This is a genomic window from Actinosynnema sp. NPDC037264, from assembly GCF_055603705.1.
This window is the reverse complement of record NZ_JBVJVK010000027.1, coordinates 57197-109093: the sequence shown is the minus strand read 5'-3', so window position 1 is coordinate 109093 and position 51897 is coordinate 57197. Positions and strand designations below refer to the sequence as shown.

The window sequence follows — 51897 nt, the reverse complement described above, 5'->3', positions numbered from 1 at the left end:
CCAGGATCGCCCACTCCGCATCCGTCAGATCACCACGCGCCACAACGCAATTTGATCAAACCCTACGATCAACATTCCGGCGGACACGCCCTAGGTGGTCCAGCGCCAGACGGACGGCGGTCGTCCGCCCTTGGGCAGGGCGGCGGCGTGCTGCGTGGTGCGTTCCAGGCCGGGGACGCGTTCCATGGTGCGGCCGAGGTTGGCGGGGTAGGGCCGGTCGCCGGTGAGGGATTCGGTGACGTCGAGCGCGTGGGCGGTGGTGAACTCGCGGCCGAGGAGACCGGCGGTGAAGGCGGTGTCGCGCCAGAGGTGGTCGGCGAGCAGGGGGCGGCAGTCGCGGACGATGCGGTCGTGGTCGAACGCGAGCGGCGGCACGTCGGCGAGCGGTGTCCAGGTCGGGCCGTCGCCGGTGAGCCCGGCGGGGTCGATGGTGGCCCACAGGGCGATGGACAACGTGGGTCCGCGCGGGTCGCGGGACGGTTCGTCGAACGTGGTCAGCTGGCCGGAGGCGGAGATGGCGTGCTCGGGCACGCCGAGCTTGCCGGTGACCGCGCGCCGTGCCGCGTCACGCAGCCGTTCGCCCTTGCCCAGCAGGACGCCGGGCAGGGCGAGGACGCCCGCGAACGGGTCGAGGGCGCGTGGTGCGATGCCGAGGAGCACGGCGCGCGCGGTCGGGTCGAAGCGCAGCGCCAGCACGTCCACCGACACCAGGGTCGACTCGATCATGGCCCGATTGTCCCGCATTCAGCGAAGCGCCGGTGCGCGCACGGTGTAGTCCGCGCGGTCGGGCCCGGCGCCGGTGACGAGCACCGGCACGTCGAGGTGGTGCGCCAGCCACGCCTCGGGGTCCGGCATGGCGGTGAGTGTGGGTGTGCGGTGGCCGAGGAACGCGGTGAGGTCCGTGGCCGGCAGGGGGGCGTCGTAGGCGGTGGCGACTTGGAGGTCGCGTGCGTCCAGGTGGGTGACGGCCAGCGCGTCTACGCCGCCGCACGCGTCCACCGCGTACCGGAGCAGCACGGCGTCGAGGTGTCCGGCGCGCCACGATCCCTGGTAGCGGCCGGTGTCGTTGTGGCGTTCCGGGAAGCGTGCGAGCACTTGGTCGTCCTCGGTGGGCAGCGGTCCGGCGCCGTGCCGGGTCTGGTAGGTCCGGGTCACGCCGAGGACGGTGGCGCGGCGGTGCCCGAGGAGGCCGCGGGCGTTGTCGGGCGTGACGGTGGACCAGGTGGTGTGCGGGTGGAACCCGTGCCACTGGTCGAGCAGCACGCCCTGGGCGCCTTCGAACACCAGGCGTCCGCGGTCGGCGAGGCGGCCCACCTCGTCGCCGGTGGTGACCCGGACGGCGCCGGCGAAGTCCCGGTACAGCGACACGAGGTCGTCGACGGACGGGCCGGCGCCGATCAGCGGCTCGTAGAAGCGGGCCAGGGCGTCGAGCTTGGCCCGCAGCACGGCCGGGTGGGCGCAGTCGCCGACGGTCGGCGGCGGCCCGGGGTCGCCGATGACCTCCTGGCCTTCGACGACCTCGCCGGGCGTCGCGCCGCGGTCGGCGAGCAGGCCGTACCAGGCCGTCTCGCCGATGCCCTTGCCGCACGAGCCGTGCCGGGCGTGCCCGCGAGCGTCCTCGCGGGCACGGTTGGCGGCGACGTGCAGCGGTGTGGTGAGCAGGGCGTCGGCGTCGATCGACAGCAGCCGCAGCGGGTCGGTGACGCCGAGGTCCGCCAGTGCGTTCGCTTCGCCGGCCAGGGCGATCGGTTCGACCAGGACGTGCCGGGACAGGTGGGTCGGCACGCCCGCGAGCGTGCCGGACCCGAACTGGCTGAACGTGTGGTGCCGGTCGCCGACGACGACGTTGTGCGCGGCCTGGGCGCCGCCGTTGAACCGGACCACCGACGTGACCGGGGCGTCGTGGCAGAGGGCGTCGACGACGGCGCCCTTGCCCTCGTCGCCGAACCCGAGGCCGACGACGATGACGTGCCCGTCCATCACGTGAGGGTGACGTCGTCGGGGCCGTCCAGCAGCGGGGGCGTGGCCGTGGTGGCCACGGTCTTCCCGCCGACGTGGACGAGGGCCTTGCCGACGGCCTCGCTCTCCGCGACCGAGCCGACCTCGGCGAGGTCGACCATCGCCTGGTCGAGGTCGACCACGCGTTCCTCCATGCCGATCGTGGCGGCGATCAGCTCGCACACCGCGCCGGGGTCGTCGAGCTTGAGGAAGCGCTGGCCGAGCAGGTCGCGCCAGTGGTCGGCGATGTCCTGGTCGTGGTAGTACGAGGACTGGTTGGGCAGCACGAAGTACACGTGCCACCTGCGGCTCAGCTCCCGGTACACCGAGGCGGGGTCGATGTCCTCCTTGACGTCGTCGCCGATGATCCGGCGGATGTGGCGCGCCTCCAGGCGTGGCTTGTTGAGCTCGTCGCCGATGAGGAACAGGTAGCCCTTGCGGCCGCGCTTCTGCCAGGCGTCGGTGACCACGTGCCGGGCCACGAAGTAGGCGGCGAGCTCGTAGGACTCGCTCTTCTGCCCGCCGCCGTTGCCCTCCAGGAAGATGGTGCGCAGCTGCTCGTCCATCCGGTTGTCGGACTCGAACTGGCCGACCTGCAGCGGCACGCGGTCGCTGTCGGCGTCGCCGATGCCGCCGAACATCAGCTGCGGGTCGGCGAGGTAGCCCTTGCGCTGCAGCAGGCCGTGCAGCTTGCCGAGCTTGCGCTGCATGATCTGCGGCACGCGGCCCATCGAGCCGGTGACGTCGAACAGCACCGCGATCGGGGTCGAGTCGGCGTGGTCGGGCGAGTCTCGGCACTCGCGCGCGGCCACGCCCTTGGGGTCGAGCGACGGGTCGGCCTTCCACTCCTTCGAGGGGCGCGACCGCATGGTGGCGGTGTAGCCGAAGTCGTCGATGCCCTTGGCGGCGCGGAAGGTCCTGGCCGCCGCGTAGGCGTTGTCGTCCCACTTGCCGTGTCCCATGTCAGGCTCCTGTCCTGGGTAGTGCGAACGGGCGGAAGGTCCGTTCGCCGTAGAGGTCTTCGAGCAGGTCGTCGTACTCGGTGAGCAGGTCGACGGCGTCGGGCCGTCGGGTCGGGTCGTCCTGCGCGCAGCCGCGGGCGAACCTGCGTTGGGCGGTTTCGCCCTCCGCCAGGAGGTCCAGCATCAGCGCGTGCGCCATGTGGACGTCGGTGGCGGGGGTGGCCGGTCGTCCGTCGTGGACTTCCGGCGGGTAGGCGGTGGTCTTGTCGGTGGCCAGGCGTCGTTCGCCCGCGCCGACCGCGAAGGTCCAGCCGGCCAGCACGACGCCGTGCTGCCCGGGGTGCACCAGCACGTTCTCGGCGGTGATCGCGCCGTGCACGAGGCCGACCCGGTGCGCGCCGGCGACGGCCCGCAGCAGCCTGCGGTGCATCCAGGCGTAGTCGCGGCCGTCCAGGCCGCGCGGGAACGCCCCGCGCACGTCGGCGAGCGTGACGAAGCCGTCCACCAGCGGTGCGAGCACGGTGAAGGCGCGCGAGCCGCGGGCCACCTCGCCGGAGGTGTCGATCAGGTGCGGGTAGTAGGGCCGCAGCCAGTCGTGCCGGTCGGTGAAGCGGGCGAGTCGGCGCAGCGCGTCCCACTCGGCGTGCAGGAGGGGGTTGAGGGCGGGGTTGCGCACGACCTTGACCACGGGGGCGCCGTCGGTGCGGTAGACGGTGGCGACGCTGCCGACCGCGTGCCGTCCGGCGAGCCGGTAGGCGCCGCGGTCGGTGCGCAGCTCGACCGACGTGCCGTGCTGCCACTCGTGGTGCAGCCGGGTCAGCTCGGCCGACGCCGCGTGCGCCCTGGTGTCGTCCGCGCCGACCCGGTCGGGGTGCAGCACGGCGGCGAGGCCGCGGTAGAGCCGCTGGGCCTCCTTGCGGCGGGCGGGGTCGGGGTCGACCGGGCCGAACAGGTCGGCCGCCGAGCCCGCCCGTTCTACTCGTTCGAGCGCTTCGTCCCTGGTGAACATAGTTTGAGTCTAGACGACTCAAACCGTGCGGTGGGATGGAATATCGCTGTGTCGCCCGTCACGTACCGCCGGGTCGGCCGTTCGGCTAGGGTTTCGGGCGATGTTGTACTTCCTGTGATCATCGGTATCCGCGATCGCGTCGAGCCCCGCTCCGCGAGCGCTTCTCCACACCCTCCGCACCGATGACTCGGCGTGCCGCGCCGGGAACAGGAGTCTGCCTTGCGCACCGCGCAACTAGCCCTGCACAACGTCACCAAGAGCTATCACGACCGGGTCGTGCTCGACGCGGTCTCGCTGACCGTCAAACCGGGCGAGAAGGTCGGCGTGATCGGCGACAACGGGTCCGGCAAGTCCACGCTGCTCGCGATCGTCGCGGGCCGGGTGGCGCCCGACCACGGCGAGGTCACCGTCGTCGCGCCCGGCGGGATCGGGTACCTGGCCCAGTCGGTGGACCTGCCGCCGCACGCCACCGTGGCCGACGTGGTCGACCTCGCGCTCGCCGACCTGCGCGACCTGGAGGACCGGATGCGCCGGGCCGAGGCAGACCTGGCCGGTCCGCGCGCCGACCCGGAGCACTACGCGTCCCTGGTGGAGCTGTTCGAGGCCAGGGGAGGGTACGAGGCCGACACGAGGGTGGAGGTGGCCCTGCACGGCCTCGGGCTGCCCGGCCTGGACCGGCGGCGCGCGCTGGGCACGTTGTCCGGCGGCGAGCTCTCGCGGCTCGCGCTCGCCGCGACCCTGGCGTCCTCTCCGGAGCTGCTGCTGCTCGACGAGCCGACCAACGACCTGGACGACCAGGCCGTGACGTGGCTGGAACAGCACCTGGCCCGGCACACCGGGACCGTCGTCGCGATCACCCACGACCGCGAGTTCCTGGACCGGGTCACCTCCACCATCGTCGAGGTCGAGGCGGGCCGCGCGGCGCGGTTCGGCGACGGCTACGACGGCTACCTCGTGGCCAAGGCCGCGGCACGGGCGCGACGCCTGCGCGAGCACCGGGAGTGGCGGGCCGAGCTGACCCGCCAGGACCGCCTGCTGTCCACGGCGACGCGGCAGCTCGGGGAGATCCCGCGCAAGCTGCCGCTGGCCGTGTTCGCCGCCGGGCCGTTCCGCGCCAGGGGCCGCGGGCACGGCGCGATGAGCCGCATCCGCAACGCCAAGGAACGCCGGGCGCGGCTGACCGCCAACCCGGTGGCCCCGCCGCCGGAGCCGTTGCGGTTCTCCACCCGACTCCCCGGCGGCGACGGCGACGCCCGGTGGGCGGCCGAGCTGTCGGACGTGCGCGTCGGCGACCGGCTGCGGGTGCTGCGCCTGACCGTGCGGCCGGGGGAGCGGCTGCTGGTGACCGGCCCCAACGGCGCGGGCAAGACCACGCTGCTGCGGGTGCTCAGCGGTGAGCTGCGCCCGGACTCCGGCGTGGTCGACGTGCCGGGCCGGGTCGGGCACCTGCGGCAGGAGGAGCCGCCGTGGCGGCCGGAGCTGACCGTGCTCCAGGCGTTCGCCGAGGGCCTGCCCGGTCACCCCGACGAGCACGTGGACGTGCTGCTGGCGTTGGGCCTGTTCGACCGGCGCGACCTGCGCACCCGCGTCGGGGAGCTGTCCTACGGGCAGCGGCGGCGCGCCGAGCTGGCCCGCCTGGTGACCAGGCCGGTCGACCTGCTGCTGCTGGACGAGCCGACCAACCACCTGTCACCCGGCCTGGTCGAGGACCTGGAACAGGCCCTGGCGGACTACCCGGGCGCGTTGGTCGTGGTGACGCACGACCGGCGCACCCGGGCCGGGTTCCGCGGCACCCGGCTGCACCTGGAGGACGGCGAGGTGACCTGATCAGCCCGCGGCGGCGACCGACCGGTGCAGGACGGTCGCCGCCGCGAACGGCCGCCACGCGACCGCCACCACCACGACCGCGAACCAGAACGGCGCGGTGACGCCGAACCGGCGGGCCGGCAGGCCGCCGACGAGCGTGCCCAGCGCGGACCCGCCGACGCTGAGCAGGGAGTAGGCGCTGCTCACCCGGCCGCGCAGCTCGTCGGGCACCTCCCGCTGCCGGACGGACTGCGTGATCACGGTCCACACCACCGCGTGCACGCCGAACACCGCGAGGACCGCGCCCGCGACCCACACCTCGCGCGCCAGCGCCAACCCCGGGTGGGTGCCCGCCTCGACCACCAGGCCGACCCGCGGCAGCGCGGTCGGCCCGAACCGGTCGATCAACCGGCCGGCGAGCGCCGTGCCGAGCACGCCGCCGCCGCGATCGTGCTGAGCAGCAGGCCGAACCACCTCGGGTCCAGGCCCAGCCGCTCACCGGCGTACAGCACCAGGATCGACAGCGCGCCCATGAGCGTGAGGTTCATCAGGCACAGGCACAGGCACAGGCCCAGCGTCCGCAGCACCTCGTGCCGCCACAGCCGGCGCAGCCCTTCGCCGATCTCCGCGCGCACCGTCCGCCGTTCGACCGGGGTCTGCGCCGGTGCCGCGGGCCAGGTTCGCCGCCACGGCCGGCTTCCGCCGGTCCAACCGGTCCACGATCACGCCGCTGAACAGCGAGAACAGCAGCCACGGCAGCAGTTGGGCGAACACCGCGCCCGCCACCAGCGCCGGGTCGTTGGTGAGCGAGGCCGGCAGCAGCGGACCGGCGGCCATCGTCATGCCGTCGCCGAGGTTGGACACGGCGGAGGCGAACCACAGCTTGGTGAAGTCCGGTCCCGGTCGTCGCCCCATGCCGGCGGACGTTGGCGACCGCGCCCGCCCGGGGCACGCGGACCGCCGCCCGTCCGGCCCAGGACGGATTCCGCCGAGAGCGATGGGGCGGTGGACAGACCGGCCCGGCGGCGCGGATGATTCGCGCAGTCGCGAACTACTGGGGGTACCGCGCATGGCCTCGCCGTTGGACAACCCGGCCTGGACGTCGTTGACCGGACCGCACGCCCGCTTCGCCGAACGGCACGGCCAGGCGGTGCGCTACCCGCCGGACGTGGCGACGTTCGTGGGGCTGCCCGACCGGCCGGACGAGCGGGTGTGGTCCGACGTCGCCGCGCTCGCCGGGCCCGAGGCGATCGTGCCGATCACCTCGGCGCTCGCGCCGCCCGCCGACTGGGAGGTCGTCGAGCGCATCGACGTGGTGCAGCTGGTGGAGGACGGCCTGCGGGTCGCCGAGGACGCCGAGGCGGTCCGGCTCGGGCCCGCGGACGTGCCGGAGATGCTGGACCTGGTGGAGCGCACCCAGCCCGGACCGTTCCGGCCGCGGACCGTGGAACTGGGCGCCTACCTGGGCATCCGGCGCGACGGCGCGCTGGTCGCGATGGCCGGCGAACGCCTGCGCCCGCCGGGGTGGACGGAGATCAGCGCCGTGTGCACCGATCCCGCGCACCGCGGCCAGGGCCTGGCCACCCGGCTGGTGCTCGCCGTCGCGGCCGGGATCCGGGCCCGGGGCGAGCAGGTGTTGATGCACGCCGCCGCGACCAACACCTCCGCCATCCGGCTCTACGAGTCGCTGGGCTTCCGGGTGCGCACGCCCGCCGCCATCACGCTGCTCCGCGTGCCCGCGCACGCCCCGGCGGGCCTGCCCGCCTGACCGGGCCTCAGCCGTCGGACGGCACGTCGGACCGCCCGGACGGCAGCCCGGCCACGAACCGGGCGACGAGCTCGGCCGCGACGTCGCGCGCCTTGACGTTGCGGCGCTGGGACATCGCGGTGATCAGCCGGAACGCGGCGTCGGCGTCGCAGCGGTGCCCGGCCATCAGCAGGCCGACGGCCTGGCTGGTCGTGCCGCGGCCGGCCAACGCCTCGCGCAGCGTGCTCGCCTCCCGTTCCCCTCGCTCAGCACCAGGTCCGGCCGCGCCGCGCCGCCAGCCCCGGCCCTCACCACCTGTTCGGCTGGTCCCCGGGCGCGAACACCGCGCACGCCGTGGTGAGCGTCGGTGACGACAACCGGTGGTTGCTCTGCGACTTCGTGCTGCGCGAGGCTGGTCCAGATGGCGTTCCTGGTGTCGTTCGGCGTGCTGCTGGACACCCTGCTCGTGCTGTCCCTGCCGGTGCCCGCGCTGACCGTCCACATAGGACCGAGGTTCGGGTGGCCGGGGCGTGCGTCCGGACGGGGGACGGCGGTGTCGGGTGCGACGCCGCGCGGGTAGTGGTGGACTGGGACGACGTCCGACGAACCAGGTGAGGATGGGACATGACACTGGACCAGGCGCGGGCTACGACCCGGACCACGGCGCCGTGGTGGACCTCGGCGGTGGTGTACCAGGTGTACCCCCGCAGCTTCGCCGACTCGAACGGTGACGGCGTCGGCGACCTGGCCGGGCTCGCGTCACGCCTGGACCACCTGGAGCGGCTCGGCGTGGACGTGATCTGGCTGTCGCCGGTGTACGCCTCGCCGCAGGCCGACAACGGCTACGACATCTCGGACTACCAGGCGATCGACCCGGTCTTCGGCACGCTGGAGGACTTCGACGCGCTGTTGGCGCAGGTGCACGCGCGCGGGATGAAGCTGGTGATGGACCTGGTGGTCAACCACACCTCCGACGAGCACCCGTGGTTCGCGCAGTCCCGGTCGTCGCGCGACAATCCCCAGCGCGACTGGTACTGGTGGCGTCCGCCCCGCGAGGGTTTCGAAGCCGGACAGCCGGGTGCGGAGCCGACGAACTGGGGGTCGTTCTTCTCCGGCCCCGCGTGGACGTTGGACGAGGCCACGGGTGAGTACTACCTGCACCTGTTCGACCGCAAGCAGCCGGACCTGAACTGGGAGAACCCCGAGGTCCGCCAAGCCGTCCACGCGATGATGCGGTGGTGGCTGGACCGGGGCGTGGACGGCTTCCGGATGGACGTCATCAACCTCATCTCCAAGGACCCCGACCTGCCCGACGGCGCCACCACCGGCGTCGGCGGCCTCGGCGACGGGTTCCCGCACGTCGCCACCCGCCCCGGCGTGCACGACTTCCTGCGCGAGATGAACCGCGAGGTGTTCGAAGGGCGGTCCGGCGAGTTCCTGACCGTGGGGGAGATGCCGGGCGTGACGTGGGAACAGGCCCGGCTGTTCACCGACCCCGCGCGGCGCGAGGTGGACATGGTGTTCCAATTCGAGCACGTCTCGCTCGACCACGGGCCCGGCGGGAAGTTCGACCCGAAGCCGTTGGACCTGCGCGACCTGAAGGCGTCGTTGGGCCGCTGGCAGACGGCGTTGGCGGAGGTGGGCTGGAACAGCCTGTACTGGAACAACCACGACCAACCCCGCGTGGTGTCGAGGTTCGGCGACGACGGGGAGCACTGGCGCGAGTCGGCGACCGCGCTGGCGACCGTGCTGCACCTGCACCGCGGCACGCCCTACGTCTACCAGGGCGAGGAACTGGGCATGACGAACGCGCCGTTCGCCGGCGTGCACGAGATGCGCGACGTCGAGTCGCTCAACCACTACCGCCAGTCAGTCGCCGCCGGCGGCGACCCCGAGTCGGTGCTGCGCGGGCTGCGCGCGATGGGCCGCGACAACGCCCGCACCCCCGTGCAGTGGGACGCCACCCCGAACGCCGGCTTCACCACCGGCGAACCGTGGCTCGCGGTGAACCCCAACCACACCTGGCTCAACGCCCAGGCCCAGTACGACGACCCCCGCTCCGTCTTCAACCACTACCGCGCGCTCATCCGACTGCGCCACGAACTCCCCGTCGTCGCCCTCGGCGACTTCCGCATGCTCCTGCCCGACCACCCGCAGGTCTACGCCTACGAACGCACCCTGGACGACACCCGGCTGCTCGTCGTGGCCAACCTCGGCGGCGCACCGCAGACCGCCGAGCTCGACCCCGACTGGTCCGCCGCCGACGTCGTCCTGGCCAACACCGACGAGGCGCTGATCTCACCCGGGCGGGTCGACCTCCGGCCGTGGGAGGCGCTGGTCCTCACCCGGTCCGACCCGGCCTGACCCGCGGATCGCGGCGGACGCCCGACGAAGTCGTTTCACACCGGCGGGCGTCCTGCCGGACAATCGCCCCGCCCGCACCACGGAGGGGGACGATGGACGCATCGGACGTGCCACGCGCGGTGGCCGCGAGCACCTCGACGGCCGCCGCGCTCGGTCTGGCTGTCGACGACGCGGTCGTCCTCCAGGCCTCGAACACGCTCACCCTGCGCCTGCTGCCGTGTGACGTGCTGGCCCGGGTGGCGCCGGTGGCGCAGCAGGTCGCGCAGTTCGAGATCGACCTCGCGCGACGGCTCGCCGCCGCCGGTGGTCCGGTGGGCGCTCTCGAGCCGCGGGTCGAGCCACGCGTCCACGAACGCGACGGTTTCGCCATCACCCTGTGGACCTACTACGAATCCGCGACGCACCAGGAGATCCCGCCGGCCGACTACGCCGACGCGCTCGAACGGCTGCACGCCGGCCTGCGCCGGGTCGACGTCCCCGCGCCGCACTTCACCGATCGGATCGAGCAGGCACAACGACTCGTGGCAGACCGCGACCGCACCCCGGCGCTCGCCGGCGCCGACCGGCGACTCCTCGCCGACGCGCTGCGGAGCCTGCGACGGGCGATCACCGGGCGCGGCGCCGCCGAGCAGCTGCTGCACGGCGAGCCGCACCCCGGCAACGTGCTGGCCACGACGGGCGGACCGCTGTTCATCGACCTCGAGACGTGCTGCCGCGGACCCGTCGAGTTCGACCTCGCCCACGCGCCCGAAGACGTCGACGAGCACTACCGGGGCGTCGACCGGGAGTCGGTGCGCGAGTGCAGGCTCCTCGTCCTGGCGATGATCACCACCTGGCGCTGGGACCGCGACGACCGGTTCCCGGACGGCCGCCGGCTCGGCGCGGAGTGGCTCGACCGGCTCCGGGCCGGACTCGACCGACACCACCTCGACGGGTGACCGCCCCGCCCGCCCACGCCCCCGGACGCTAGGAGGGGCGCCCGCCCGCGGACGCCGAGCGGGTCGCGTGCAGCGAGGCCAGGAGTCGCAGCCGGTCCGCGTCGGCGCTGCCCGGTTCGGCGGTGTAGACGAGCATGACCGGTCCGGGGTTGCCGGGCAGCGGGTAGCTGTCCCAGTCCAGGACGATGTCGCCCACCTCCGGAACCCGGAACGTCTTGGTGCCGCTGACCGACTCGCGCACGTCGTGCCGGGCCCACAGCCGCCGGAACTCCGCGCTGCGGATGCTCAGCTCGCCGACGATCGCGGTGGCCCGGGGGTGCGTCGGGTCGGTGGCGACCGCGGCGCGCATCATGCCGATGTAGTCCAGCGCCTGCCGCTCCCAGTCCGGGCAGCTGCGCGCGCCGGTCCGCGCGTCGTCGAACAGCAGCAGGAGCATGTTGAGCCGGTCGGGAGGGCAGTCGCCCGGGTCGCCGAGCAGCGCCTCCGCCATCGGGTTCCAGTCGAGCAGGTCCAGGTGCCTGCCGAGCACCACCGCCGGCGTGTCCGCCACCCGCAGCAGCCGACGCGTGCCGGCCGGCACCCGTTCCGGCTCGCGCTCCACCCGGGCGGGCATCGGCCGGCGGGCCGCGTGGGCCAGGGTGAACAGGTGTCGGCGCTCCTCGTCGCCGAGGCCGAGCGCGCCGGCCAGCGCGTCCAGGACGTCGTCGGACGGCCGCACCTCCCGGCCCTGCTCGATCCGCTGGTAGTAGTCGGTGCTCAACCCGGCCAGCAACGCCAGCTCCTCGCGCCGCAGCCCGGAGACCTTGCGCCGCCCGCCCGGCTCCAGGCCGACGTCGTGCGGGCGCAGCCGGCCGCGCCGGGCGCGCAGGAAGTCGCCGAGCTCGCGGGCGTAGGGGTGAGGGCTGCTCATGCCACCAGTGTGTCCCGCCGCCGGACACCCGGGGTAGGTCCCGCAGACCCAGGAAACCGGGACCGACCGAGCCTGCCCCGACCACACCTAACGTCGTCGGCGCCGGACACCCACACCTCCAGGAGCAGCAGATGACCGCATGGACCGCCGACCGCATCCCCGACCAGCGCGGCCGGGTCGCCGTCGTGACCGGCGCGAACTCGGGCCTCGGCCTGGTCACCGCGACCGAACTGGCCCGCCGCGGCGCCCACGTCGTGCTCGCCGTCCGCGACACCGCCGCCGGCGAGCGGGCCGCCGTCCGCATCGGCGGCGACACCGAGGTGCGCGAGCTGGACCTGGCGTCCCTCGACTCGGTGCGCGCGTTCGCCGCGAAGCTGGCCGTCGACCACCCGGCGATCGACCTGCTGGTCAACAACGCGGGCGTCGTCCTGCTCGGCCCGCGCCGCACCTCCGCCGACGGCTTCGAGCTCCAGTTCGCCACCAACGCCCTGGGCCACTTCGCGCTGACCGGCCTCCTGCTCGACAACCTGGCCGCGGCCCCGCAAGCCCGCGTGGTCAACCTCAGCTCGATCACCCACCGCAACGCTCACCTCGACTTCGACGACCTGATGTCCGAGCGCCGCTACCGGGGCGCCCCCGCCTACGGCCGGTCCAAGCTCGCCACCACGGTCCTCGGCGTCGAACTCGACCGCCGCCTGCGCGCCGCCGGGTCGCCGATCCTCGGCGTGCTGGCCCACCCCGGCCTCACCCGCACCAACCTGACCCCGCGCGCGTGGGAGCACCGCGGCCGGCTCGGGCGGGTGATCGCGCGGCTCGGCCTGCTGGCCACCCAGCCGGTGGAGCGGGGAGCCCTGCCGCAGCTGCACGCCGCGACCGAACCCGGCGTGCGGGGCGGCCAGTTCTTCGGGCCGGCCAGGCTCTGGGAGACCGTGGGCCCCGTCGCCGAAGCCCGCTTCGGCCGGGAAGCAGCCGACCCGGCCGTCGGCAGGCGGCTCTGGGCGGCGGCCGAGGACCTGACCGGCGTCCACTACCTCTGAACCGGCGGCCACCGGCCGTCCCGCCCCGCCGCGACCGCCCGGCCGTGCTCGGAGGTCGGTCGTCCCGGGTGGGCCGCACGAACCGGTCGGTGATCGAGCCCGTGAGCCTGGGTCGGAAGCGGTGGTGGCGCTCGAGGATCAGGTCGTCGCCGCGTCGGCCGCCTTGGCCGCCCGCTCGATCCGCGCGCGCCGGTCCGCCCAGAAGGCCGCGTCCCGCCCCTGCCGGGCCATGCTCCCCGCGTCCATCTCCACCGCGCCGTCCAGCTGCTCGCGCAGGATGTCGGCGTGCCCGGCGTGCCTGCTGGTCTCGGTGAGCACGTGGACCAGGACGTTGAACAACATCACGTCGGGACGCGGCCACCAGGGGACGTGACCGGGCGCGTCGACGGCGAGGGCGGCGATCGTCGCGTCGGAGTGCGTCCAGACGCGGCGGTACAGGCCGATGACGTCCTCGCGCGTCTCGTGCTCGGTCGCCCACAGGTCGGCGCCGCGCTGCGACCGGTCGTCCCACCGGGGGAGGGCCTCCGGGAACGGCCGGCCGAAGACCTCGCCGAAGTACCGGGACTCCGACAAGGACAGGTGCTTGACCAGGCCGAGGAGGTTGGTGCCGGTCGCGGTCAGGGGACGGCGCACGTCGTACTCGGGCAGCCCGTCGAGCTTCCGGAGCATCACCTCGCGGATCTCTCGCAGGTCGCCGTGCAGGTACTGCTTCGCGAAGTCGTCGATCACGGGTACGAGCATGCACCACCGGCCCCGCACCCGGCCGCCGCCCGGCTGTTCCCGCCCGACCCGGCGGGAACGGCCACCGCGACCACCTGAACGCCGCAGTCGGACTACATCCGTTGCGGCGCCGTGATCCCCAGCAGGTCGAGCCCGTGGCCGAGGGTCCGCGCGGTCAGCCGGCACAGGGCCAGTCGGTTGCCGCGCACGGGTTCCTCGGCCTTGAGGACGGGGCAGTTGTCGTAGAAGGCGGTGAACGCGCGGGCCAGGTCGTAGAGGTAGCCGCAGAGCCGGTGCGGTTCGAGGGTGGCGGCGACCTCGGTGACGACGGCGCCGTAGGCGTCGAGCGCCAGACCGAGCGCCCGCTCGGCGGGGTGCGGCGGCACGGTGCGGTCGACCGTCGTGCCCTCGTCGCCCGCGTGGCCCAGGATCGAGCTGATCCGGGCGTGGGCGTACTGCAGGTAGACCCCGGTGTTGCCGGTGAAGGACACCATGCGGTCGACGTCGAACGAGTAGTCCTTCACCCGCGAGGTCGACAGGTCGGCGTACTTGACCGCGGCGATGCCCGCGGACTCGGCGATCCGGTCGAGCTCGGCCGCGTCGAGGTCGGGGTTCTTCTCCTCGACGATCGCCCGCGCGCGCGACACCGCGTCGTCGAGCAGGTCCATCAGGCGGACCGTGCCGCCCGCCCGGGTCTTGAACGGCGTCCCGTCCGGACCGAGGATCGTGCCGTAGGCGGCGTGCTCGGCGGTGACGCCGTCGGTGAGCCAGCCCGCCCGTCGGGCCGCCTCGAAGACCAGCTGGAAGTGCAGCGCCTGCCGCGAGTCGGTGACGTAGACCAACCGGTTGGCCTTGAGGTCGCGCAGGCGGTAGCGGATGGTGGCCAGGTCCGTGGTGTCGTAGCCGTACCCGCCGTCGCGCTTGCGGACCATCAGGGTGACCGGCTTGCCCTCGGGCCCGGAGACCTCCCGCGAGTAGAACACGAGCGCGCCGTCGCTCTCCACCGCCAGGCCCGCGTCGACCAGCTCCTGCACGGTGTCGCCCAGCATCGGGTTGTAGAACGACTCGCCGACCGAGTCCTCCGGCGTCAGCAGCACGTTCAGCCGGTCGTAGATCGCGCTGAACGACCGCTCGGACTCCGCCACGATGTCCTGCCAGACCGCGACCGTCTCCGGGTCGCCCGCCTGGAGCGCGACGACCCGCGAGCGGGACCGGTCGGCGAAGTCCGGGTCGGCGTCGAACTTCGCCCGCGCCGACCGGTACAGACCGTCCAATGCCGACACCGCCGAGGCGGCCTCGCCCAGCTCGTCCTGGTGCCACGCGGCGTCGGGGTGCTCGTCGAGGTACTGGATCAGCATCCCGAACTGGGTCCCGAAGTCGCCCAGGTGGTTCTGCCGGAGCACGTCCGCGCCGAGGAAGCCCAGCACGCGCGCGAGGCCGTCGCCGATGATCGTCGTGCGCAGGTGCCCGACGTGCATCTCCTTGGCGATGTTGGGCGCGGAGTAGTCGACCACCACCCGGCGACCGGTTTCGGTCGCGCCGACCCCGAGGCGAGCGTCCGCCAGGCGGGCGGCGACCTGCTCCCAGACCGCGCCATCGGTCACGGTGACGTTGAGGAAACCCGGCCCGGACGGCTCCACCGACCCGATCACCGCGTCGCCCTCGACGTCGAGCGCGGCCACGACCCGCGCGGCCAGGTCGCGCGGCGGCACGCCGACGCGCTTGGCCAGCGCCAGCGGTGCGTTGCACTGGAAATCGGCGCGATCGGATCGTCGCACCACCGGATCCGCGCCCGCCAGGTCCTCACGGACCCGGCCGATCGCCTCCGACATCGTCGTGGCGATCCGTTCCAGCAGCGACGGCACCTCCTGGTGGTGGGCACTCACCTGACACAGCCTCCTTCGTCGGAAGGCGATTGTCCCAGGCTCCACCGGTCCTCGGCCGAGCAGGGTCGGCGCCGTCGCCGCGCGCGCCGGGGCTACTCCCGGGCGACTTCCACGTCCTCCAGCACACCGAGCGCGTCCGGCACCAGGATCGCGGCCGAGTAGTAGGCGCTGACCAAATAGGACGTGATCGCCTTCTCGTCGATGCCCATGAACCGCACGTTCAACCCGGGCTGGTACTCGTCGGGCAACCCGGTCTGGCGCAGGCCGATCACGCCCTGCGCGTCCTCGCCGGCGCGCATCAGCATGATCGAGCTGGTCCTGGTCCTGCTGACCGGGATCTTGCCGCACGGGAAGATCGGCACGCCACGCCAGCCGGGGATCTGGTGGCCGTTGTGGTCGACACCGCTCGGGTAGACCCCGCGTCGGCTGCACTCCTTCATGAACGCCGCGATCGTGCGCGGGTGGGCCAGGAAGAAGGTCGGCTCCTTCCACACCACGGCGAGCAGGGCGTCCAGGTCGTCCGGGGTCGGCGGGCCGGTGCGGGAGTGGATGCGCTGGGACAGGTCGGCGTTGGCGAGCAGGCCGAACTCGCGGTTGTTGACCAGCTCGTGCTCCTGGCGTTCCCGCAACGCCTCGATGGTCAGCCGCAGCTGCTGCTCGACCTGGTCCATCGGCTCGTTGTAGAGGTCCGCGACCCTGGTGTGGACCCGCAGCACGGTCTGCGCCACGCTCAGCTCGTACTCGCGGGGCGACACCTCGTAGTCGACGAACGTGCCCGGCAGCGACACCTCGCCCTCGTGGCCGGACGCCAGCGCGATCTCGGCCTCGCCCGCGGCGTTCTGCGCGGGACGCCGACCGGCGCGGAAGCTCTCCACGTGGGCGCGCAACGCGTCCGACCGCTCGACCATCGCCTCGAACGCGGTCTGCGTCATCCGCAGCGCCGTGCACGCCGTGACGGCCTTGACGGTGTACTCCCAGAAGTCGTCCGACTCCACCACGGCCTGGTAGCTGAAGTGGTCGCCGCCCGCCAGCACGGCGAGGACGACCTGGTCGCCGTACTCGCCCACGCCGACCTTGTCCGCCTTGCCGTGCGCGAGCAGGAAGATCTCCTCGGCGGGACGGCCCCGCTCCACGATCACGTCGCCCGGCCCGTACTCGTGCTGGACGAACTGGTCGGCCAGCGCGGCGAGCACCTCGTCGTCGTCGAAGTCGCGCAGCAGCGGCAGTTCCCGCAGTTCCTGCGGGATCACCCGGGTCTGCGCGCCCACCCGGGTGAACGTCACCCGACCGTCGCCGACGGTGTAGCTGAGCCGCCGGTTCACCCGGTAGGTGCCGCCGGACGCCTCGACCCAGGGCAGCAGGCGCAGCAGCCACCTCGACGAGATGTTCTGCATCTGGGGTTCGGACTTGGTGGTCGTCGCGAGGTTCCGCGCGGCGGCCGTGTCCAGGCTCTGCCGCGGTCGGTCGCCGTTCACGTCCAGGTCCGCGGACTCCGTGACAGTCACTGCCAGAACCACCTGTCGTCGTCGATGAGGTCGGGGGAGCGGAGCGTCAGGTCCGGTAGCGCGGGTTGGTGGAGTGCCATTCGAACCCGCCCCCCATCCACGCCCGGACGCCGCGCAGGAACTGCTGCAGTTCCGGCGACGGCAGGGCCTGCAGCTCCCGGTGGCCCGCCTCGAAGTCGCGGACGACGTCGTTGTGCAGGCCGACGGTGACGGCGGTGGCCTCCTCGACCGAGCAGTTCCGGTCGGCCACGACCTGCAGGACCATGTTGCAGACCGGGGTCTCGTCGGCCGCGTCCTTCGCCACCGAGTGCAGGTCGTTGACCAGCACCGAGGCGGTCCCGGCCTGCATGAGCAGGCGGCGCACGCGCGGGTCGTAGTACAGGTTCGCGGTGAGCTCGTAGCCGCCGACGGCGTCGACCACGGTCATCGACGTGTAGAAGCTGTCGTGCTGCCGGGCGGCGAGGTACTCCCACGCGGGCGGGTACTTGCCCGTGTGCCGCCACGCCGCGTAGGAGTTCCAGCTCACGAACATCGCGAACGTGGCGTAGCAGGCTCGTTGGACCTGCGCCGGCGTGCCTCGTCGGGCGAGGTGGCCGATCGCGGAGTTCAGGGCCACCAGCACCGGGTCGCCGCGCAGCGCCTCGTCCAGCTCGGCGGAGAACTCGCCGGCCGGCGCCACCGGGTCCATGGCCGACATCACCAGCGCGAGCCGCGGCGGCAGGTCCACCGGCACGGCGCCCATCCCGCTGTCGTCGGCGTAGAGGTCGTCGGCCGCCCACCAGGCGGCGTTGAGCCGTGCCGCGATCAGCAGGCGCTCGGGGTCGTCGGTGTCGGTGTGGGTGAGCATGGCCAGCCGCCCGAAGCCCGCCTTGCGCAGCGGTTCGAGGTCGTCCTCGGCGAACCCGCACTCCCTGGCCCAGGAGACGAGCCGGTCGTCGACCTCCGCCCCGAGCGGCTCGTCGACCCGTTCCACCACGGGGACGTAGAGGGGCGGCGCCGTGCCGTCGCCCCACGGCCGTTCGGCGTAGGCGGGGTGGTGGCCGAAGAGCTCGGCGAGGCGAGCGGCGGAGGTGCCCAGCCCGGACGGCCCGGCGAGCCGGGACGCCCCCGCCACCACGTCGTCGAGCATCGCGCCCACCCGCTCAGACACGGTCGGCCGCGATGAGCAGGTAGTGGAAGCTGCCCTCGCGATAAGCGGTCAGGAACGCCTCCTCGATCCCGGTCGCCACCGAGGACTTCTCGCGCAACTCCCAGTACGGGATCGTCGCGGCGGTCAGGTCGATCACGTTGATCGGGACGAAATCGTTGGCCGCCAGCGCCTTGAAGTACTCGCTGCGCGGGTGGATGTTGCAGATGTAGTGCTGGTCGATCTGGCTCACCGCGCGCGAACGGCCGCCGGTGACGTCGTTGTAGCACCCGGTGATGGTGACGTAGCGACCGCCCGGCGCGAGTTGGCGCGCGTGTTCGGCGAACAGTTCGTGCAGATCGACGTACATGGTGCTCTCGTTGTTCCAGATGCCTTTCATCGAGCCCGTTTCGAAGCGGGTGTCGAGCATGTTGCGCAGGTGGTACCTCACCTTGTCGGCGACGCCCCGCTTCCGGGCCTGCGCGTTGGCGAACTCGACCTGCTTCTCCGAGATGGACACGCCGTCGACCCGGCAGCCGAAGCGCTGGTTGGCCATGATGCTGGTGCCGCCCCGGCCGCAGCCCGCGTCGAGCAGCCGGTCGTCGGGCCCGATGTCGCCCAGGTTGTCGAGCAGCACGTCGGCCTGCGCGGTCTCGAGCCGGTGCATCTCGGCGATCACGGCCTCGTCGCGCCGCTCGGCGGGCACCTCCAGCACGGCGGGGTCGTAGTCGCCGATGCCGTAGTGGTGGTGGTAGAGGCCGTCGACCTCACCCAGGCGCAGGTTGACCGGATTCTTTTCGTTGTTCCAGTACGTGGCGATCGAGCGCTGGTAATCGGTGCGCAGCACCGGTCGGCCCTCGGTGTCCTGGAATGTCGCCATTGAATGAGCTCCCCACGTCGTTTGCCGCGACCCACGCCTGTTTTGGTCTTCGGCGAAACTAACACCGTGCTCCGGACGGGCGCAGTCACCCATTTGAGTGGCACGGTCGACAGGGGAAAAGAGAATCCACCTAGACTACTTCTCTCACTCAATGCGGCATTTTTCACCCGCACCGGTGATGGAAAGAACACGCCGAGTGGGTGTTCCGGCGCGCGACTACTCCGTCCAGGGCTGCGGGAGGAGGACCACCTTGCCGGTGACGGTGCCGGACTCGGCCAGGCGCACGGCGTCCGCGACCCGCTCCAGCGGCACGCGGGCGGCGATCGTGGGCGTCAGGGAGCCGTCGGCGAGCAGGCCGAACACCGTGCCGAGGTCGCGGGCCAGCCGGGCGCGGAACTTCGCGGCGTTGCGCTTGCCCGCCCACACGTTGAAGAACGTGGCGCGGCGCCCGTTGGGCAGCGCGTTCCACCACAGGAGGCGCACGACCAGCTTCAACACCGGCAGCATGGCCGAGCCGGGCTCGTCCTTCGTCGACGCGCTGCCGTACGCGACGAGCGCGCCCCGCCGGGCGAGCAGGCGGTAGGAGTCGACCAGGCCGGGGCCGCCGACGTGGTCGAACACCGCGTCCACGCCGTCCGGGGCCAACTCGCGGACCTTGCCCGGCACGTCGGCGTCGCGGTAGTCGACCGGGATCGCGCCCAGCGCCCGGACCGCGTCGTGGTGCCGCGCCGAAGCGGTGCCGATCACCCGCGCGCCGGCGAGCACGGCCAGTTGCACGAGCAACGACCCGACGCCGCCGTTCGCGCCCAGCACCAGCACGGTCTGGCCGGCCCGGACCTTGGCGAAGCCGTGCGCCATCTGCCACGCGGTCACCCCGTTGACGACCAGCGCCGCCGCCTCGGCCGCGTCCACGCCCGCCGGCACCGGCACCAGGTCGGCCGCCTCCACCAGGGCGTGGCTGGTCCAGCCGCCGGTCTTGGTCAGCGCCGCGAACCGCCCGCCGACCAGGCCCGGGTCCACGCCGGCGCCGACCGACGCGACCGTGCCGACCAGGTCGTAGCCGGGCACGAACGGGAACGGGGGCTGGTCGAAGTACTTGCCCTTGCGCATCTGCTTCTCGGCGAAGGAGACCCCGGACGCCTCGACCCGCACCAACGCCTGCCCCGGACCGGGGGTCGGGCGCTCGCGGTGGCGCAGCTCGAGGCCCTCGGGCTCGACCACGCCCGGCAGCACGACTTCCAGGACCTGCTCGGCGGACTGCTTGCTCATCGCTTCCTCCAGACTCTGTGAGTGGTCAGTCACTCATGACTGAGTCAACGCGGCTGACAGGGGTCATGTCAAGGCGAATCAGGGAAAGAGTGGTTGGTCACTCACACTCGTTACGACGGGTACGCGTGTGCCTCGGTGGCCTTCACGGCGGCCCACAGCTCGTCACCGGGCCGGAGCCGGAGGTCCGCGACGGTCGCGGTGGTGACGTCGGCCAGCACGGGCGGCACGCCGTCCAGTCGCACGCGCGTGGTGTGGGCGTGCTGCTCGATCCCGGCCACGGTGACGCGCCACGCGTTGCGCGGGCTGCCGACCGGGCGCTCCGGGTGCAGGCCGACCGCGGTCGGGGGGAACACCACGTGCACCGGTCCGGTCACCGGCGTCGCCACGGTGAGCGTGCCGCCGGCGTCCAACGACACGGTCGTGCCGTGGGCCGTGCCGCGGTACAGGTTGAGGCCGACCAGGTCGGCGACGTAGTCCGTGCGCGGGCGGCGGGCCACGTCGGCCGGCGTTCCCTCCTGCACGACCTCGCCGTGCTCCAGCACCACCAGCCGGTCGGCGAGCACCATCGCGTCCAGCGGGTCGTGCGTGACGAGCAGCGTGTGGCCGGGGTAGTCGCGCAGGTGCCTGCCGAGCTCCGCGCGCACGTGCAGCCGGGTCGCCGCGTCCAGCGCGGCCAGCGGCTCGTCCAGCAGCAGCAGGTCCGGGCCGGTGGCCAGGGCGCGGGCCAGCGCGACGCGCTGCGCCTGCCCGCCGGACAGCGCGCGCGGCTTGGCCTTCGCGTGCGCGGCCAGCCCGACGCGGTCCAGCCACCGGGCCGCCTCCGCCCGCGCCGCCGCACGGCCCGCGCCCCGGGCCCGCAGCCCGAAGGCGACGTTCTCCAACGCCGACAGGTGCGCGAACAGCAGGTAGTCCTGGAACACCACGCCGATCGGACGCCGTTCGGCGGGCCGGAACACGGCCGGCGGCACGTCCCACGCCTGCCCGCCGAGCCGGATGTGCCCGCCGCTCAACGGGAGCAGCCCCGCCAGGGCGCGCAGCGCGGTGCTCTTGCCCGCGCCGTTCGGGCCGAGCAGGGCGACCACCTCGCCCGGCTCCACCACCAGTTCCGCGGCGAGCCGGAACGCGCCGCGGGTCACCCTCAGGTCGGCGTGCAGCGTCATGACGGCCCGCTGACCCACCGGTCGCGCAGCGCGGCCAGCACGCCCACGGACACCATCAGCAGCACCACGCTCAACACGATCGCCGCGTCCGGATCGGTCTCCAGGGCCAGGTACACGGCCAGCGGCATGGTGGTCGTCTCGCCCGGGAAGTTGCCCGCGAACGTGATGGTGGCCCCGAACTCGCCCAACGCCCGCGCCCAGCACAGCACCGTGCCCGCGACCACGCCCGGCAGGATCGACGGCAACGTGACCCGCCGGAACGCCAGCCAGCGCGACGCGCCCAGCGTCGCGGCGGCCTCCTCGTAGCGCGGATCGGCCGCCCGCAGCGCGCCCTCCACCGAGATGACCAGGAACGGCATCGCCACGAACGTCTCCGCCAGCACCACCCCGGCGGTGGTGAACGGCAGCGAGACGCCGAACCACGCGTCGAGGTGCTGCCCGACGAGCCCGCGCCGGCCGAGCACGAACAGCAACGCCACCCCGCCCACCACGGGCGGCAGCACCAGCGGCACCGTCACCAGCGCCCGCAGCACGCCCCGCCCCGGCACGTCGCCGCGCGCCAGCAGCCACGCCAACGGCACGCCCAGCACCAGGCACACCACCGTCGCCAGGCTCGCGCACACCAACGACAGCCGCAGCGCCTCGCCGACCGACGCGCTGAACAGCCGCGACGGCAGCGTGCGCCACGGCGCGCGGACCAGCAGGCCCACCAACGGGACGAGCAGGAACGCGAGCCCGACCACGGCCGGCAGCGCCAGCGCCACCGGCAGCCGGCCCCGGGTCCGACGACGGGTCGACCTCACGGCGCGTCGAACCCGGCCCCGGCGAGCACCGCCCGACCCCGGTCGGACCGCACGTGAGCCACGAACGCCCGCGCGCCGGCGGCGTTGCGGGCCTTGGCCAACGGCGCGATCGGGTAGTCGTTGACCGTCCGGTCGGCTTCCGGGAACCCGATGCCCTCGACCTCGCCGGCCGCCGACGCCACGTCCGTCCGGTACACCAGAGCCGCGTCCACCTCGCCGAGCCGCACCTTGGTCAGCACCGCTTTCACGTCCTGCTCCACGGTGTCCGGCCGCGCCACCACCCCGGCGGCCTCGAACGCCCGCTTCGCCGCCGCGCCGCACGGCACCTCCTGCGCGCACAGCGCGATCTTGGCCGCGTCGTCCGCGAAGCCCGCCAGGCCGGTGATCCCCGCCGGGTTGCCCGCGGGCACCGCGATCGCCAACCGGTTGCGCGCGAACGTGACCGGCTCGGCGGCCGTCCCGCCCGCGTCGACCACCTGCGCCATGTTCGCGGTCGCGGCCGAGGCGAACACGTCCGCCGGCGCGCCCTGCCCGATCTGCCGCGCCAGCGCCGTGCTGCCGCCGAAGTTGAACACGACGTCCACGCCGGGGTTGGCCGCCTCGAAGTCCTCGCCCAGCCGGGTGAACGCCTCGGTCAACGACGCCGCCGCGAACACCGTGATCCGGTCCTCCGCGGTGGTTCCCGACGCGCCGCAACCCGCCAGCACCACCAGCAGCGCCACCAGCGCCGGCGCGCGCATCACGCCTCCGGGATCTCGACGACGACGTGCGTGGACTTGATCGACGCGACCGCCACGGCGCCCACCTCGAGGCCGAGCTCGTCGGCCGAGTCGCGGCTCATCAGCGACACCACCCGGAACGGCCCGGCCTGCAGCTCGACCTGCGCCATGACCCCGTCCTTGACCACGCGCGTGACGATCCCGCGCATCCGGTTGCGCGCCGACGCGGCCACCGTCACGCCCGGCTCCGGCGCCTCGGCCAGGCGTTGGGCCAACTCGGCCAGCTCGCGACCGTCGACACCCTTGCGCCCGCTGTCCAGCTGCACCTCGGCCAGGCGGCCCTGGTCGATCCACCGGCGCACGGTGTCGTCGCTCACCCCGAGCAGGGCGGCGGCGTCACTGATCCGCAGATTCGGCACATCCAGCAGTGTAACTCCGCACCTGCGGAAGTTTGTGATCTTCGTTTCACCTCCGACCCGCCGGGTACGCCACCCGAACCCTGATCGGAGGACCGCCATGACGACCTCGAACGACCGCGTCGGCGCCCGCCGCAGTCCCGTCCAGGCGCTCGCGCTGACCGGCGGAGCGGTGTTCCTGCTGGTGGGGGTGCTGGGGTTCGTGCCGGGCGCGACGGTCGCCCTCGACGGCATCCGCTTCGCCGGACCGGCCTCCGAGGCCCTGCTGTTCGGCGTGTTCCAGGTCTCGGTGCTGCACAACGCCCTGCACCTGCTGTTCGGCGTGGCCGGGATCCTGGCGGCGTCCTCACGGGGCGCGTCACGCCTGTTCCTGGTCGCCGGCGGGTTCCTCTACCTGGTGCTGTGGGCCTACGGCTCGGTGGTGCACTCGATCGACCACGACGGCGGCGCGGCGAACTTCGCCCCGGTCAACCCGGCCGACAACCTGCTGCACCTCGGGCTCGGAGCCGGCATGATCATCTCGGCGGTGCTCGCCACGGTCGCCGAACGCGCCCGAGGCCGGTACCCCGGCCGCGAACAACGCGGTGCGTGACCGCCCGGCTGAAGGCCGCGCGGACCACGTCGCGTAAGTTCACCCGGGGAGGCGCTTGACTGGGAGGGCGTAGATGGCGAGTTCCGGAGGACGACGGCATTTCGGGCGAGTGGACCCGTTCTGCCTGTTCATGGTCCTGCCGCTGGTGCTGATCGCGGGCATCCTGATCTGGGGTGGCCTGGCTTGGGTCGGCGTCGTCGTCATCGTCTGCGGAGCCCTCGTGGTGCTCATCGACTCGTGGACCAACCGCCCGCTCCCGTTCGACGTGCCCGAGGACGACGACTACGACTACGACCCGCCGGCACCCGGCCGGCGCGCGTACTAGGCCCGCGGGAACGTCTCGGCGAGGGCGTCGTCCACCGAACCCGGCCGGATCGGCGTGACGAACAGCTCGCGCAGCAGCAGCGAGGCCGCGCGCGCCGGGTCCAACCCGGACTGCCTGCCCGTCAGCCGCTGCACGAGCCCGGTCAACCGCAACGCCACCCGCACCACCGCGCCCGGCAGGCGGCGCACCTCGCGCGGATGACCGGCGGCGGCCGCGATGCGACCGATCATGTCCGGCCACGTCAGGTTCTCGGCCGCCACGGGGATGTCCTCACCGGACGCCCGCTCCAGCGCGTCGACGGCGACCTCGGCCACCTGCGCGACCGTCGTGGCGGCGCTGCCACCGGGCGGCGCGAGCAGCGGGGACCGTGACCGGACCCACTTGTCCAACGGGCCCGACCAGTTCGGCAGCCGGTCACCGGCCCGGCCGAACACGAACGGCAGCTCCAGCACCGCCACCGGCAGGTCCGGCCCCGCCGCCGCACGGCCCGCCCGTGCCTGCTCGACTCGGCTGCGGACGTACGGGTGGCGTTCGGCCAGCTCCCACTCCGGGTGCAGCCGGTGGAAGTGCGTGTAGTACGACCCGAGCACCACGGCTCGGCTCAGCCCTTCCTCGCGCGCGGCGGTGAGCAGCCGCACGACCGGCGCCACGTTGCCCCGGTGGAACACCGGGTAAGCGGGCCGGCGCGGCACCTCCCGGTCGTCCGCGCCGGCCGCGAACACCACGCCGTCGTGCCCCGCGAGCAACGCCCGGAACTCCGCCTCCGCGGCCGTCGTCGCGTCGAGGGCGTGGTCGACGCCGTCGCGCGCGGTCCGCGCCACGGACGTCACCTCGTGCCCCCGTGCCCGCAACCGTCCGACGACGTGCTGCCCGACCAACCCGCTCGCACCCACCACCAGGACCTTCACGGACCGATCATGCCCGTCCCGTCACGCGTAGGTGTAGCTGCCCCGGTGGTCCAGGGTCGAGGACACGGTGACGCCGAAGGGCTCCAACGTCTCCTCGATGTCGACCACGTTCGCCACGCCACCACCGGGCCGGTACCGGTCGGCGCCGAAGCCCCAGCGCTCCTGCCAGCGGGACCAGAGCCGGTCGATGTGGCAGTGGTGCAGGAAGAACACCGGGTCGTTCGGCGAGTCGACCTGCGCCATGTGCCCGCCGACCCAGACGTGGACGCGGTTGTGCAGGTTCGGCGACAGGCCGCCCTCCGCGCGGTTGCGCATGCCGCTGCTCGACGAGGAGTTCCACGGCGACACGTCGTAGGTCGACACGCCCATGACGGTGTCGACGTCGGAGGTCGTGGGCAGCGAGCCGCGCAGCGCCATCGCCCGCCGCAACGACGTCGAGGACGTGGCGCTGACGTTGATCCGCCACCTCGTGGAGCCGGCGAACGGGCCGCTGAGCACGGCGCCGTTGCCGCCGGAGCCGTTGCCGCCCATGAAGTCGGAGGTGAAGGGCGCGCCGGTGGTGGAGCGGTTGGCCGTCCAGTTCCAGTACGGCAGGTCCACCGCCGGGTTGATCGCCTTGAGGCCGTTCTCCAGCTCCAGCAGGAACCGCCGGTGCCACGGCAGGAACGACGACGACATGTGCGCGTAGTTGTGGCTGTTGACGGCGTTGAAGTACGTCATGTGGGTGCGCACGAACCAGTCGTAGTTGCGGCCGCCGGCCTGCGCCTTCAGCGCCTTCACGGCGGCGACGAAGTCGGCCTTCTCGGTGGCCGTCAGCGCGGCCGCGCTCTTGCGGGTGCCCATGGCTTCGTTCCTTTCGCGGGCGGTCGGGCGCCGATCACTTGTGCGGGTGGTCGGCGTCGTGGGTCAGCTCCTGGTCTCCGAGCTGGTCCACGGCGAGCTTCGCCAGCTTCTTGAGGCCGTCCCGGTTGTCCCCCTCGTCCAGGGGGACGGGGTCGAAGTGGTTGAGCGTGCTGAGCACCGCGGTGTAGGTCGCGGTCGAGTCGGGCGCCACGGGCAGCTCGACCTGCATGACGCCGAGCTTCTTGCCGTTGATGTGGACCTTGTGCTTGCCGTTGGCCTTGTCGTGCTCGCCCTTGATCTTCTTGCCCTTGTAGGTCTCCTCGAAGTCACGGGGATCGGCGAGGGCCGCGACCCTGCTCGGACCGGCCGTGGCGCCGGAGGAGGCGAGGCCTGCGAAACCGGCCGCGGTGACGGCGATGAGAGCGGCGGTCGCGCCGTGCCGGAACACGTCTCGGCGGGAGATGTCGTTCATGGGAGTCCTTCGGCGGCGTCGGGTTCTTCGAGGCCCCCCAACGGTGTCGTGACTCCGACCGCGACCGACCGCACCTCTCCGCCGAGCGTGCGACCGCTCGTGCCGTCGAACAACGGCACTCACCCGTTCGTGTCAGGTGTGCACCTTTGTGGGTAGGGCCGAAGTACCCAGGGTGCGCGCCCGCGTGCACGGGCGGTGGATCAGGCGGCGCGCAACGTGAGCAACGAGATCTCGCTCGGTGCGAAGACGCGCAGCGGCGGACCCCAGAAACCGGCGCCCCGGCTCGTGTACAGCCGGGTGCGCTCGCCGTGGCGGCTCAACCCCGCCAGCACCGGCTGCTGGAGCCGCACCAGCAGGTGGAACGGCCAGATCTGCCCGCCGTGCGTGTGCCCGGACAGCTGGAGGTCGACGCCCGCCGCGACGGCCTTGGGGATCTCGCTGGGCTGGTGCGCCAGCAGCACCACCGGGTCGTCGGCGCGCGTGCCCGCGAGGGCGGCGTCGAGGTCCGCACCGTGCCCGGCCTCGCCCGAGTGCGCTCCGGTGATGTCGTCCACGCCCGCGAAGACCAGCCGGGCGTCGCCGCGGCCCAGCACCCGGTGCTGGTTGTGCAGGCTCGTCCAACCCAGCTCGGTCATGTGGTCCAGCCACGCCTGGGCGTTGCTGATGTACTCGTGGTTGCCCGATACGTAGAACCGGTGCGGTGCCCGGATGTCGCCCAGTGCGGCGGCCTGGCCGCGGCGTTGCTCCACCGTGCCGTCCGCGATGTCGCCGACGTGCACGACGACGTCCGGGTCGAGGGCGTTGACCGCCGCCACCGTGTCCGCGGACCACTTCGTGCGGTCGATCGCGCCGTAATGGGTGTCCGCGAGCACCGCGACGGTGAGCCCGTCGAACGCCGCGTCCAGCCGGGGGAGCGGCACGTCGGTCCGCTTCACCCGCGGCACGCGGCGCGCCTCGCGGAGGCCGTACCCGACCAGCGCCAGGCCGACGACGAGCAGGGTGACCGCGACGAACCGCGCCCGGAACGGGTTCTCCACGCCCGCCACTGCGAGCACGATCCGCAGCACGTGCGTGATCAGGGTCCAGGCGAAGAACACCCACGCCACGCCCAGCATCAGGTGCGCGACCCGGGACGCCCGGTCGGAGTGCCGGCGGCCGTGCGCGCGGACCAGCAGCAGCGGGAACGCCACCGACGTGACGACGAAGAACGCCGTGCCGAGGACCTGCACCGGCCACGGCCACCGCGCGCCCGGTGCGAGCAGGCCCGTCCAGGGCACCCAGAACAGCAGCGCGGTCACCGTGAGCAGCACCGCCGTGAAGATGACGCGGCGCCGCGCGGACGGGCGGGGCGGCGCGGTCGTCGTGCTCGACATCGGGTCTCCTCGGCGGCTTTACGAACCAGCGGGCTCTTATCGACGGTAGCCCGCCGTGCGGCCGGTGTCCAAGTTTGCCGCCGGGGTGGGCGGAAACCCTGGTCGCATGGCTGACGAGCGCGAACGCGAGGGTCACTCGCCGGAGGAGTTCCGGGTCGAGACGCCGGAGGAGGACGAGCGGCTGGCCGCCTCGCGGCGCCGGATCGACGAGGCCAAGGCGGTCGCCGCGGACCTCGCCAGGACCACGCCGGACCCCCTGCCCGACAGCGAGCCGCCGCACGGCCCCGTCCCCGGATCCTGATCTTCGCCGCGCCTCCGGGGCAGGTCCATAGTGGACTCACCCGAATGGCGGTTGAGAACGTGAACACCGGTATGGATAGTTCGATCTTCCGCGAGGGTGTTCAGCCGATCGCCGCTTGACTTGGGGGTAACCGGGCGTGGCTCGTCCAACCCGCTCCGTGGTGGACGACCCGCTTTCGTCACCCGGTCAGGCCGGGCTGCGCCGGGTCCGGTTGCTCACCGGGGCCTACGCCTGGCTCAGCTCCATCGCGTTCGCGGTCCAGCTGGTGGTCATCGGGGCCGGGCCCGGCCGCTTCGTGCTGGCCGCGCTGGTGCCGCTGGTGCTCGTGTCGTGGCTGCCGCGACCGAACCGGGACAGCTGGCTGATCGCGCTGGTGGAGTGCGCGGTCGTGCACGGCGCGATGTTCGTGCTGCCCACGCCGCAGCCCGCGCTCGGCTTCGTCTTCGCCGTGACGGTGCAGCGCGCGCTGCGCGGCGCCGACCACGAGCGTTTCCCCCTCCGGGCGATGCCTGCCCTGTTGGGGTTCCTGACCGGGTTCACGGTGTGGCTCTCGGTCACCCCCGTCGCGGTGACGGGGCCGATGGTCGCCTCCGTCGTGATGCCGTTGGTGGGCCTGGCGGTCGTGGCGACGGCGTTGCACGAGACGGCGCGCTCGGCGCGGCTCGTGCGGGACGCGCACCGCACCGTCGAGGCCGTCGTGCGGGCCAGCCCGGTCGGGCTGGTGCTGGTCGACGCCGACGGCGCGCCGCGGCTGCACAACGACCGGGCCCGTGAGCTGCTGGCCTGGTCCGGGGCGAGCCCGGGGCGGGTGCCGTGCCCGCACGGTCCGGACATCACCGACTGCGAGCGCGGCTGCCGCTCGGCCGACGACGCGGTGGAGGTCCGCGTGACCCGGGCGGACGGTTCGACCGGCGTGCTCGCGGTGCAGGCGGTGCCGGTCGACGACGTCTCCGAGCGGCACACCCTGGTCACCGCGCTGGACGTGAGCAAGCGCCGTGAGCTGGAGGACCAGTTGCGCACCCGGGCCGAGCGGGACGAGCTGACCGGGCTCGCCGGGCGCACGCACTTCCTGCACCTGGTGGACCAGGCGCTGCCGGCCGGCGAGGCGGTGGGCCTGCTGGTGATCGACCTCGACGGGTTCAAGGAGGTCAACGACGCCGAGGGGCACGAGGCGGGCGACTGGTACCTGGTGTCGGCGGCCGAGCGGATCGGCCGGGCCGTCGGGCCCGTGGCCACCGCCGCGCGGCTCGGCGGCGACGAGTTCGCCGTCCTCGCGCCCGGTCACGACGTGCGTGACGCGGCACGGCTGGCCACCCGGATCCTGTCGGAGCTGGCGCGGCCGTTGACCGGGTTGGGGCACGACACCGTGATCCGGGCCAGCGTCGGCATCGCGGTGTCGTCACCGGGGGTGGGTACGGCGGACCTGCTGCGTGACGCGGACACCGCGATGTACGTGGCCAAGCGCGAGGGCGGCGGGCGGATCCGGTTGTTCCGGCCGGAGATGGGCGAGCGGGTGCTGGCCCGGCAGCGCGACAAGGCCGACCTGCGCACGGCCGTGTCCGACGGGCAGCTGGTGCTGCACTACCAGCCGATCGTGGACCTGGCGACGTCGCAGGCGGCGGGCGCGGAGGCGTTGGTGCGGTGGCAGCGGCCGGGGCACGGGCTGCTCGGGCCCGGCGAGTTCATCGGGCTGGCGGAGGAGACCGGCCTGATCGTGCCGCTGGGCAACAAGGTGCTGGCCGGCGCGTGCGAGCAGGCGATGCGGTGGCGCGAGCAGGGGCGTGCGCTCGGGGTGACGGTGAACGTGTCGACCAGGCAGCTGTCCGCGCCCGCGTTCCTGCCGTCGTTGGACCGGGTGCTCAAGACCACCGGGCTCCCGCCGGAGCGGCTGACGATCGAGGTGACCGAGTCGGTGTGGGCCGACGGCGCGGCGATGCGCGGGCTGATGGAGGTGCGGGAGACCGGGGTGCGGGTGGCGCTGGACGACTTCGGCACCGGCTACTCGTCGCTGAGCTACCTGCAGCGCTACCCGTTCGACGTGGTGAAGATCGACCGGTCGTTCACCAACGCCCTCTCCGAAACCGGGCGCACCGCAGGCGTCGTGCGCTGCATCATCGACCTGGCGGAGGTCCTGGGCGCCCACACCGTGGCCGAGGGCATCGAAACGCAGGCCCAGGCGGACTGGCTCCGCAACGCCGGCTGCGCCTACGCCCAGGGCTACCTCTTCGGCCGCCCCGACCTGGCCGAGAACTGGGACACCCAGCCCTCCGTCCCCCACTGACCCCGCGTGCCGAACCTTCAGGCCCCCCCGGGTTCAACGCCCGGGTTTCCGGGTTGAACCGCCGGCGGGTACCTGAACGTAGAACTCAGTGGGCCTGAGGGTTCGACACGCGCGAGTCAGGGGAGGTCGGCGAGGGTGTTCCAGAACATCAGCTCGTAGGAGTGCAGGAGGCGGGCGGCCGGCATGGCGGCGGCGGGGGACCAGCCGGTGTCCAGGACGCCGTCCAACGCGCGCAGGCCGAGGGCGTCCAGCTCCGGCGCGGGTTCGGCGAAGAAGTCGAAGAACGCGCAGCCCGCGTCGTCGAAACCGTAGTGCTCGCGCAGCGCGGCGGCGATCGTCGCGCAATAGCCGCCCCATTCCGCGAAGTTCGCCAGAATCGCGAGGAGCGCGTCGTGCGGATTGCCGTCCAACGCCAGCCTGGCCACGAACGACGGATATGCCTGACATCCCGGCAACGGCCGGTACGCGGCCACGTCATCCGAGGTCAGGCCGCACGCGGCGGCGAAATCGGCCAGTTTGGCCAACGCCAGCCCCTCGCCTCCGGCGACCGTCGCGAAGAACTCGCGCTGCGCCGGCACGGGAGACTGCGCGGCCAACGTGAGGAACGCTCGCCAGTCGCTCTGCACGATGCGGTGCTCTTCGGCCGCCAACGCCTGCAACGTGGCGAGCGGCGCCTCGCCGGACGCGATCAGCGGCACCAGCCGGTTCGTCCCGCCCTCGCCCTTCAGTTCCTCCCGCACCCGCTCCAACAGGTCTTTCGCGTCCTTCGTCATCGTTCCCCCTCGTCCCGGCACCGCCCGTCACCGGAGACGGCGGCATGACCAATAGGCACTCTATAGAGCCTCCCGGCGTCGCGCGGATGGGCATGCGCGTCGGTTCTGTGGATGAAGAGTCGGCAACAGGGATTGACGCGGACTCCCCTTTACCGGTCTCATGTCCCCGCCTTGTCGAACGTCAGCGTTGCCTCAGTGGGGAGTGCCGGGATTGCGCGTCGCCGGAGAACCGTCGGTCGAAAACGGCGAAATCCCGATCGGTAAACAGCATCAGCTGTGGATGGGTTACCTGGCTTTCGGCCTGTTATCGGTCGGGGTCTACTACGCGCTGCCGATCTTCGTCGGCACGATTCCGCTGCGGGTGGTCGTCTACTGCGCGGTGAGCACGTCCGCCGCCTTCGCCGTGTGGTGGGGCGTGCGGCGCAACCGGCCCGAACCCCGCGCGCCGTGGATCGTGCTCGGCCTGAGCCAACTCGTGTACGCCCTGGCCGACACCACGTTCTACATCGCGCACTACGTGCTCAACGACGCGAGCTACCCGTCCATCGCGGACGCGTTCTACCTGGGCCACTACCCGCTCGTCGTGGTCGGCCTGCTCATGCTGATCCGGCAGCGCCGCGCCGACCGCGACTTGCCCAGCCTCCTCGACGCGGTCTCCCTCACGGTCGTCGCGGGCCTGCTGTCGTGGGTCTTCGTGATCGGCCCGCAGACCCGGCTCGGCACGCCGCTGCTGGTCGAGATGGTGTCGCTGGCCTACCCGCTGATGGACCTGGTGCTGCTGCTGGTCTCGCTGCGGCTGCTGTTCGGCGGCGGGCGGCGTGACGCGTCCTTCGTGCTGCTGGTCCTGTGGCTGGCCGCGATCCTCACGGCCGACACCGTGTACGTGTTGCAGCGCCTTGACCTCAGCTACGCGGCGGGCAACTTCCTGGACGCGATCTGGCTGACGGGCAACCTGGCCCTCGGCGCGTGCGCCCTGCACCCGTCGATGGGGCGGATGGCGCAGGCCGTCGACGTGCCCGCGCTGCGGCTGAGCTGGCCGCGGCTGGCGATCCTGTCCGGCGGCGCGTTGATCGGACCGGCGTTGTTGCTGTTGCAGAACGCCCAGGGCGTGCGCCGGGACGTGCCGGTGATCGCGGCGGGCTGCGCGGTGCTGTTCGCGCTGACCGCCACCCGCCTCGCGGGCCTCGCGGTCGACCAGCGCAGCCTCGCCATCACCGACAGCCTCACCCGGTTGCGCAGCCGTCGCTACTTCGAGGCGCGCCTGGCCGACGACCTGGCACGGGCCAGGCGCACCGGGCTACCGCTCGGCGTGGTGATCCTCGACGTCGACCGGTTCAAGTCGATCAACGACCGGTTCGGGCACCCGGCGGGTGACCGGGTGCTGGTCGAGGTGGCCAACCGGCTGCGCGCGATCGCCGGGCCGGGCCGGGTGCTCGCCCGGTACGGCGGCGAGGAGTTCGCGCTGATCGCGACCGGTGTGGACGCCGAGAACCTGAGCCGCCTCGCGGAACGGTTGCGGCACGGGGTCTCCCACCATCCGATCGCCGTGAGCGGTCGTAGATCGGTGACGGTTACGCTCTCCGCCGGCACCGCCGCGTTCGCGCCGCACTACGGCACCGCGTCCGCGTTGGTGTCGGCGGCTGACCGCGCGTTGTACCTGGCCAAGGATCTCGGTCGGGACCGGGCGGTCGCCGGTGGCACATCGCTCACCGAGCACCGGGAGGACGTCGCGGTGGACTACCTGAACCAGGTCGCGGACCTGGTCGACCTGCGCGTGGCCAGTCCCGGGCGCAGCCTGGCCATCGCCGAGTGGGCGCGCACCGTCGCCGAGCACCTGAAGCGGGACCAGGCCGAGGTCCACAACGCGCACCGCGCGGGACGGCTGCTCGACGTCGGCATGATCGTGCTGCCCGACGACCTGCTCACCGAGTCCGGCCCGCTCACCGACCAGCAGTGGCACCTGCTGCACGAACACCCCGACAGCGGCGCGCGCATGGTCGGCGTGCTGCCCGACCACGGCGAGGTGGCCGAGGTCATCCGCCAGCACCACGAGCGGTGGGACGGCGCCGGCTACCCCAACGGCCTGGCCCGCGACGGCATCCGGGTCGAGGCGCGGATCCTGTCGGTGTGCGACGCGTGGGCGGCGATGCGCGCCGACCGGCCGCACCGGCGTGCGTTGACCCACGAGCAGGCCGTGCGCGAGCTGCGCTCCGGCCGCGGCGCGCGGTTCGACCCGGACCTGGTCGACGTGTTCCTGGCGTTGCTGGAGAAGGGCGTGGTCGGCGACCTGTCCGCCGGACCCGGCTCGGCGGTGCCGCGGGAGGACAGCCGCCTATCCTGACGCCATGTCGCGCCGGGCCCTGATCACGATGTCGACGGACGAGGTGCGCGCGTTCCTGGAGGAGCAGCGCGTCGTCACGGTGGCCACGATCGGCCCGAACGGCAGGCCGCACCTCGTGCCGCTGTGGTTCGTGGTGGAGGACGGCGAACTGGTCGGCTGGACCTACCGGTCGTCGCAGAAGGTGGCGAACCTGCGCCGCAAGCCGGAGGCGACGTTGCAGCTGGAGGCGGGGGAGACCTACGACCAGCTGCGCGGCGTGGCCATGGAGTGCGACGCCCGGCTGGTCGAGGAGCGGGCCGAGGTGGCCCGCATCGGCGTGGCGGTGGCGGCGCGCTACACCGGGCACAGCGGGCCGGAACTGGACGCGTTCGTGACCGCCCAGGCGGTGAAACGGGTCGGGCTGCGGTTCGCGCCCACCTCGGTCGTCTCCTGGGACCACCGCAAGCTCAGCGGCACCTACTGACCGCCGGGAAGACCGCCGAGCGGCCCCCCGCAAGCGAACGCAAATTTCCGCAAGCGCCGTGCAAGCGGCCAGTGCGGCCTGCCCGTAGAAGCGGTAGTCAACTTTTTGCGTCTTTCAGTAGACATCTTGCGGTCACCTGATCGTCCTGCTTATGGTGTGCGCCACGCCACACCTTGTGACTTCCCTGCCCGCAGCTCGAGGTCCCGTCCAACGAAGGGCTGAACCCATGCGAGTCAACCCCACCCTCCGACGCCCCCTGGCGCTCGGCGCGGCGGCGGTGGCCACGTCCCTGCTCGCCGCGCTGACCATCGCCGCCGCGCCGGGCGAGGTCGCCGCCCAGGTCGCCGCGGCGGCCAGGTCGCCGTTCGGGATCCCCGGCCGGGGCGCCGACGTGCCGTTCGTCGAGCACGAGGCCGAAACCGCCGCCACGAACGGCACGAAGATCGGGCCCGGCCGACGCCAGGGCACGCTGGAGGGCGAGGCGTCCGGCCGCCGTGCCGTGACCCTGTCCGGCCAGGGCAAGTTCGTCGAGTTCACCCTCACCGAGCCGGCGAACTCGATCGACCTGCGGTACAGCGTCCCGGACGGCAACGGCGGCGCGGGCATCACCGCGCCCCTGTCGCTCTACCTCGACGGCACGAAGACCGGCAGCCTCACGCTGACCTCGAAGTACGCGTGGCGCTACGGCGGCTACCCCTACGCCAACGACCCGAACCAGGGCAAGCCCCACCACCTCTACGACTCCACCCGCGCCCTGTTCGGCCGCACGCTCGCCGCGGGCTCGAAGGTCATGCTCCAGGTCGACGCGGGCGACACCGCGCCGTCCTACACGATCGACCTGGCCGACTTCGAGCTCGTCGCCCCCGCGGCCGCGCGACCCGCCAACTCGGTCTCCGTCACCGACCACGGCGCCACGCCGGACGACGGCACGAACGACAACGCCGCCTTCGACGCCGCGGTCGCCGCCGGGAAGTCCTCGGGCCGCGAGGTGTGGATCCCGGCCGGGCGGTTCACCGTCACCAAGCACGTCACCGTCGACCAGGTCACCGTCCGCGGCGCGGGCCACTGGCACAGCGTGGTCGCCGGCGACCGGGTCGGCTTCTACGGCCTCGGCGAGCCGTCGAGCTGCGGCCAGGGCGGCAACTCCGGCGTGAGCACGCGCGTCGGCCTGCACGACTTCGCGATCATCGGCGAGGTCACCAACCGGGTCGACTGCGACCAGACCAACGCCATCGGCGGCGCGCTGGGCGGCGGCTCGGTGATCTCCGGCATGTTCCTGCAGCACACCAAGGTCGGCCTGTGGCTGGACGGCCCGTTCTCCGGCCTCACCATCCGCGACAACAAGGTCGTCGACCAGCTGGCCGACGGGATGAACCTGCACCGCGGCATCAGCGACGTGCTGATCGAGCACAACCTGTTCCGCAACATCAGCGACGACGGCATCGCGTTCTGGTCGGAGCACCAGGCCGATCACGGCAACACCATCCGGCGCAACACGGTGGTGGTGCCGATGAAGGCCAACGGCATCGCGATCTACGGCGGCCGGGACAACGTCGCCACCGAGAACGTCGTGGCCGACACCCAGGACCAGGGCGGCGGCATCCACGTCGGCAACCGCTTCTCGTCGGTGCCCCTGTCCGGCACGACCACCCTGTCGAAGAACACCACGCTGCGCGCCGGCGTGCTCGACTCGAACTGGCAGTTCGGCGTGGGCGCGCTGTGGTTCGACGCACGGGACGGGGCGATGAACGGCCGGATCGACGTCACCGACACCGACCTGATCGACAGCAACTACGAGGCCATCCAGTTCATCAGCGGCACGATCACGAACGTCCACTTCGACGGCGTGCGCATCAACGGCGCGGGCACGTTCGGCATCCAGCTCCAGTCGCCGGGCGCGGCGTCGTTCACCAACGTCACCGCGACCGGTCTCGGCCGGGCCGGCGTCTACAGCTGCCTCGGCGAGAACGGGTTCCAGCTCACCAAGGGCGCGGGCAACTCCGGCTGGGACGGCCCGTCGTACTGCGGCCCGTGGCCGGACCCGATCTACACCGATCCGACCAACCCGCCGACCAGCACCACGACGACCACCACGACCACGACGACCACGACCGTTCCGCCGGGCGGCAACCTGGCCAGGGGCAAGGCGGTCAGCGCCTCCACGGTGAACGGCGGCTTCCCGGCCGCGAACGCCGTGGACGGTGACGCGACCACGTACTGGGAGAGCGCGAACAACCAGTTCCCGCAGTCGCTGACCGTCGACCTCGGACGGTCGGAGAACGTCGGCCGCCTGGTGCTGAAGCTCCCGCCGGCCACCGCGTGGGCCGCGCGCACGCAGACGTTGTCCGTGTCCGGCAGCGCGGACGGCGCGACCTACGGCCAACTGGTGGCGTCGGCCGGGTTCCGGTTCGACCCCGCGTCCGGCAACCAGGTGAGCGTCCCGGTCTCCGGCGCGCACCGCTACCTGCGGCTGACGTTCACCGGCAACACGGGCTGGCCCGCCGCGCAGCTCGCCGAGTTCGAGGCGTACGCGGGCTGACGCCTCGACCGGGGGTGGTCCCGCGGCAACGACGCCGGCGGGACCACCCCCGTGCCACCGCAGACGCCCCGGTTGCCGTTCCGCTCACCCGTCCCGACCGGGTGCTGACCCGCGCGTGCCGCGCCGCCGGCTCACCCGTCGCGCCATGCCCGCTGACCGGCCACGACCTCCCGGAACAGCCGCTTGAACCCGTCGAACGCGTCCTCGCCGACGCGTTCGGCGTGGCGGCGCTCGATGGCGGCCACGATCGCGTCCGACCGGCTCATCTGGGCCAGCCCCCGCTCGGTGGGCACGACCAGCTTCGCGCGCCGGTCGTCCGGGTCCGGCTGCCGGGTGACGTACCCCAGCGCCTCCAGCTCGTCGAGCACCTTGCCGACGACCTGCTTGTGCTGGCCGGACCGGCGGGCGAGGTCGGTGGCCCGGGTGCCCTCCTCGTCCAGGTAGGCGAGCACCGCGCCGTGCTGCGGGCGCAGGTCGGGGTAGCCGTCCCGGGCGAGGGTGTCGAACAGCTCCTCCTGCACGGCGAACAGCAGCCGGCCGGTGAGCACGCCCAGGTCGGGGTCGGTGTGCTTGCGCTCGCCTCGGCGCATGGACCCTCCTTTGGTCACCTGAGGTGATAGTCACCAATATTGACGATCACCGACTATGACTATATCGTCGTGGTCATGATCAAGCAGCAAGAGGGGGCCGTCGTGGACGGCCGCGTGAAGGTCGCGATCGTGTACTACTCGGCCACCGGCAACATCGCGCAGATCGCCCAGGAGATGGCCGAGACCGCGGAGAAGGCGGGCGCCGAGGTCCGGTTGCGCAAGGTCGCGGAGCTCGCGCCGCGGTCCGCGATCGACGCCAACCCCGAGTGGGCCGCCAACGACGCCGCGACCGCCGACCTGCAGGTCGCCGTCGCCGACGACCTGGTCTGGGCCGACGCGGTGATCGTGGGCACGCCGACCCGGTTCGGCAACGTCGCCTCGCAGCTCAAGCAGTTCCTCGACACGCTCGGCGGCGTGTGGCAGCGGGGTCTGCTGGCCGACAAGGTCTACAGCGGGTTCACGTCGACCGGCACGCTGCACGGCGGCCACGAGTCGACGCTGCTGGCGTTGGCCACCACGTTCCACCACTTCGGCGGCATCGTGGTCGCGCCCGGCTACACGCACCCGGACAAGTTCGCCGACGGCAACCCGTACGGCACCTCGCACCACGACGCGGGCGGCACGGCGGCCGTGGACGACACCGTCCGCGCGGCGGCACGGGTGCAGGCCGAGCGCGTGGTCCGCTTCGCCCGCGCGGTCGCGGCGGCGTGATGACCGTCCAGGGCGCCGTCGCGCCGGGCTACGAGGGCGTGCGCGAGGAGTTCGCGGCGGTGGTGGCCGCCGAGCCCGGTCTCGGCGCACAGCTGGCCGTCTACCGGGGCGGAGAGCTGGTGGTCGACCTCTGGGCGGGGTTGGCGGAGGACGCGTTGCTCGCGCTGTACTCCTCGGGCAAGGGCGCGGCGCACCTCGTGGTCGCGCTGCTGGTGCAGGACGGCGTGCTCGACCTGGACCGCGCGGTCGCGTCGTACTGGCCCGAGTTCGCCGCCGGCGGCAAGGAGCGGGTGACGCTGCGGGACCTGCTCGCGCACCGGGCCGGGCTCGTCGGCGTGCCCGGCGGGTTCGACGCGGAGGAGTTGGCGGACGACCGGCTCCTCGCGCAACGGCTGGCCGGCGAGCGCCCGGCGTTCGAGGACGGGTACGGCTACCACGCCCTGACGATCGGCGCGCTGACCGGCGAGGTGGTGCGCCGGGCGACCGGGCGGACGTTGCGGGAGGTGTACGAGGAGCGCGTGCGGGCGCCGTACGGGCTGGACTTCCACCTCGGGCTGCCGGCGGACCTGGAACCCCGGTACGCGCCCGTGCAGCCCGCCGTCTCGCCGTCGCCGACACCGGTGGGGTTGACCGCGCTCGCGTTCAACACGCCGTTGGACCTGGTGGCGTTCGCGAACACGCGGCGCGTGCGCGAGCTGGGGCAGGCGTCGGCGGGCAGCGTGGGCAGCGCGCGCGGGTTGGCCCGGATGTACGCGGCGGCGATCGGTCCGGTGGACGTTCGGCAGCCGTTGCTCGGACCGGACGTGCTGGCCGAGTTCACCCGGCCGCACTCGACCGGCGTCGACCTGGTGACGGGGGAGCGGGACCACTTCCTGCTCGGCTTCGAGGCGCAGGGCGTGCGGTACGCGGGGCTGGGCGCGGACGCGTTCGGGCACAGCGGCGCGGTGGGCGCGCAGGCGTTCGCCGATCCGCGCAGCGGCGTCGCCTACAGCTACACCCGGCGCCGGTTCGCGGTCGGTGGTGGTGGGGGCGCGGCGGAGAACCGCCATCTGGTGGCGGCCGTGCTGCGGGCGCCGGCGGCCCCGAACTCGCTCGGTCGACAACGTCGTCACGTTCAGTAGAGTCGAAAGGGAGAGATCACCAGCGGAGGATTGTCATGAAGCGGAACATCACCTGCCCCTGCGGCGAGCCGATCCAGGGCAAGGACGAGGACGACCTGGTGGAGAAGACCCAGAAGCACCTCAAGGAGAACCACCCGGGCCACGACTACTCGCGGGACGAGATCCTGTTCATGGCTTACTGAGCCCCTTCACCCGGGTCGGGGTGCACGGCGACGAGCAGCAGCGCGTCGAGCAGCCGCAGCCAGTCCGGCTCGGTGAGGTCGCGGCCGGTGAGGGCGGACAGGCGGGCCAGCGCGTCCAGCAGTCGGCCGGCCAGGTCGGCGGCGTCCTGACCGGTCGCCTCGGCCACGGCTCGGACGTCGCGGCGGAAGCGGGTGGTGCGGCCGAGCCGGACCAGCGCCGCGGGCACGTCGGTCGGCGGGGGTGCGGGGTGGTCGTCGTCGGCGAACCCGACGGTCAGCCGCGTGCCCAGCGCCCCGGCCAGCCGGCCGAGCGCGTCGACGGTGGGGTTGCCCCGGCCGTTCTCCAGGTTCGCCACGTACGGCACGGAGAGTCCCGCGTCGGCGGCGACCGCGGCCACCGTCCGCCCGTTCGCGGCGCGCAGCGCCCGTAGCCGCCGACCGAGTTCGTGTCCCACGCGGTCAATCTTGTCAGAACACTGTTCACGATGGCTATCTTCTGGAGATAGTCATCGGGTGTTGACCGCTCTGCGCGTGAGGGACTTCCGGCTGCTGTGGGCGGCACGGACCGTCAGCGTGCTCGGCACCTGGCTGCTCGTCGTCGCCGTGCCCGCGCACGTCTTCCACCTGACCGGCTCGTGGTCGGCCGCGGGTGCGGCGCTGGCCGCGGAGTTCCTGCCGCCGTTGCTGCTCGGGCCGGTCGCGGGGGTGCTGGTCGACCGGTGGGACCGGCGGCGGGCGATGGTCGCGGCCGAGGTGCTGCGTGCCGCCGCCGTTACGCTGCTGCTCTTCGCCCGCGAGCCCGGCGACCTCTGGCTGGTCTACGTCGCGGTGGTCGTGGAGAGCACGGGCACGGTGGTGTTCCGACCGGCGGCCCAGGCGCACACGCCCGTCGTGGTCGGCACCGGCGCGGCGCTGAGCGGCGCCAACGCCCTGAACTCCACCACCGACGGCCTGGCGCGACTCGTCGGCGCACCGCTGGGCGGCGCGTTGACGGCGCTGGTCGGCTTCCCGGTGCTGGTGGTGGCGGACGCGGCGAGCTACCTGGTCTCGGCCGGGTTGATCGCGTTGCTGTCCCGGGGCGGCCGTGACGGGGCGGGCGGCGGTGAACGGCCGGGCGTCGGCGGGGGACTGCGTGAAGGACTCGCGTTCGTGCGATCGGGGCGGACGGCCAGGGTGCTCCTCGTCGTCAGCACCGCCTTCCTGACCGCGAACGCCTCGCTCAGCGCGCTGCTGGTCCCGTTCGGGATGACCGCGTTGGGCGGCGAGGGGCCGGTCGGGTTGGTGATGTCGGCGCTGGGCGTCGGCTTCCTCCTCGGCGCGCCGGCGACCCGCGTCCTGGTCGACCGCCTGCCGCCGGGTCCGCTGCTGGCGGGCGCGCTCGCCACCACCTCCATCGGCTTCGTGCTGTTGTTCAACGCGGCGTCGCTGACCGCCGCCCTGCCCGCCGCCGCGCTGATCGGGTTGTCCGGTTCGGCGGCACTGGTCGTCACGCAGACCGCCTTGCAACGGGTGACGCCGACCGGAGTGCTGGGCCGGGTCGGCGCGCTGCTGGTCACGGGTGAGGCGGCGGCGACGGTCGTCGGCGCCCTGGCCGGGCCGGCGCTCGCCGAGCTCACCTCTCCGCGCACGACCGCGTACGCGGCGTGCGCGCTCACCGTGGCCGCCGCCGTGTACGCGGTTTCGACGCCGTCCGTTCATCAACCGTTCGCCCCTTGATCGCCGCTTCGCGCGTCAAACGAGTCGAGCGGCGGAGATGATCGCCGGTGAACACGGGGGTGAGCGGGTCAGGTGAAGCGCCGGGTGTCCATCGGCTTGGCCGTGGTGTTGTTGGCCGCCGTCGTCGCGGTGGTCGTGTGGGGTCGTTCGGACGACGCGGAGGGCGGGGCCCGAGGCGGGCTGACCACCGTGCGCGGGGTCATCGGGTCGGAGAAGCTGGCCTTCTTCAGCGACCCGAGGGTGGTCGAGGCGTTCGCGAAGCACGGCTTGAAGGTCGAGGTGGACACGGCCGGCTCACGGCAGATCGCCACCTCCGTCGACCTCGGCAAGTACGAGTTCGCGTTCCCGTCGTCCTCGCCGGCCGCGCAGCGGATCCAGCGCGACCGCAAGACGACCGCCGCGCACACGCCGTTCCAGTCGCCGATGGCCGTGGCGACGTTCGAGCCGATCGTGAAGCTGCTCGAAGCCGCCGGCGTGGTGACCAAGGGCGCGGGCGACTACCAGGTGCTCGACGTGGCCGAGTACCTGGAGCTGACCAGGGCGGGCACGCGCTGGGACCAGCTGCCCGGCAACACCGCCTACCCGGCCCGCAAGAACGTCCTCATCACCACGACCAACCCGGGCGAGTCGAACTCCGCCGCGATGTACCTGTCGATCGTGTCGTTCGTGGCCAACGGCAACACCGTGGTCGGCACGCCGGAGCAGGAAGCGGCCGTGCTGCCCGACGTCGCCAGGCTCTTCCGCGACCAGGGCTACACGCAGAACAGCACCGAAGGGCCGTTCGAGGACTACCTCGCGGCGGGCATGGGCAAGACGCCGCTTGCGCTGATCTACGAGTCCCAGTACCTCGACCGGGTGCGGCGCGCCGACGGCTCGATCCGCGCCGACATGCGCCTGCTCTACCTGGCGCCGACGGTCTACTCCAAGCACACCCTGGTCCCGCTGTCCGACCGGGGCGACCAGGTCGGCCGGTTGCTGAGCACCGATCCGGAGCTGGCCGAGCTCGCCGCCACGTTCGGCTTCCGCACGTCCGACCCGCGCGTGTTCGCCGAGGTCGTCGGCGACCGGGCGCCCGCGGACCTGGTGGACGCGGTCGAGCCGCCGTCGTTCGAGACGCTGGAACGCCTGCTCGACGCGGTCTCCGCGTGATGGACGAGTTCACCCTCACGCCGCCGGAGCCCGTGACCCCGGTCCCCGTCGAACGCGCGGCCGGCCTGGTCACCCTCGGCGAGGACGTGCGCGCGGACGTCGACCGGCGGGCCGAGCGGTTCGCCGAACGCCTCCGGGCGCTGGACGTCCGGTCGCCGGAGTTCACCGCCGTGCTGGACGACGCGCTCGCCGTCGGCGAGGCGGACATGCGCGCGGCGGCGGGCGTGGCGGGCACGATGCTCGACCGCTCCGCCCGCGCGCTGCGCGAGGACTCGCCCCAGGTCCGGGTCACCACCTCGCTGTCGGACCTGCGCCGCACCGTCGCCGAGCTGGACCCGGCGAAGCTGCCGATCACCGGCCGCAAGCTGCTGAAGGTCTTCCCCGTCGCCAACGCGGCCAAGAAGGCCCTCGGCCGCTACCGGGCGGCGGGCGAGCCGGTGAACGCGCTGGTGGTCGACCTGCGCCACCGGCAGGACGTGCTGCGCCGCGACAACGCGGCCATCAAGGGCGAGCGCGAGCGGCTGTGGCGGGCCATGGGCAAGCTGGCCGAGGCCGCCGCGTTCGCCGAGGCGGTGGACGCGGCGATCGACCGGCAGGCCGAGGTGCTCGACCTGGCCGACCCCGACCGGGCGCGGGCGCTGCGCGCGGACGTGCTGCACCCGATCCGGCAACGGCACCAGGACCTGCTCACGCAGCTCGCCGTGAGCGCGCAGGGCTACCTGGCCCTGGACCTGGTGCGGCGCAACAACGACGAGCTGATCCGGGGCGTGGAACGCGCGGTGACCACGACCGTGGCCGCGTTGCGGATCGCCCTGCTGGTCAGCGGCGCCCTGGCGAGCCGGCGCGACGTGCTCGACGAGGTCGCCGCGTTGCAGGCCACCACGGACGGGCTCATCCGCGCCAACACCGAGCTGCTGGACCTGCAGGGCGCGGAGATCCGCCGGGCGAGCAGCGACCCGGCCGTCGCGGTGGAGACGATCCGCGCGTCGTTCGACCGGATCTACGCGGCGATCGACGCGGTCGACGGCTACCGGGCGGACGCGGTGCGCACGATGGCCGTCACGGTCGAGTCGCTGTCGGGGGAGATCCGCCGCGCGGAAGAGCACTTGCGCCGTTCGCACGACGCGGCGGCGGTCGAGGGGGACCGATGAGGACAGCGTTCGTGCTCGCCGCCGTGCTGGTGGTGGCGGGGTGCACCGGCGAGGCCGGGCCCGACCCGGCGCGGCCCGCCGGCCCGGCCGAACCCGGTGTGCTGCGGGTGCTCGCGGGCAGCGAGCTGACCGACCTCCAGCCGGTGCTGGACGAGGCGGCCGAGGCCACCGGCGTCGAGGTGAGGTTCACCTTCACCGGCACGCTGGAGGGCGCCGAGGCGTTGGCGAAGGGCGAGGTGGACGGCAAGTACGACGCCGTCTGGTTCTCGTCCAACCGCTACCCGGCCGGCATCCCGGAGGCCGCGGCACGGCTCGGCAACCAGGTCAAGATCATGAGCTCGCCGGTGGTGCTCGGCCTGTCGACGTCGTCGGCACAGCGGCTGGGCTGGGCCGACCGGCGGGTCGGCTGGGGCGAGATCGCCGAGCGGGCCGGGCACAAGGAGTTCAGCTACGGCATGACCGACCCGTCGTCGTCGAACTCCGGCTTCTCCGCCCTGGTCGGCGTGGCGTCGGCGCTGGCGGGCGCGGGCAACGCCGTGGACGCGGGCCAGATCGCGGCGGTGACACCGCGGCTGAAGGGCTTCTTCGCCGCGCAGTCGCTGTCCGCCGGGTCGTCGGGCTGGCTGTCGGAGGCCTACCAGCGCCGCGCCACCGGCCAGGACCCCGGCGCGCAGGTCGACGGGCTGATCAACTACGAGTCCGTGCTGCTGTCCATGAACGCCGCCGGCACGCTGCCCGAGCCGCTCACCCTCGTCTACCCGGACGACGGCGTCGTCACCGCGGACTACCCGCTGACCCTGCTCGCGGACTCCGGCGACGACGCCCGTGACGCGCACCAACGCCTCACCGACCACCTGCGCACGCCGGACGTGCAGCGCCGGATCATGGAGACCACGCACCGGCGGCCGGTCGTGCCGGGCGTCGACCTGGACTCCCGGTTCGCCGTGCGCGACCTGGTGGAGCTGCCGTTCCCGGCCGCGCGCGACTCCGTCGACGCCCTGCTCTCGGCCTACTTCAACGAGATCCGGCGTCCGTCGCGCACGCTGTACGTGCTCGACACGTCCGGTTCGATGGCCGGCGACCGGATCGCGTCGCTCAGGTCCGCGCTGGTCGGCCTGACCGGCGCGGACGACTCGCTCACCGGCCGCTTCCGCCGGTTCCGCAGCCGGGAGGAGGTGACCATGCTGCCGTTCAACACCGAACCGGGCGAGCCGCGGACGTTCACCCTGCCCGAGGGCGACCCGCGGGCCGAGCTGGCGGAGATCAAGGCGTACGCCGAAGGGCTGGTGGAAGGCGGCGGCACGGCCATCTACGACAGCCTGTCCCGCGCCTACGAGGTGATGGAGCCGCTGGTGGCGGCCGACCCGGACCGGTTCACCTCGATCGTGCTGATGACGGACGGCGAGAACGCGAACGGCTCGGGCCTGGCCGAGTTCCGGGCGTCGTTCGGCTCGGTGCCCGCGTCGGTGCGGCAGGTGCCCGTGTTCACCGTGCTGTTCGGCGAGGGCAGCAGCGCGGAGCTGGGCGAGGTGGCCACCATGACCGGCGGCAAGGTGTTCGACGCGCGCGCCACCGAACTGGGCGACGTGTTCCAGGAGATCCGCGGCTACCAATGATCCGCTACCTGGGCTCGACCAAGAGCCTCGTCGGCTGCGTCGGCGGTCTCGTCGGCGTGCTGCTGCACCTGACCGGCGTGGTCGGCGGGGCGTGGCCGGTCGTGGTGGCCGGGCTGTACGCGGTGGGCGCGCTGCTCGCGCCGCCGGAGAAGGTCCGGTTGGTGCCGGTGGACGCGGTCACCGAGGCAGGCCTGCTCCGCGCGGAACTGGACGGGCTGGTGCGCGAGGTGGGCGCGCAGTCGTCCCGGATGCCCGAGCCCGCGGTCGCCGCCGTCGGCCGGATCGGCGCGGTGCTCGGCGACCTGCTCACCCGGCACGAGGCGTTGGCCGCCAACCCGGACCTGCGGCACACCGTGGTCCGGCTGGCGCGCACCGACCTGCCGCTGTCCGTGCAGACGTACCTGAACCTGCCGTGGTGGTTCGCGGTGAAGCAGCGCGCGGGCGGCGAGCCGAGTCCGGGCGACGAGTTGGTGACCCAGCTCGGGCTGCTGGAGGCCGAGGCCCACCGGCTGGCCGAACGCGTGTACGCGGTGGACGTGAACCAGCAGGCCGACCACACCCGCTACCTGCGCGAACGCGACCCGGGCAACGAGCCCTGACCCTTCACCCCGCGCGTGTCGAACGCTCAGGTCCCGGGTGTTCCACGTTCGCGCCCGCTGAAGCCCGCGCTTCATCCGGGGTGAGGGTGGCGCCGCGGGCGAAGTGCTCGGCGAACGCCTCCGGCCCCAGCGCAACGCCGGCACGCGCGGTGATGCGGTCGACGTCGCCGCGTTCGGCCGGTGGCAGGGGAGCGCCGCGCGACCGCCGGGCCGCGTCCGCCGCGCCGAGCAGGATCGCGGCGTCCGCCGGGTCCGCGGCACCCGCCAGGCCTTCCAGCGCCAACGCCAGCGCACGCGGGTCGCCGGTGTCCGCGGCCACCGCGTAGCTCTCCCGGTGCCGTGCGGCGGCCGTGGCGGGGTCGCCGCGCAGTTCGGCGACGAAGCCGAGTTCGGCGAGCACCAACGCGTTCGCACTGGTCAGCCCGACCTCGTCGTGCCAGTCCAGCACGGCGTTCAGCAGCTCCTCGGCGGTGTCGAGATCGCCTTCACGGCGGGCGCCGAGCGCCAGGCCCAGCCGCGCGTTGACCTCACCGGCCCGGAAACCGTGCTGCGAGGCCAGGTGCGCGGCGCGCTCGTGGTGCTCCCGTGCCCGCGCGTGGTCGCCCGCGAGCAGCGCGATGCGGCCGAGGCCCGAGGTCAGGTCGGACACCTCCGGCCACAGCCCGAGCCGGTCGGCGAGCCGCAGGCCCGCGCGCAACCGGTCGGCCGCCTCGTCGTGGTCGCCGAACGCCTCGGCCACGAACGCGAGCACCCTGGTGCCGCGCAGTTGGCCCCACGTGTCGCCGAGGTCGCGGAAGAGCACGACGCTGCGCTCGCCCTCCCGTGCCGCCGCCGACAGGTCGCCGCGCACGAAGCGCTGGAGCGCGCGGTCGCCGAGCGCCGCCGCGGTGCCCCAGCGGTCGCCGGTCGCGGCGAAGCCCGTCAACGCCCGGTCGGTCAGCTCCTCCGCCGACGTGATGTCGCCGATCTCGCACAGGGCGTGGCCGAGGAACCAGGACGCGTGGGGTTCGGGGCACGACCGCAGCGCGGCCCCGATCCGCTCGGCGCGGTCCGTGCCGTCACCGGTCAGGATGCGGATCGCGGTGTGCCAGGCGGTGGTGGCGCCGGTCCGGCCCAGCGCGTGCGCGGCTTCGAACGCCCGGCGCGCCTCGCCCAGCCTGCCGCGCAGCACCCAGTACCACGCCAGGGCGTCCACCAGCCGCAACGCGGGCGAGACCAGCCCTCGGCGCACGGCGTGGTCCAGCGCGCCGCGGAGGTTGGCCGACTCCGCGTCCAGCCGCCGCAACCACTCGTGCTGGTCGGGCCCGCGCAGGCGGGCCTGCTCGGCCAGGCCGGTGTAGTACTCGACGTGCCGTGCGCGGACCTCGTCCAGCTCGCCCGCCTCGGCCAGCCGCTCCACGCAGTACGCCGCCGGCGATTCGAGCAGCCGGTACCGGGTGCCGCCCGCGCCTTCCACGACGACCACCAGCGACCGGTCGACCAGACCGGTCAACACGTCCAGCACGTCGTCACCGCCGCACACCGCCTCGGCCGCCTCGAACGCGCAGCCCTCGTGGTGCACGGCCAGCCTGCGCAGCACCACCCGCGCCGCGTCGTCCAGCAGCTCCCAGCTCCAGTCGAGCATCGCGCGCAGGGTCCGCTGCCGGGGCGGCGCGTCCCGGTACCCGCCCGCCAGCACGCGGAACCGGTCGTCCAGCCGGGACAGCACGCCGGTCACGCCCAACGCGCGCACCTTGGTCGCGGCCAGCTCCAACGCCAGCGGGATGCCGTCCAACCGCCGGCAGATCGCGGCCACCGCGGCGAGGTCCGACGCGGACCCGCCCGCCGCGCCGACCCGGGCGACGAACAGCTCGACCGCGGCGGACTCGGCCAGCGGCGCGACGGTGTGCCGCACCTCGCCCGCCACGGCCAGCGGCTCCTGGCTGGTCGCCAGCACGCGCACGTGCGGCGCGGTCCGCAGCACGGCCGCGGTCAGCTCCGCCACCTCGGCGATCATCTGCTCGCAGTTGTCCAGCACGAGCAGCATCCGCTTGTCCCGCAACGCCGTCGTCAGCCGCTCGGCCGCGTCGACGTGCTCACCGCCCCAGGTGCCGTCGTCGCGGATGCCCAGCGCCGCCGTGAGCAGGTCGGGCAGCACGCACGGCGCCGAGACCGCGACCACCCACACGCCGTCCGGGAACCCGTCCACCAGCTGCCGGGCGGTCTCCACCGCGAGCCTCGTCTTGCCGACACCGCCCGGTCCGGTCAACGTCACCAGGCGGTGCTCGGCCAGCAGCCGGCGCACCTCCGCCACGTCCCGCTCCCGGCCCACCAGCCCGGTGAGCGGGTTCGGCAGGTTGGTGCCCGGCCGGACCGGCGGCGCGAGGCGGGGGTCCTGGTCCAGCATGGCGCGGTGCAGGGCGGCCAGCTCGGGGCTCGGGTCGACGCCCAGCTCGTCGGCCAGCCGACGGCGCAGCTCGTCGTAGGCGGCCAGGGCCTCGTGCTGCCGTCCCGCCCGGTAGAGCGCGCGCAGGTGGATCGCACGCAGGCGTTCCCGCAACGGGTGCCGCACGACCACGTCCGCGAGCTCGGACACCACCGCCGCGTGCTCGCCGAGGTCGAGCCGCGCCAGGGCCAGGTCCTCCAGCGCGACCAGCCGCTGCTCCTCGAGCCTGGTGATCGCCGGCCGGGCGAAGTCGAGGTCGGCGAAGTCCGCGAACGCCGGGCCGCGCCACAGGTTCAGCGCGTCGGTCAGCAGCGCGGCCCGCGCCGCCGGGTCGGTGGCCGCACGGGCCCGCGCGGTCAGCTCCGCGAACACGTCGGCGTCCACCGAGTCGGCGTGGACCAGGTAGCCGGGTGACCGCGACTCGACCAGGTCACGGCCGCCCGGCTCGGCCTCCTCCAGCGCCCGGCGCAGCTGCGACACCTTCGCGTGCAGCGCCCGCAGCGGGTTGCCGGGGCCGTCGTCGCCCCACAGGTCGGCGACCAGCCGGTCCGCCGACACGGGACGGCCGCGGTCGGCCAGCAGGTCGGCGAGCAGCAGCCGCACCTTGCGCTCGGGCACCTTGACCGGCGTGCCGTCCGCGGTCCGGACGTCCAGCGGACCGAGCACCCCGAAACGCATGGCCGCCACCGTAGTCGAGGCGGTCCGAACAGGACCCGAGCAGAACCCGAACAACGCCTCGGCAAGGTGGTCCCCAGAAGCGAAACCCCTGCTCGGAGGCACATCATGACGATCATCACCACCACCCGGGAGATCCGGCTCGCGTCACGTCCGGTCGGCGCGCCCACACCGGAGAACTTCACGCTCGCGACCGTCGAGCTGCCCGCGTTGGACGACGGCCAGGTGCTCGTGCGCAACACGTGGATGTCGGTCGACCCGTACATGCGCGGTCGGATGGACGACGCAGAGTCCTACATCCCGCCGTTCCGGCTCGGCGCGGCGCTGGAGGGCGGCGCGGTCGGCGAGGTCGTCGCGTCGAGGTCGGACGCCGTGCCGGTCGGCGCGACCGTGGTCCACTTCCTCGGGTGGCGCGAGCACGCCGTCGTCGACGCGTCGGCCGCGACCGTCGTGGACACCGCGATCGCGCCCGCGTCCGCCTACCTGGGCGTGCTCGGCACGCCGGGGCTCACCGCGTACGTGAGCCTGACCGAGATCGCGCCCGTGCGGCCCGGTGACGTGGTCTTCGTGTCCGCCGCCGCGGGCGCGGTCGGCAGTGTCGCGGGGCAGCTCGCCAGGCGGCTCGGCGCGTCGCGGGTCATCGGCTCGGCGGGCGGGCCCGCGAAGGCCGGGAAGCTGGTGGAGGACTTCGGGTTCGACGCCGCGCTGGACTACCGGGCCGGTGCCGTCGCCGACCAGCTGGCGTCGGCCGCGCCGGACGGCGTCGACGTCTACGTCGACCTCGTCGGCGGTGACCACCTGGAGGCGGCCATCGGGGCGATGCGCGACGGCGGCCGGATCGCGCTGGTCGGCGCGATCAGCCAGTACAACGCGACCGGACCCGTGCCCGGGCCGAACTTGTACCCGGCCGCGACCAAGCAGCTCAGCCTGCGCGGCATGGTGGTCAGCTCCTACCTGGACCGGTTCCCCGAGTACGTCGGGCGTGTCGCCGGGTGGCTGGCGGACGGCGGGCTGCGCACCGAGGAGACCGTGTACGACGGGCTGGAGAAGGCGCCGGAGGCGTTCCTCGGCGTGCTGCGCGGCGCCAACACCGGCAAGATGCTCGTCCGCCTGGACGCGCGGTGAAGGCACTTGTGGTGGTGGCCCACCCGCGCGCCGACTCGCTCACGTCCCAGGTGGCGTCAAGGCTGGTGGACCACCTGATCGCGCACGGCGTCGAGGTGGACCTGCTCGACCTGCACGCCGAGGGGTTCGACCCGCGCATGACGGCCGAGGACGAGCCCGACTGGGCCGACCGGGACAAGGTGTACTCGGCGCCGGTTCGGGAGCACATGGCCCGGATCGAGGCGGCGGACCTGCTGCTCGTGGTGTTCCCGGTCTGGTGGTTCGGGCCGCCCGCGATCCTCAAGGGCTGGGTCGACCGGGTGTGGAACTACGGCTTCGCCTACGGCCGCGGTCGTCCCCGACTGGCCGGCAAGCGGATGCGGTGGATCGGGCTGGCGGGCGAGACGCGGGAGACGTTCGCCGAGCGTGGCATGGACGACGTGCTCGACCGGCAGCTGCGGGCGGGGGTGTCCGACTACTGCGGGATCACCGACGCCTCGCTGACGCTGCTCTACGGCACGCTCGCCGGCGACGACCACGTCCGCGGGGTGCTCCGGGACGTCACCGGTCTGGTGGAAGTGTGAGGGTCGGCGCGGCGGTCGCCTCTCGGCGAGTGGCTCGACGCGGCTCCAGCCGAACGGTATTCCGCGAAGGCGCTTGGTGAGGCCCGGGGACACGGACCGCACCGACCGAGTGTTCCAACGGTCGGTGGGCGCTCGGTGTTCCCGCCTCGCCGTGGCTTGCGTCACGGTCCCTCAGCTTCCGTGCGCTAGCGTGCGGTAGCTGCGACCATACGCAAGCGTACGGGGGTGTCGTATGACGGTGTTGGCCCTGCTCACGGCGGGTGTGCTGGTGCTCGTGGGCGCGTTGCACGTGCTGTGGGTCTTCTCGCCGTGGCCGTTGCGGAGCCGGGAGGAGTTCGCCCGGCGGGTGGTGGACGTGCCGCCGGAGGAGCTGCCCTCGGCGGGCCTCACGCTCGCGGTGGCCGTGCTGCTCGGCGTGGCCGCCTACCTCGTGGTCGGCCGGGCGGGCCTGGTGGGCGTGCCCGGACCGGCGTGGCTGACGGCGGTGGGCACGGCGGGCGTGGCGGCGGTGTTCCTGCTGCGGGGAGCGGGCGGCCTCGCCGTCTCGTCCCGGAGGTCGACCGAGTTCGCCCGGCTCGACCTGCGGGTCTACTCGCCGCTGTGCCTGGCGCTGGCCACGTCCTGCGCGGTGATCGCGTTCGGCGGCTGATCCGTGGCGCGCCGACCCGTGACCTGGTGATCGGTGAAGTGGTGATCGGCCCCCGCCCGGACTCGGGGTCCGGACGGGGGCCGACGGCTTGCGGTGACGCGGTGGAACGTGCGTCGGGACCTACTTGGCGCAGGCCGGCAGGTGCGGGTGGCGCTCGCCGCGCTCGACCGACTCCTTGGCCAGCGTGCACTGCATGACGTCGTAGGCGGGCTTGCGGGAGAAGTCCTCCCACATCACGGTCGCCGCGCCCTCGCCGGCGAAGAACACCGGCACCCAGGAGTACTTGTCGGTGAAGCCCCAGATCGTGAAGGAGTCACAGCCCTCCACGTTGAGGCACGCGACGAGCGTCCGGTTGTAGTAGTCGGCCTGCTTGGCCAGCATCTCCGCGGTCGGCTTGCCGTCCGCCGGCAGGTCCATCCGCACGTCCAGCTCGGTGATGGCGGTGCCGAGACCGAGGTCGGCGAACCGCTTCAGGTTCGTCTCCAGGTCGCCGGGGAAGCCGTACCGGGTGCTGAGGTGCGACTGGGCGGAGAAGCCGTGCACCGGCACGCCCTGCGCCTGCAAGTCCTTGATCAACGCGAGGTAGGCGTTGCTCTTGGCGTTGACGCTCTCCACGCCGTAGTCGTTGAAGTACAGGTCGGCCTTGGGGTCGGCCTCGTGCGCCCAGCGGAACGCGTCCGCGATGATGCCGGGGCCGAGCTCGCGGATCCAGATGTTCTCGGTGGTGCGCAGCGCGCCGGTCTCGGTGAAGATCTCGTTGGCCACGTCCCACTGCTGGATCTTGCCCTTGTAGCGGCCGACCACGGTGGTGATGTGCTCGCGCAGGATCTCGCGGAGCTCCTCGGCGGAGAAGTCGCCCTGCTCGAGCCACGCCGGGTTCTGGCTGTGCCACAGGAGCGTGTGCCCGCGGACCACCTGGCGGTTGCGCTGCGCGAACTTCACGATGGCGTCGGCCATCCCGAAGTTGTAGCGGTCGCGCTCCGGGTGGATGTACTCCCACTTCATCTGGTTCTCGGCGGACACCGAGCTGAACTCCTTGGCCAGCACGGAGCGGTACTCGAGGTCCTTGGTGAACGGGTCCGGGTAGGGCTGGTCCTCGTGGTGGCCGCCACCGGCTGCGGCGGTGCCGATGTAGAACCCCTTGGGCGCCACCCAGCGG

Annotated in this window: 51 protein-coding genes and 1 pseudogene (1 of these 52 running past the window's edge); 24 read left to right on the top strand and 28 right to left on the bottom strand. The window is 73.1% G+C overall.

Translation table 11 applies throughout. The features are described from left to right. Positions 1–90 precede the first annotated feature (90 nt). Genes ACZ7GX_RS26475 through ACZ7GX_RS26460 form a run of 4 tightly spaced genes read right to left on the bottom strand, consistent with a single transcriptional unit; the run spans position 91 to position 3969 of the window. Positions 91–726 (bottom strand): NUDIX hydrolase, encoded by a 636-nt coding sequence (locus ACZ7GX_RS26475; protein WP_498780410.1) that lies wholly within the window; start codon positions 724–726, stop codon positions 91–93. A gap of 18 nt (positions 727–744) precedes the next feature. Then, positions 745–1980, bottom strand: a complete 1236-nt coding sequence (locus ACZ7GX_RS26470) for an adenylosuccinate synthetase (protein ID WP_498780408.1) — start codon at positions 1978–1980, stop codon at positions 745–747. Then, positions 1980–2960, bottom strand: a complete 981-nt coding sequence (locus tag ACZ7GX_RS26465; protein WP_498780406.1) for a hypothetical protein — start codon at positions 2958–2960, stop codon at positions 1980–1982. Before ACZ7GX_RS26465 ends, ACZ7GX_RS26470 begins: the two co-directional genes overlap by 1 nt. Before the next feature lies 1 nt (position 2961). Continuing rightward, complete coding sequence (locus ACZ7GX_RS26460) at positions 2962–3969, bottom strand: protein kinase family protein (protein WP_498780405.1); 1008 nt, start codon at positions 3967–3969, stop codon at positions 2962–2964. A 219-nt stretch (positions 3970–4188) separates the two neighbouring features. Here ACZ7GX_RS26460 and ACZ7GX_RS26455 point away from each other — a divergent pair, with 219 nt between their 5' ends. Continuing rightward, on the top strand, positions 4189–5796 hold the full coding sequence (locus ACZ7GX_RS26455; RefSeq protein WP_498780404.1) for a TlrC/CarA/OleB/SrmB family ABC-F type ribosomal protection protein: 1608 nt from the start codon (positions 4189–4191) through the stop codon (positions 5794–5796). On the opposite strand, the gene ACZ7GX_RS26450 is transcribed toward ACZ7GX_RS26455, so the two are convergent. The 3 genes and pseudogenes from ACZ7GX_RS26450 to ACZ7GX_RS26440 form a co-directional block, all read right to left on the bottom strand. Next, entirely contained in the window at positions 5797–6210 is a 414-nt protein-coding gene (locus ACZ7GX_RS26450; protein ID WP_498780402.1) for an MFS transporter, read from the bottom strand. Beyond that, positions 6180–6410: a hypothetical protein gene (locus tag ACZ7GX_RS26445; protein ID WP_498780420.1), complete on the bottom strand. Its 231-nt coding sequence runs from the start codon at positions 6408–6410 to the stop codon at positions 6180–6182. Before ACZ7GX_RS26445 ends, ACZ7GX_RS26450 begins: the two co-directional genes overlap by 31 nt. 55 nt (positions 6411–6465) lie before the next feature. After that, a pseudogene (locus ACZ7GX_RS26440) lies at positions 6466–6690 on the bottom strand (MFS transporter); the annotation flags it as partial. A 154-nt stretch (positions 6691–6844) separates the two neighbouring features. Here ACZ7GX_RS26440 and ACZ7GX_RS26435 point away from each other — a divergent pair. Beyond that, entirely contained in the window at positions 6845–7543 is a 699-nt protein-coding gene (locus ACZ7GX_RS26435) for a GNAT family N-acetyltransferase (RefSeq protein WP_498780400.1), read from the top strand. 7 nt (positions 7544–7550) lie between these two features. Here ACZ7GX_RS26435 and ACZ7GX_RS26430 read toward each other — a convergent pair whose 3' ends face one another. After that, positions 7551–7763 (bottom strand): ANTAR domain-containing protein, encoded by a 213-nt coding sequence (locus tag ACZ7GX_RS26430; RefSeq protein WP_498780418.1) that lies wholly within the window; start codon positions 7761–7763, stop codon positions 7551–7553. Positions 7764–7943: 180 nt separating this feature from the next. Here ACZ7GX_RS26430 and ACZ7GX_RS26425 point away from each other — a divergent pair, with 180 nt between their 5' ends. The 3 genes from ACZ7GX_RS26425 (at position 7944) to ACZ7GX_RS26415 (ending at position 10824) form a co-directional block, all read left to right on the top strand. Beyond that, positions 7944–8102, top strand: a complete 159-nt coding sequence (locus tag ACZ7GX_RS26425) for a hypothetical protein (RefSeq protein WP_498780398.1) — start codon at positions 7944–7946, stop codon at positions 8100–8102. Positions 8103–8146: 44 nt separating this feature from the next. Continuing rightward, positions 8147–9886 carry a glycoside hydrolase family 13 protein gene (locus tag ACZ7GX_RS26420; protein ID WP_498780397.1) on the top strand — a complete coding sequence of 580 codons (1740 nt, stop codon included), beginning with the start codon at positions 8147–8149 and terminating at the stop codon, positions 9884–9886. Positions 9887–9978: 92 nt separating this feature from the next. Next, positions 9979–10824: a phosphotransferase gene (locus tag ACZ7GX_RS26415; protein WP_498780395.1), complete on the top strand. Its 846-nt coding sequence runs from the start codon at positions 9979–9981 to the stop codon at positions 10822–10824. Positions 10825–10852: 28 nt separating this feature from the next. On the opposite strand, the gene ACZ7GX_RS26410 is transcribed toward ACZ7GX_RS26415, so the two are convergent. After that, positions 10853–11734, bottom strand: a complete 882-nt coding sequence (locus tag ACZ7GX_RS26410; protein WP_498780394.1) for a helix-turn-helix transcriptional regulator — start codon at positions 11732–11734, stop codon at positions 10853–10855. Positions 11735–11865: 131 nt separating this feature from the next. Between ACZ7GX_RS26410 and ACZ7GX_RS26405 the strand changes: the two genes are divergently transcribed. After that, positions 11866–12771, top strand: coding sequence for an oxidoreductase (locus ACZ7GX_RS26405; RefSeq protein ID WP_498780393.1), 906 nt, complete (start codon positions 11866–11868; stop codon positions 12769–12771). A 138-nt stretch (positions 12772–12909) separates the two neighbouring features. On the opposite strand, the gene ACZ7GX_RS26400 is transcribed toward ACZ7GX_RS26405, so the two are convergent. The 10 genes from ACZ7GX_RS26400 to ACZ7GX_RS26355 form a co-directional block, all read right to left on the bottom strand. After that, a complete protein-coding gene (locus ACZ7GX_RS26400; RefSeq protein WP_498780391.1) occupies positions 12910–13512 on the bottom strand; it encodes a DinB family protein in 603 nt (200 codons plus the stop codon). Between the two features lie 92 nt (positions 13513–13604). Further along, complete coding sequence (argS, locus tag ACZ7GX_RS26395) at positions 13605–15377, bottom strand: arginine--tRNA ligase (RefSeq protein WP_498780389.1); 1773 nt, start codon at positions 15375–15377, stop codon at positions 13605–13607. Between the two features lie 92 nt (positions 15378–15469). Then, a complete protein-coding gene (locus ACZ7GX_RS26390) occupies positions 15470–16882 on the bottom strand; it encodes a family 2B encapsulin nanocompartment shell protein (RefSeq protein WP_498780388.1) in 1413 nt (470 codons plus the stop codon). A 46-nt stretch (positions 16883–16928) separates the two neighbouring features. Continuing rightward, positions 16929–18011 (bottom strand): family 2 encapsulin nanocompartment cargo protein terpene cyclase, encoded by a 1083-nt coding sequence (locus ACZ7GX_RS26385; protein ID WP_498780417.1) that lies wholly within the window; start codon positions 18009–18011, stop codon positions 16929–16931. A 13-nt stretch (positions 18012–18024) separates the two neighbouring features. Then, positions 18025–18888 carry a geranyl diphosphate 2-C-methyltransferase gene (locus tag ACZ7GX_RS26380; protein ID WP_498780387.1) on the bottom strand — a complete coding sequence of 288 codons (864 nt, stop codon included), beginning with the start codon at positions 18886–18888 and terminating at the stop codon, positions 18025–18027. A gap of 216 nt (positions 18889–19104) precedes the next feature. Beyond that, a complete protein-coding gene (locus ACZ7GX_RS26375) occupies positions 19105–20157 on the bottom strand; it encodes a medium chain dehydrogenase/reductase family protein (RefSeq protein WP_498780385.1) in 1053 nt (350 codons plus the stop codon). A gap of 110 nt (positions 20158–20267) precedes the next feature. Beyond that, on the bottom strand, positions 20268–21317 hold the full coding sequence (locus ACZ7GX_RS26370) for an ABC transporter ATP-binding protein (protein WP_498780384.1): 1050 nt from the start codon (positions 21315–21317) through the stop codon (positions 20268–20270). Next, positions 21314–22120, bottom strand: a complete 807-nt coding sequence (gene modB, locus ACZ7GX_RS26365) for a molybdate ABC transporter permease subunit (protein ID WP_498780382.1) — start codon at positions 22118–22120, stop codon at positions 21314–21316. Before modB ends, ACZ7GX_RS26370 begins: the two co-directional genes overlap by 4 nt. Beyond that, positions 22117–22860 (bottom strand): molybdate ABC transporter substrate-binding protein, encoded by a 744-nt coding sequence (gene modA, locus ACZ7GX_RS26360; RefSeq protein WP_498780380.1) that lies wholly within the window; start codon positions 22858–22860, stop codon positions 22117–22119. Before modA ends, modB begins: the two co-directional genes overlap by 4 nt. Further along, complete coding sequence (locus ACZ7GX_RS26355; RefSeq protein ID WP_498780379.1) at positions 22860–23258, bottom strand: TOBE domain-containing protein; 399 nt, start codon at positions 23256–23258, stop codon at positions 22860–22862. The genes modA and ACZ7GX_RS26355 overlap by 1 nt, the downstream gene beginning before the upstream one ends. A gap of 97 nt (positions 23259–23355) precedes the next feature. Between ACZ7GX_RS26355 and ACZ7GX_RS26350 the strand changes: the two genes are divergently transcribed. Next, positions 23356–23847, top strand: a complete 492-nt coding sequence (locus ACZ7GX_RS26350) for a DUF4383 domain-containing protein (protein WP_498780377.1) — start codon at positions 23356–23358, stop codon at positions 23845–23847. A 73-nt stretch (positions 23848–23920) separates the two neighbouring features. Further along, positions 23921–24172, top strand: coding sequence for a hypothetical protein (locus ACZ7GX_RS26345; protein WP_498780376.1), 252 nt, complete (start codon positions 23921–23923; stop codon positions 24170–24172). Here the strand turns inward: ACZ7GX_RS26345 and ACZ7GX_RS26340 are convergent. The 4 genes from ACZ7GX_RS26340 to ACZ7GX_RS26325 all read right to left on the bottom strand — a co-directional run bounded on the left by ACZ7GX_RS26340 (position 24169) and on the right by ACZ7GX_RS26325 (position 27768). Then, positions 24169–25080 carry an NAD-dependent epimerase/dehydratase family protein gene (locus ACZ7GX_RS26340; protein WP_498780374.1) on the bottom strand — a complete coding sequence of 304 codons (912 nt, stop codon included), beginning with the start codon at positions 25078–25080 and terminating at the stop codon, positions 24169–24171. The two genes, ACZ7GX_RS26345 and ACZ7GX_RS26340, sit on opposite strands and share 4 nt — an antisense overlap. A 21-nt stretch (positions 25081–25101) precedes the next feature. Further along, positions 25102–25923 (bottom strand): tyrosinase family protein, encoded by an 822-nt coding sequence (locus tag ACZ7GX_RS26335; RefSeq protein WP_498780373.1) that lies wholly within the window; start codon positions 25921–25923, stop codon positions 25102–25104. 34 nt (positions 25924–25957) lie between these two features. Then, on the bottom strand, positions 25958–26395 hold the full coding sequence (locus tag ACZ7GX_RS26330; protein WP_498780371.1) for a tyrosinase family oxidase copper chaperone: 438 nt from the start codon (positions 26393–26395) through the stop codon (positions 25958–25960). Between the two features lie 200 nt (positions 26396–26595). Beyond that, positions 26596–27768 (bottom strand): metallophosphoesterase, encoded by a 1173-nt coding sequence (locus ACZ7GX_RS26325; protein ID WP_498780369.1) that lies wholly within the window; start codon positions 27766–27768, stop codon positions 26596–26598. A gap of 106 nt (positions 27769–27874) precedes the next feature. Here ACZ7GX_RS26325 and ACZ7GX_RS26320 point away from each other — a divergent pair, with 106 nt between their 5' ends. Beyond that, positions 27875–28069, top strand: a complete 195-nt coding sequence (locus ACZ7GX_RS26320) for a hypothetical protein (protein ID WP_498780368.1) — start codon at positions 27875–27877, stop codon at positions 28067–28069. Positions 28070–28205: 136 nt separating this feature from the next. Continuing rightward, complete coding sequence (locus ACZ7GX_RS26315; RefSeq protein WP_498780367.1) at positions 28206–30350, top strand: putative bifunctional diguanylate cyclase/phosphodiesterase; 2145 nt, start codon at positions 28206–28208, stop codon at positions 30348–30350. A 116-nt stretch (positions 30351–30466) separates the two neighbouring features. On the opposite strand, the gene ACZ7GX_RS26310 is transcribed toward ACZ7GX_RS26315, so the two are convergent. Continuing rightward, positions 30467–31123, bottom strand: a complete 657-nt coding sequence (locus ACZ7GX_RS26310) for a thiaminase II/PqqC family protein (RefSeq protein WP_498780366.1) — start codon at positions 31121–31123, stop codon at positions 30467–30469. A 280-nt stretch (positions 31124–31403) separates the two neighbouring features. On the opposite strand from ACZ7GX_RS26310, the gene ACZ7GX_RS26305 reads away from it, so the two are divergent. The 3 genes from ACZ7GX_RS26305 (at position 31404) to ACZ7GX_RS26295 (ending at position 36466) form a co-directional block, all read left to right on the top strand. Then, positions 31404–33464 carry a diguanylate cyclase domain-containing protein gene (locus ACZ7GX_RS26305; RefSeq protein ID WP_498780365.1) on the top strand — a complete coding sequence of 687 codons (2061 nt, stop codon included), beginning with the start codon at positions 31404–31406 and terminating at the stop codon, positions 33462–33464. 4 nt (positions 33465–33468) lie between these two features. Continuing rightward, on the top strand, positions 33469–33927 hold the full coding sequence (locus ACZ7GX_RS26300; protein WP_498780364.1) for a pyridoxamine 5'-phosphate oxidase family protein: 459 nt from the start codon (positions 33469–33471) through the stop codon (positions 33925–33927). A 226-nt stretch (positions 33928–34153) separates the two neighbouring features. Continuing rightward, a complete protein-coding gene (locus tag ACZ7GX_RS26295; RefSeq protein WP_498780362.1) occupies positions 34154–36466 on the top strand; it encodes a discoidin domain-containing protein in 2313 nt (770 codons plus the stop codon). 131 nt (positions 36467–36597) lie between these two features. On the opposite strand, the gene ACZ7GX_RS26290 is transcribed toward ACZ7GX_RS26295, so the two are convergent. Continuing rightward, positions 36598–37056, bottom strand: coding sequence for a MarR family winged helix-turn-helix transcriptional regulator (locus ACZ7GX_RS26290; RefSeq protein ID WP_498780360.1), 459 nt, complete (start codon positions 37054–37056; stop codon positions 36598–36600). Positions 37057–37131: 75 nt separating this feature from the next. Here ACZ7GX_RS26290 and wrbA point away from each other — a divergent pair, with 75 nt between their 5' ends. Genes wrbA through ACZ7GX_RS26275 form a run of 3 tightly spaced genes read left to right on the top strand, consistent with a single transcriptional unit; the run spans position 37132 to position 39070 of the window. Continuing rightward, positions 37132–37767, top strand: coding sequence for an NAD(P)H:quinone oxidoreductase (gene wrbA, locus ACZ7GX_RS26285; RefSeq protein WP_498780359.1), 636 nt, complete (start codon positions 37132–37134; stop codon positions 37765–37767). Beyond that, positions 37767–38888, top strand: a complete 1122-nt coding sequence (locus ACZ7GX_RS26280; RefSeq protein WP_498780358.1) for a serine hydrolase domain-containing protein — start codon at positions 37767–37769, stop codon at positions 38886–38888. The genes wrbA and ACZ7GX_RS26280 overlap by 1 nt, the downstream gene beginning before the upstream one ends. A gap of 35 nt (positions 38889–38923) precedes the next feature. Then, positions 38924–39070, top strand: coding sequence for a hypothetical protein (locus tag ACZ7GX_RS26275; protein WP_498780356.1), 147 nt, complete (start codon positions 38924–38926; stop codon positions 39068–39070). On the opposite strand, the gene ACZ7GX_RS26270 is transcribed toward ACZ7GX_RS26275, so the two are convergent. Beyond that, entirely contained in the window at positions 39064–39525 is a 462-nt protein-coding gene (locus ACZ7GX_RS26270; RefSeq protein ID WP_498780355.1) for a helix-turn-helix transcriptional regulator, read from the bottom strand. The two genes, ACZ7GX_RS26275 and ACZ7GX_RS26270, sit on opposite strands and share 7 nt — an antisense overlap. Positions 39526–39583: 58 nt before the next feature. Between ACZ7GX_RS26270 and ACZ7GX_RS26265 the strand changes: the two genes are divergently transcribed. From ACZ7GX_RS26265 to ACZ7GX_RS26245, 5 genes are all read left to right on the top strand, one after another. Next, positions 39584–40786 (top strand): MFS transporter, encoded by a 1203-nt coding sequence (locus tag ACZ7GX_RS26265; protein ID WP_498780353.1) that lies wholly within the window; start codon positions 39584–39586, stop codon positions 40784–40786. 72 nt (positions 40787–40858) lie between these two features. Then, on the top strand, positions 40859–41935 hold the full coding sequence (locus tag ACZ7GX_RS26260) for a hypothetical protein (RefSeq protein WP_498780351.1): 1077 nt from the start codon (positions 40859–40861) through the stop codon (positions 41933–41935). Further along, entirely contained in the window at positions 41935–43086 is a 1152-nt protein-coding gene (locus tag ACZ7GX_RS26255) for a toxic anion resistance protein (RefSeq protein ID WP_498780349.1), read from the top strand. The genes ACZ7GX_RS26260 and ACZ7GX_RS26255 overlap by 1 nt, the downstream gene beginning before the upstream one ends. Beyond that, positions 43083–44702: a vWA domain-containing protein gene (locus ACZ7GX_RS26250; protein WP_498780348.1), complete on the top strand. Its 1620-nt coding sequence runs from the start codon at positions 43083–43085 to the stop codon at positions 44700–44702. The genes ACZ7GX_RS26255 and ACZ7GX_RS26250 overlap by 4 nt, the downstream gene beginning before the upstream one ends. Continuing rightward, positions 44699–45301, top strand: a complete 603-nt coding sequence (locus tag ACZ7GX_RS26245; protein WP_498780347.1) for a hypothetical protein — start codon at positions 44699–44701, stop codon at positions 45299–45301. The genes ACZ7GX_RS26250 and ACZ7GX_RS26245 overlap by 4 nt, the downstream gene beginning before the upstream one ends. Before the next feature lie 4 nt (positions 45302–45305). On the opposite strand, the gene ACZ7GX_RS26240 is transcribed toward ACZ7GX_RS26245, so the two are convergent. Next, positions 45306–48404 carry an AfsR/SARP family transcriptional regulator gene (locus ACZ7GX_RS26240; protein ID WP_498780345.1) on the bottom strand — a complete coding sequence of 1033 codons (3099 nt, stop codon included), beginning with the start codon at positions 48402–48404 and terminating at the stop codon, positions 45306–45308. Between the two features lie 105 nt (positions 48405–48509). On the opposite strand from ACZ7GX_RS26240, the gene ACZ7GX_RS26235 reads away from it, so the two are divergent. The 3 genes from ACZ7GX_RS26235 (at position 48510) to ACZ7GX_RS26225 (ending at position 50738) form a co-directional block, all read left to right on the top strand. Continuing rightward, positions 48510–49526 (top strand): NADP-dependent oxidoreductase, encoded by a 1017-nt coding sequence (locus tag ACZ7GX_RS26235; protein ID WP_498780344.1) that lies wholly within the window; start codon positions 48510–48512, stop codon positions 49524–49526. Then, a complete protein-coding gene (locus tag ACZ7GX_RS26230) occupies positions 49523–50089 on the top strand; it encodes an NAD(P)H oxidoreductase (RefSeq protein WP_498780343.1) in 567 nt (188 codons plus the stop codon). Before ACZ7GX_RS26235 ends, ACZ7GX_RS26230 begins: the two co-directional genes overlap by 4 nt. A gap of 232 nt (positions 50090–50321) precedes the next feature. Continuing rightward, on the top strand, positions 50322–50738 hold the full coding sequence (locus tag ACZ7GX_RS26225; protein ID WP_498780341.1) for a DUF3995 domain-containing protein: 417 nt from the start codon (positions 50322–50324) through the stop codon (positions 50736–50738). Positions 50739–50858: 120 nt separating this feature from the next. Here the strand turns inward: ACZ7GX_RS26225 and ACZ7GX_RS26220 are convergent, their stop codons facing one another. Further along, a protein-coding gene (locus tag ACZ7GX_RS26220) for an endo-1,4-beta-xylanase (protein WP_498780339.1) crosses the window boundary here: on the bottom strand, positions 50859–51897 show its 3' portion. The gene runs 128 nt beyond the window's last position; 1039 of the gene's 1167 nt are visible here — the last part of the coding sequence; its start codon lies beyond the right edge, outside the window; the stop codon is at positions 50859–50861.

Coding starts and splice junctions, on each gene's coding strand:
- ACZ7GX_RS26475 (WP_498780410.1), bottom strand. CDS start 726: ATGATCGAGTCGACCCTGGTGTCGGTGGACGTGCTGGCGCTGCGCTTC.
- ACZ7GX_RS26280 (WP_498780358.1), top strand. CDS start 37,767: ATGACCGTCCAGGGCGCCGTCGCGCCGGGCTACGAGGGCGTGCGCGAG.
- ACZ7GX_RS26310 (WP_498780366.1), bottom strand. CDS start 31,123: ATGACGAAGGACGCGAAAGACCTGTTGGAGCGGGTGCGGGAGGAACTG.
- ACZ7GX_RS26255 (WP_498780349.1), top strand. CDS start 41,935: ATGGACGAGTTCACCCTCACGCCGCCGGAGCCCGTGACCCCGGTCCCC.
- ACZ7GX_RS26415 (WP_498780395.1), top strand. CDS start 9,979: ATGGACGCATCGGACGTGCCACGCGCGGTGGCCGCGAGCACCTCGACG.
- ACZ7GX_RS26225 (WP_498780341.1), top strand. CDS start 50,322: ATGACGGTGTTGGCCCTGCTCACGGCGGGTGTGCTGGTGCTCGTGGGC.
- ACZ7GX_RS26370 (WP_498780384.1), bottom strand. CDS start 21,317: ATGACGCTGCACGCCGACCTGAGGGTGACCCGCGGCGCGTTCCGGCTC.
- ACZ7GX_RS26330 (WP_498780371.1), bottom strand. CDS start 26,395: ATGAACGACATCTCCCGCCGAGACGTGTTCCGGCACGGCGCGACCGCC.
- ACZ7GX_RS26435 (WP_498780400.1), top strand. CDS start 6,845: ATGGCCTCGCCGTTGGACAACCCGGCCTGGACGTCGTTGACCGGACCG.
- ACZ7GX_RS26465 (WP_498780406.1), bottom strand. CDS start 2,960: ATGGGACACGGCAAGTGGGACGACAACGCCTACGCGGCGGCCAGGACC.
- ACZ7GX_RS26410 (WP_498780394.1), bottom strand. CDS start 11,734: ATGAGCAGCCCTCACCCCTACGCCCGCGAGCTCGGCGACTTCCTGCGC.
- wrbA (WP_498780359.1), top strand. CDS start 37,132: ATGATCAAGCAGCAAGAGGGGGCCGTCGTGGACGGCCGCGTGAAGGTC.
- ACZ7GX_RS26295 (WP_498780362.1), top strand. CDS start 34,154: ATGCGAGTCAACCCCACCCTCCGACGCCCCCTGGCGCTCGGCGCGGCG.
- ACZ7GX_RS26350 (WP_498780377.1), top strand. CDS start 23,356: ATGACGACCTCGAACGACCGCGTCGGCGCCCGCCGCAGTCCCGTCCAG.
- ACZ7GX_RS26245 (WP_498780347.1), top strand. CDS start 44,699: ATGATCCGCTACCTGGGCTCGACCAAGAGCCTCGTCGGCTGCGTCGGC.
- ACZ7GX_RS26335 (WP_498780373.1), bottom strand. CDS start 25,923: ATGGGCACCCGCAAGAGCGCGGCCGCGCTGACGGCCACCGAGAAGGCC.
- ACZ7GX_RS26325 (WP_498780369.1), bottom strand. CDS start 27,768: ATGTCGAGCACGACGACCGCGCCGCCCCGCCCGTCCGCGCGGCGCCGC.
- ACZ7GX_RS26375 (WP_498780385.1), bottom strand. CDS start 20,157: ATGAGCAAGCAGTCCGCCGAGCAGGTCCTGGAAGTCGTGCTGCCGGGC.
- modA (WP_498780380.1), bottom strand. CDS start 22,860: ATGCGCGCGCCGGCGCTGGTGGCGCTGCTGGTGGTGCTGGCGGGTTGC.
- ACZ7GX_RS26275 (WP_498780356.1), top strand. CDS start 38,924: ATGAAGCGGAACATCACCTGCCCCTGCGGCGAGCCGATCCAGGGCAAG.
- ACZ7GX_RS26300 (WP_498780364.1), top strand. CDS start 33,469: ATGTCGCGCCGGGCCCTGATCACGATGTCGACGGACGAGGTGCGCGCG.
- ACZ7GX_RS26320 (WP_498780368.1), top strand. CDS start 27,875: ATGGCTGACGAGCGCGAACGCGAGGGTCACTCGCCGGAGGAGTTCCGG.
- ACZ7GX_RS26235 (WP_498780344.1), top strand. CDS start 48,510: ATGACGATCATCACCACCACCCGGGAGATCCGGCTCGCGTCACGTCCG.
- ACZ7GX_RS26470 (WP_498780408.1), bottom strand. CDS start 1,980: ATGGACGGGCACGTCATCGTCGTCGGCCTCGGGTTCGGCGACGAGGGC.
- ACZ7GX_RS26345 (WP_498780376.1), top strand. CDS start 23,921: ATGGCGAGTTCCGGAGGACGACGGCATTTCGGGCGAGTGGACCCGTTC.
- ACZ7GX_RS26240 (WP_498780345.1), bottom strand. CDS start 48,404: ATGCGTTTCGGGGTGCTCGGTCCGCTGGACGTCCGGACCGCGGACGGC.
- ACZ7GX_RS26425 (WP_498780398.1), top strand. CDS start 7,944: ATGGCGTTCCTGGTGTCGTTCGGCGTGCTGCTGGACACCCTGCTCGTG.
- ACZ7GX_RS26305 (WP_498780365.1), top strand. CDS start 31,404: ATGGGTTACCTGGCTTTCGGCCTGTTATCGGTCGGGGTCTACTACGCG.
- ACZ7GX_RS26290 (WP_498780360.1), bottom strand. CDS start 37,056: ATGCGCCGAGGCGAGCGCAAGCACACCGACCCCGACCTGGGCGTGCTC.
- ACZ7GX_RS26460 (WP_498780405.1), bottom strand. CDS start 3,969: ATGTTCACCAGGGACGAAGCGCTCGAACGAGTAGAACGGGCGGGCTCG.
- ACZ7GX_RS26385 (WP_498780417.1), bottom strand. CDS start 18,011: ATGCTCGACGACGTGGTGGCGGGGGCGTCCCGGCTCGCCGGGCCGTCC.
- ACZ7GX_RS26380 (WP_498780387.1), bottom strand. CDS start 18,888: ATGGCGACATTCCAGGACACCGAGGGCCGACCGGTGCTGCGCACCGAT.
- ACZ7GX_RS26405 (WP_498780393.1), top strand. CDS start 11,866: ATGACCGCATGGACCGCCGACCGCATCCCCGACCAGCGCGGCCGGGTC.
- ACZ7GX_RS26400 (WP_498780391.1), bottom strand. CDS start 13,512: ATGCTCGTACCCGTGATCGACGACTTCGCGAAGCAGTACCTGCACGGC.
- ACZ7GX_RS26250 (WP_498780348.1), top strand. CDS start 43,083: ATGAGGACAGCGTTCGTGCTCGCCGCCGTGCTGGTGGTGGCGGGGTGC.
- ACZ7GX_RS26420 (WP_498780397.1), top strand. CDS start 8,147: ATGACACTGGACCAGGCGCGGGCTACGACCCGGACCACGGCGCCGTGG.